60 protein-coding genes are annotated in these 48,485 nt (G+C 66.6%); 45 read left to right on the top strand and 15 right to left on the bottom strand.

Annotated elements, in window-relative coordinates; translation table 11 throughout:
- Positions 1-75: 75 nt before the first annotated feature.
- The 14 genes from ACX9GQ_RS23335 to ACX9GQ_RS23400 form a co-directional block, all read right to left on the bottom strand.
- Positions 76-1,155, bottom strand: a complete 1,080-nt coding sequence (locus tag ACX9GQ_RS23335) for a tyrosine-type recombinase/integrase (protein WP_459632011.1) — start codon at positions 1,153-1,155, stop codon at positions 76-78.
- A complete protein-coding gene (locus tag ACX9GQ_RS23340) occupies positions 1,127-1,375 on the bottom strand; it encodes a helix-turn-helix domain-containing protein (RefSeq protein ID WP_459632012.1) in 249 nt (82 codons plus the stop codon). Before ACX9GQ_RS23340 ends, ACX9GQ_RS23335 begins: the two co-directional genes overlap by 29 nt.
- 543 nt (positions 1,376-1,918) lie before the next feature.
- Complete coding sequence (locus tag ACX9GQ_RS23345; protein WP_459632013.1) at positions 1,919-2,371, bottom strand: hypothetical protein; 453 nt, start codon at positions 2,369-2,371, stop codon at positions 1,919-1,921.
- Positions 2,364-2,567, bottom strand: coding sequence for a hypothetical protein (locus ACX9GQ_RS23350; RefSeq protein WP_459632014.1), 204 nt, complete (start codon positions 2,565-2,567; stop codon positions 2,364-2,366). The genes ACX9GQ_RS23345 and ACX9GQ_RS23350 overlap by 8 nt, the downstream gene beginning before the upstream one ends.
- Entirely contained in the window at positions 2,564-2,725 is a 162-nt protein-coding gene (locus ACX9GQ_RS23355; protein WP_459632015.1) for a hypothetical protein, read from the bottom strand. Before ACX9GQ_RS23355 ends, ACX9GQ_RS23350 begins: the two co-directional genes overlap by 4 nt.
- The gene (locus ACX9GQ_RS23360) at positions 2,725-3,030 is read right to left on the bottom strand and encodes a hypothetical protein (RefSeq protein ID WP_459632016.1); all 306 of its coding nucleotides are present in this window, start codon (positions 3,028-3,030) and stop codon (positions 2,725-2,727) included. The genes ACX9GQ_RS23355 and ACX9GQ_RS23360 overlap by 1 nt, the downstream gene beginning before the upstream one ends.
- On the bottom strand, positions 3,027-3,797 hold the full coding sequence (locus ACX9GQ_RS23365) for a DUF6551 family protein (RefSeq protein ID WP_459632017.1): 771 nt from the start codon (positions 3,795-3,797) through the stop codon (positions 3,027-3,029). Before ACX9GQ_RS23365 ends, ACX9GQ_RS23360 begins: the two co-directional genes overlap by 4 nt.
- A gap of 59 nt (positions 3,798-3,856) precedes the next feature.
- Complete coding sequence (locus ACX9GQ_RS23370) at positions 3,857-4,318, bottom strand: helix-turn-helix domain-containing protein (protein ID WP_459632018.1); 462 nt, start codon at positions 4,316-4,318, stop codon at positions 3,857-3,859.
- Complete coding sequence (locus ACX9GQ_RS23375) at positions 4,315-4,539, bottom strand: hypothetical protein (RefSeq protein ID WP_459632019.1); 225 nt, start codon at positions 4,537-4,539, stop codon at positions 4,315-4,317. The genes ACX9GQ_RS23370 and ACX9GQ_RS23375 overlap by 4 nt, the downstream gene beginning before the upstream one ends.
- A complete protein-coding gene (locus ACX9GQ_RS23380) occupies positions 4,536-4,685 on the bottom strand; it encodes a hypothetical protein (protein WP_459632020.1) in 150 nt (49 codons plus the stop codon). Before ACX9GQ_RS23380 ends, ACX9GQ_RS23375 begins: the two co-directional genes overlap by 4 nt.
- On the bottom strand, positions 4,685-4,897 hold the full coding sequence (locus tag ACX9GQ_RS23385; protein WP_459632021.1) for a hypothetical protein: 213 nt from the start codon (positions 4,895-4,897) through the stop codon (positions 4,685-4,687). The genes ACX9GQ_RS23380 and ACX9GQ_RS23385 overlap by 1 nt, the downstream gene beginning before the upstream one ends.
- On the bottom strand, positions 4,894-5,136 hold the full coding sequence (locus ACX9GQ_RS23390) for a hypothetical protein (RefSeq protein WP_459632022.1): 243 nt from the start codon (positions 5,134-5,136) through the stop codon (positions 4,894-4,896). The genes ACX9GQ_RS23385 and ACX9GQ_RS23390 overlap by 4 nt, the downstream gene beginning before the upstream one ends.
- A complete protein-coding gene (locus tag ACX9GQ_RS23395) occupies positions 5,136-5,441 on the bottom strand; it encodes a hypothetical protein (protein WP_459632023.1) in 306 nt (101 codons plus the stop codon). The genes ACX9GQ_RS23390 and ACX9GQ_RS23395 overlap by 1 nt, the downstream gene beginning before the upstream one ends.
- Before the next feature lie 88 nt (positions 5,442-5,529).
- A complete protein-coding gene (locus tag ACX9GQ_RS23400; protein WP_459632024.1) occupies positions 5,530-6,309 on the bottom strand; it encodes a helix-turn-helix domain-containing protein in 780 nt (259 codons plus the stop codon).
- Here ACX9GQ_RS23400 and ACX9GQ_RS23405 point away from each other — a divergent pair.
- From ACX9GQ_RS23405 to ACX9GQ_RS23625, 45 genes are all read left to right on the top strand, one after another.
- On the top strand, positions 6,308-6,517 hold the full coding sequence (locus ACX9GQ_RS23405; protein ID WP_459632025.1) for a helix-turn-helix transcriptional regulator: 210 nt from the start codon (positions 6,308-6,310) through the stop codon (positions 6,515-6,517). The genes ACX9GQ_RS23400 and ACX9GQ_RS23405 overlap by 2 nt on opposite strands.
- Positions 6,514-7,278 (top strand): hypothetical protein, encoded by a 765-nt coding sequence (locus ACX9GQ_RS23410; protein ID WP_459632026.1) that lies wholly within the window; start codon positions 6,514-6,516, stop codon positions 7,276-7,278. Before ACX9GQ_RS23405 ends, ACX9GQ_RS23410 begins: the two co-directional genes overlap by 4 nt.
- Positions 7,271-7,738, top strand: a complete 468-nt coding sequence (locus tag ACX9GQ_RS23415) for a hypothetical protein (protein ID WP_459632027.1) — start codon at positions 7,271-7,273, stop codon at positions 7,736-7,738. Before ACX9GQ_RS23410 ends, ACX9GQ_RS23415 begins: the two co-directional genes overlap by 8 nt.
- Before the next feature lie 733 nt (positions 7,739-8,471).
- A complete protein-coding gene (locus ACX9GQ_RS23420) occupies positions 8,472-8,822 on the top strand; it encodes a hypothetical protein (RefSeq protein ID WP_459632028.1) in 351 nt (116 codons plus the stop codon).
- The gene (locus ACX9GQ_RS23425; protein ID WP_459632029.1) at positions 8,819-9,253 is read left to right on the top strand and encodes a VRR-NUC domain-containing protein; all 435 of its coding nucleotides are present in this window, start codon (positions 8,819-8,821) and stop codon (positions 9,251-9,253) included. Before ACX9GQ_RS23420 ends, ACX9GQ_RS23425 begins: the two co-directional genes overlap by 4 nt.
- A gap of 80 nt (positions 9,254-9,333) precedes the next feature.
- The gene (locus ACX9GQ_RS23430) at positions 9,334-10,119 is read left to right on the top strand and encodes an ATP-binding protein (protein ID WP_459632030.1); all 786 of its coding nucleotides are present in this window, start codon (positions 9,334-9,336) and stop codon (positions 10,117-10,119) included.
- Positions 10,120-10,142: 23 nt separating this feature from the next.
- Complete coding sequence (locus ACX9GQ_RS23435) at positions 10,143-10,676, top strand: DUF669 domain-containing protein (protein ID WP_459632031.1); 534 nt, start codon at positions 10,143-10,145, stop codon at positions 10,674-10,676.
- Between the two features lie 85 nt (positions 10,677-10,761).
- Positions 10,762-11,712: a PD-(D/E)XK nuclease family protein gene (locus ACX9GQ_RS23440; RefSeq protein ID WP_459632032.1), complete on the top strand. Its 951-nt coding sequence runs from the start codon at positions 10,762-10,764 to the stop codon at positions 11,710-11,712.
- On the top strand, positions 11,709-12,311 hold the full coding sequence (locus tag ACX9GQ_RS23445) for an HNH endonuclease signature motif containing protein (RefSeq protein WP_459632033.1): 603 nt from the start codon (positions 11,709-11,711) through the stop codon (positions 12,309-12,311). Before ACX9GQ_RS23440 ends, ACX9GQ_RS23445 begins: the two co-directional genes overlap by 4 nt.
- The gene (locus tag ACX9GQ_RS23450) at positions 12,274-13,953 is read left to right on the top strand and encodes a DEAD/DEAH box helicase (RefSeq protein ID WP_459632034.1); all 1,680 of its coding nucleotides are present in this window, start codon (positions 12,274-12,276) and stop codon (positions 13,951-13,953) included. Before ACX9GQ_RS23445 ends, ACX9GQ_RS23450 begins: the two co-directional genes overlap by 38 nt.
- On the top strand, positions 13,950-14,315 hold the full coding sequence (locus ACX9GQ_RS23455; protein ID WP_459632035.1) for a hypothetical protein: 366 nt from the start codon (positions 13,950-13,952) through the stop codon (positions 14,313-14,315). The genes ACX9GQ_RS23450 and ACX9GQ_RS23455 overlap by 4 nt, the downstream gene beginning before the upstream one ends.
- An 11-nt stretch (positions 14,316-14,326) precedes the next feature.
- Positions 14,327-16,630 carry a bifunctional DNA primase/polymerase gene (locus ACX9GQ_RS23460; RefSeq protein WP_459632036.1) on the top strand — a complete coding sequence of 768 codons (2,304 nt, stop codon included), beginning with the start codon at positions 14,327-14,329 and terminating at the stop codon, positions 16,628-16,630.
- 331 nt (positions 16,631-16,961) lie between these two features.
- Positions 16,962-17,465 carry a hypothetical protein gene (locus ACX9GQ_RS23465; RefSeq protein ID WP_459632037.1) on the top strand — a complete coding sequence of 168 codons (504 nt, stop codon included), beginning with the start codon at positions 16,962-16,964 and terminating at the stop codon, positions 17,463-17,465.
- Positions 17,466-17,703: 238 nt separating this feature from the next.
- The gene (locus tag ACX9GQ_RS23470) at positions 17,704-20,403 is read left to right on the top strand and encodes a terminase gpA endonuclease subunit (RefSeq protein ID WP_459632038.1); all 2,700 of its coding nucleotides are present in this window, start codon (positions 17,704-17,706) and stop codon (positions 20,401-20,403) included.
- Between the two features lie 258 nt (positions 20,404-20,661).
- Positions 20,662-21,486, top strand: a complete 825-nt coding sequence (locus ACX9GQ_RS23475) for a Rha family transcriptional regulator (RefSeq protein WP_459632039.1) — start codon at positions 20,662-20,664, stop codon at positions 21,484-21,486.
- Between the two features lie 25 nt (positions 21,487-21,511).
- Positions 21,512-21,730, top strand: a complete 219-nt coding sequence (locus tag ACX9GQ_RS23480; protein ID WP_459632040.1) for a phage head-tail joining protein — start codon at positions 21,512-21,514, stop codon at positions 21,728-21,730.
- Positions 21,730-23,283: a phage portal protein gene (locus tag ACX9GQ_RS23485; protein WP_459632041.1), complete on the top strand. Its 1,554-nt coding sequence runs from the start codon at positions 21,730-21,732 to the stop codon at positions 23,281-23,283. The genes ACX9GQ_RS23480 and ACX9GQ_RS23485 overlap by 1 nt, the downstream gene beginning before the upstream one ends.
- 16 nt (positions 23,284-23,299) lie before the next feature.
- Complete coding sequence (locus tag ACX9GQ_RS23490) at positions 23,300-24,562, top strand: head maturation protease, ClpP-related (RefSeq protein ID WP_459632042.1); 1,263 nt, start codon at positions 23,300-23,302, stop codon at positions 24,560-24,562.
- Between the two features lie 35 nt (positions 24,563-24,597).
- Positions 24,598-24,939 (top strand): head decoration protein, encoded by a 342-nt coding sequence (locus ACX9GQ_RS23495; RefSeq protein WP_459632043.1) that lies wholly within the window; start codon positions 24,598-24,600, stop codon positions 24,937-24,939.
- An 83-nt stretch (positions 24,940-25,022) separates the two neighbouring features.
- Positions 25,023-26,039, top strand: a complete 1,017-nt coding sequence (locus tag ACX9GQ_RS23500; protein WP_459632044.1) for a major capsid protein — start codon at positions 25,023-25,025, stop codon at positions 26,037-26,039.
- A gap of 9 nt (positions 26,040-26,048) precedes the next feature.
- Positions 26,049-26,657: a hypothetical protein gene (locus ACX9GQ_RS23505; RefSeq protein ID WP_459632045.1), complete on the top strand. Its 609-nt coding sequence runs from the start codon at positions 26,049-26,051 to the stop codon at positions 26,655-26,657.
- Positions 26,651-28,810: a LamG-like jellyroll fold domain-containing protein gene (locus ACX9GQ_RS23510; RefSeq protein WP_459632046.1), complete on the top strand. Its 2,160-nt coding sequence runs from the start codon at positions 26,651-26,653 to the stop codon at positions 28,808-28,810. Before ACX9GQ_RS23505 ends, ACX9GQ_RS23510 begins: the two co-directional genes overlap by 7 nt.
- Before the next feature lie 3 nt (positions 28,811-28,813).
- Positions 28,814-29,428 (top strand): hypothetical protein, encoded by a 615-nt coding sequence (locus ACX9GQ_RS23515; RefSeq protein WP_459632047.1) that lies wholly within the window; start codon positions 28,814-28,816, stop codon positions 29,426-29,428.
- On the top strand, positions 29,425-30,354 hold the full coding sequence (locus ACX9GQ_RS23520; protein WP_459632048.1) for a hypothetical protein: 930 nt from the start codon (positions 29,425-29,427) through the stop codon (positions 30,352-30,354). Before ACX9GQ_RS23515 ends, ACX9GQ_RS23520 begins: the two co-directional genes overlap by 4 nt.
- Entirely contained in the window at positions 30,351-31,130 is a 780-nt protein-coding gene (locus tag ACX9GQ_RS23525; protein ID WP_459632049.1) for a hypothetical protein, read from the top strand. The genes ACX9GQ_RS23520 and ACX9GQ_RS23525 overlap by 4 nt, the downstream gene beginning before the upstream one ends.
- Positions 31,131-31,132: 2 nt before the next feature.
- A complete protein-coding gene (locus tag ACX9GQ_RS23530; protein WP_459632050.1) occupies positions 31,133-31,789 on the top strand; it encodes an FkbM family methyltransferase in 657 nt (218 codons plus the stop codon).
- Positions 31,783-32,397 carry a hypothetical protein gene (locus ACX9GQ_RS23535; protein ID WP_459632051.1) on the top strand — a complete coding sequence of 205 codons (615 nt, stop codon included), beginning with the start codon at positions 31,783-31,785 and terminating at the stop codon, positions 32,395-32,397. Before ACX9GQ_RS23530 ends, ACX9GQ_RS23535 begins: the two co-directional genes overlap by 7 nt.
- Positions 32,397-32,735 carry a head-tail joining protein gene (locus ACX9GQ_RS23540; RefSeq protein ID WP_459632052.1) on the top strand — a complete coding sequence of 113 codons (339 nt, stop codon included), beginning with the start codon at positions 32,397-32,399 and terminating at the stop codon, positions 32,733-32,735. Before ACX9GQ_RS23535 ends, ACX9GQ_RS23540 begins: the two co-directional genes overlap by 1 nt.
- A gap of 1 nt (position 32,736) precedes the next feature.
- Complete coding sequence (locus ACX9GQ_RS23545; RefSeq protein WP_459632053.1) at positions 32,737-33,183, top strand: hypothetical protein; 447 nt, start codon at positions 32,737-32,739, stop codon at positions 33,181-33,183.
- Positions 33,184-33,272: 89 nt separating this feature from the next.
- Positions 33,273-33,770, top strand: coding sequence for a hypothetical protein (locus ACX9GQ_RS23550; RefSeq protein ID WP_459632054.1), 498 nt, complete (start codon positions 33,273-33,275; stop codon positions 33,768-33,770).
- A 66-nt stretch (positions 33,771-33,836) separates the two neighbouring features.
- Positions 33,837-34,292 carry a phage pre-tape measure protein gene (locus tag ACX9GQ_RS23555; protein ID WP_459632055.1) on the top strand — a complete coding sequence of 152 codons (456 nt, stop codon included), beginning with the start codon at positions 33,837-33,839 and terminating at the stop codon, positions 34,290-34,292.
- A gap of 160 nt (positions 34,293-34,452) precedes the next feature.
- A complete protein-coding gene (locus tag ACX9GQ_RS23560) occupies positions 34,453-35,064 on the top strand; it encodes a DUF6441 family protein (protein WP_459632056.1) in 612 nt (203 codons plus the stop codon).
- A gap of 3 nt (positions 35,065-35,067) precedes the next feature.
- On the top strand, positions 35,068-38,790 hold the full coding sequence (locus ACX9GQ_RS23565) for a phage tail tape measure protein (protein WP_459632057.1): 3,723 nt from the start codon (positions 35,068-35,070) through the stop codon (positions 38,788-38,790).
- Positions 38,791-38,793: 3 nt separating this feature from the next.
- Positions 38,794-39,225 carry a hypothetical protein gene (locus tag ACX9GQ_RS23570; RefSeq protein ID WP_459632058.1) on the top strand — a complete coding sequence of 144 codons (432 nt, stop codon included), beginning with the start codon at positions 38,794-38,796 and terminating at the stop codon, positions 39,223-39,225.
- Positions 39,226-39,229: 4 nt separating this feature from the next.
- Positions 39,230-40,963, top strand: coding sequence for a hypothetical protein (locus tag ACX9GQ_RS23575; protein ID WP_459632059.1), 1,734 nt, complete (start codon positions 39,230-39,232; stop codon positions 40,961-40,963).
- 1 nt (position 40,964) lies between these two features.
- The gene (locus ACX9GQ_RS23580; protein WP_459632060.1) at positions 40,965-41,573 is read left to right on the top strand and encodes a hypothetical protein; all 609 of its coding nucleotides are present in this window, start codon (positions 40,965-40,967) and stop codon (positions 41,571-41,573) included.
- A 5-nt stretch (positions 41,574-41,578) separates the two neighbouring features.
- On the top strand, positions 41,579-42,391 hold the full coding sequence (locus ACX9GQ_RS23585; protein WP_459632061.1) for a hypothetical protein: 813 nt from the start codon (positions 41,579-41,581) through the stop codon (positions 42,389-42,391).
- Positions 42,391-42,939 (top strand): hypothetical protein, encoded by a 549-nt coding sequence (locus ACX9GQ_RS23590; protein WP_459632062.1) that lies wholly within the window; start codon positions 42,391-42,393, stop codon positions 42,937-42,939. The genes ACX9GQ_RS23585 and ACX9GQ_RS23590 overlap by 1 nt, the downstream gene beginning before the upstream one ends.
- Complete coding sequence (locus tag ACX9GQ_RS23595; RefSeq protein ID WP_459632063.1) at positions 42,936-43,958, top strand: fibronectin type III domain-containing protein; 1,023 nt, start codon at positions 42,936-42,938, stop codon at positions 43,956-43,958. Before ACX9GQ_RS23590 ends, ACX9GQ_RS23595 begins: the two co-directional genes overlap by 4 nt.
- Before the next feature lie 195 nt (positions 43,959-44,153).
- Positions 44,154-44,969, top strand: a complete 816-nt coding sequence (locus tag ACX9GQ_RS23600; RefSeq protein WP_459632064.1) for a glycoside hydrolase family 108 protein — start codon at positions 44,154-44,156, stop codon at positions 44,967-44,969.
- Positions 44,966-45,409, top strand: coding sequence for a hypothetical protein (locus tag ACX9GQ_RS23605; protein ID WP_459632065.1), 444 nt, complete (start codon positions 44,966-44,968; stop codon positions 45,407-45,409). The genes ACX9GQ_RS23600 and ACX9GQ_RS23605 overlap by 4 nt, the downstream gene beginning before the upstream one ends.
- A gap of 143 nt (positions 45,410-45,552) precedes the next feature.
- Positions 45,553-45,813: a hypothetical protein gene (locus tag ACX9GQ_RS23610; RefSeq protein WP_459632066.1), complete on the top strand. Its 261-nt coding sequence runs from the start codon at positions 45,553-45,555 to the stop codon at positions 45,811-45,813.
- A 306-nt stretch (positions 45,814-46,119) separates the two neighbouring features.
- Complete coding sequence (locus tag ACX9GQ_RS23615; protein ID WP_459632067.1) at positions 46,120-46,899, top strand: KilA-N domain-containing protein; 780 nt, start codon at positions 46,120-46,122, stop codon at positions 46,897-46,899.
- Positions 46,900-47,120: 221 nt separating this feature from the next.
- On the top strand, positions 47,121-47,354 hold the full coding sequence (locus ACX9GQ_RS23620; RefSeq protein WP_459632068.1) for a hypothetical protein: 234 nt from the start codon (positions 47,121-47,123) through the stop codon (positions 47,352-47,354).
- Between the two features lie 73 nt (positions 47,355-47,427).
- Positions 47,428-47,784: a helix-turn-helix domain-containing protein gene (locus tag ACX9GQ_RS23625; RefSeq protein WP_459632069.1), complete on the top strand. Its 357-nt coding sequence runs from the start codon at positions 47,428-47,430 to the stop codon at positions 47,782-47,784.
- 114 nt (positions 47,785-47,898) lie between these two features.
- On the opposite strand, the gene ACX9GQ_RS23630 is transcribed toward ACX9GQ_RS23625, so the two are convergent.
- Positions 47,899-48,318: a GIY-YIG nuclease family protein gene (locus tag ACX9GQ_RS23630; protein WP_459632070.1), complete on the bottom strand. Its 420-nt coding sequence runs from the start codon at positions 48,316-48,318 to the stop codon at positions 47,899-47,901.
- Positions 48,319-48,485: the final 167 nt, after the last annotated feature.

The raw sequence follows: 48,485 nt of genomic DNA on the forward strand, positions 1-48,485 counted from the left end.
AGCTGACTCTTAATCAGCGGGTCCAAGGTTCGAATCCTTGTGCGCCCACCATCAAAGCCTCTTGATCTGCCTCGGCTATTCCGCCTTCTCAGGATTGCCGCCGCCAGACCGCGCAGACCGTTTTACAAACTGTTTTACAGCGTTCGTTCCTTTTTCCTTCCTCTCGCGCTTCCGCATCGCCTCCTCGGCGAGCTCCACATCCCGGCTCAGATAGTGCCGGTCGAGGATGCTGCGGACGTCGCCGATCGAGTGGCCCGTGATGGCCGCGATCTCACTCTCCGTCGATCCAGACAGGGCCAGCCTGGTCACTGCCGTCCCGCGCAGATCGTGGAACGTCAGGCCGGTGATCTCGGCCCGTTCGCAAGCCTTGTTGAACGACGCCCGGAATCCGTCGCCGGTCCACGGCAGCTCGGTCGACGAGGTCAGCATGACCGGACCGCGCTTCGGGATGAGGGCGATGATGCCGGCCAGTGTGTCGCGGACCGGGATCGACACCCGCACGCCACCCTTGCTCTGGCGCAGCCGGATCGTCCGGTTGACGTAGGCCGACCACGGCAGGGTCAAGAGGTCGCCCTGCCGTTGGCCTGTCCACAGGGCCATGGCGACAACGAGAGAGACCTCCCGCGAGGCCACGGCGAACAGCTTGGCGAGATCCGCCTCGGTCCAGATCTTGTCCTTCCGGTCGCTGCTGTAGAGCCGGCCGCCGCGCTCGCAGACGTTGACGCCGATCCGGCCGCGGTCCTTGGCAAAGGACAGCACCCGGGCGACGCACGTCCAGGCGTAGTCCGCGGTGCGCGGCGTCGCCGCCAGCGTGTCGCGCCAGTCCTTGATCTCGCCGCGCATCTTGGGGTCTTGCAGCACATCGAGCGAGGCGTCGCCGAACTCCTTAACGGCGAGGGCCAGATACCGGCGGTATGACGCCTTGGTGGACGCCGAGCGCTGCTTGAACTCCGCGCTGTCCAGATACCGGTCCACCAGCGTTTCGAACGTCTCGCCGCCCGCCCGGCGGGGCTTGGCCTTGTGGGCCTCGGTGAACTCGACCAGGAACTCGGGCGTGCCGAACTCCGCGTGGATGCGAGGGCCGCCGCGCCATGCGTAGTAGTAGGTCCGGCCTTTCGCGCGAACCCTATGCAGACCGGCGAGCTTTGCCTTCACGGGCCTGTTTCCACTGGTCGAATGCCGAGACGGCCTGGCGCTGCCCGCGCTCGTACTCCAGCACCTCGGCCTCGCTGAACCGCAGCAACCGGCCGGCGCGGAACCCGCGCAGCAGCCCGCGGGCGTGGAGATTGTAGACGTGCCTCTCCGAGCATTGCCAGCGCTCGGCCAGGTCGCGGGGTTTCAACGCCCGCCCGGCGTCATCCCTCGCCGCGCTCATCTCTCACCTCTAGGGATGCAATGGCGTCTCGGACTTGGCCTAGCATGTTGCCAGCCCTCATCCATTCGTCCGTGCCGGGATCGCCCGGTTGCATCCACTGGTCGGCTACATCAGCCGCCCGCGCCTTCATGTCCTCCTGGCCGGCGCGGGAACAGGCTCGCTCGACTGCGGCCCATAGGCGGCGACGTTCCGGCCCGACCTCCTCCCATGTGATGCTGTCGTCCGTTGACGACGGGCGCATTGCAGACCACTCAGCGGAATAGGCTTCCCACGCCAATTGTCCCGGCTCACGCTCCATTGGTGGCCTCCGAAACTGGTCCGTAGACGCGATCCGCCATGGCCTTCCGTGCCCCCGTTAGTTGTCTGCGCCAACGCAGGCTCTCTTCGGGTGACGCTCGTTTCACCACATCACAATCGCTGATGCGCGCCATCCCCTCAGGCCACCCGCACCACATGAGGTCATTGCGTTCGTGGTCAGCGGCGGCAACTAGCCACGTCTCGCCAGTCGGGCGATGCAGGACATGATCGCCGCAGTTTATGCGCTCACGCTCCATCGGTGGCCTCCGCTGCTGCTGCTCGGTAGAACCAGTCGCTGCGCATCCATGCGGAGAACACGTAGAACGTGTCGCCTTCTTCGATGTCAGGCGAAACGGGTCCGTGCTTCTCGGGATTGTAGCCGTCGACCTCTTGGATGATCAGACCAAGCTCTTCGGCTTTGTCCTGCACGCAGGCGCCATCAAGATCGCCGCCCATCCATGCACTGTTGCCGATGGCCCATCGTGCGAAATGAGTAACGGCGTCCCATTTCGTCCTCGGCACCTCCGCGATCCCCGCTGCCCGCTGGTGGGCTCGGTAGGCGGCGAGGGCGGCGGCTGCATGTGGGAGCCACGTTGTCCAATAGGGCTCTTCGGTCGTCTCTGTGCTGTCAGGATTGAACCCCTCGACGACACAGATAGCCATCGCCATTGCTTTGCGCGCTTCATAGTCGTCACTCATTGGAGCCTCCGAGGAGAGCGCGGGCAACTTGAGCCGCCCATGCCATGCTGAACTGGTCTTCGTTCTCGACAATGGAGCGCAGCCCATCCTCCAGCGCCTTGATGCGTGCGGCTGCTTCGGCAAGCCATTCGTGCGGGCCGTGCTGATTGTCGGGATGCCGCGCCGCAGCTTCCAGCCTCTCTACAAGATCACTCACCGCTCACCCCTCCAATGCTCGAACACTTCGCCCGCCTGCTCGTCTGCTTGCTTCCCGAGCCGCATCGCGCCGCCAACAAACAGGCCGGCCCAGAACACGAAGAACACGACGCCGGCCGCGATGGCCGCGTGAGGCAAGGTGGTGAGGTCGAGGGTCATCACACGCCTCCGGGTGGCACGAAGAGACAAGGCGCCTTGCCGGACGGCCTGATCAGCGAGCCGTTGCCGCCGTACCGGCACCAGTGGAACTGGTGGTCGAGGCTGTCCCGCGCCGCGGCGAACGGCACCGTCTCGCCGCTCGGCAGGATCCAGCCGGTTTCGTCACGGCGCAGTTGACTCGCCGAGATCATCTCGCAGTCGGACGAGCTGCAGCACTCGGCCGGATACCAGGAGTGCGCCATCGCCTTGTCGACGACGAGGAACCCGACGAGGAACCAGAAGCCGAAGCGGTAGAAGCGGGTCATTCGGCGGCCTCCTTCGTCATCGCGGCCGCCAGCTCGAGCTCGATCAGTTCGGCCAGCTTCGTCGACGTCGTGGCGCCCTTGACGCCGACCACCAGCGACCGGGCGCGCTCCAAGAGGCTGACCAGGTCGATCGCGTCGAAGGCCTCGAAGAGGGCGGCGCCGGCGTCGCGCCAGTCGTGCCTCTTGTCCATCACCGAGCAAAGCGCGCGGATCATTGCCGTCGTCAGCACGCCCGGCCCGTTGTTGCTGGTCTGGGTGACGCACTGCATGGCCGTGATGAAGGTGTCCCGGCCGTACTGGGCGAAGCAGCTCGCCGCGGCCTGCACGCTCATCGTCTGGCCCGGCTTCTGCTGCTCCCGCACCACCGGGTAGCGAAGCAGCTCCACTTCGGCGATGTCACAAGCCTGCTGAAACAGGACAGCGTCGGGCTCGCCGGCGGCGACTGCCGCGGCGTGGATCGCCATCCTGCTGATTTTGGTGACGGCGCCGTTGATCGCCACGAACGCGGCGGCCTGCGTCTCCCGATCGGCAATGATCACCTGGCACGGCACGGACTCGATGCCAATCAGCGCGGCCGCCGTCGTTCGATGCTGGCCGTCGACGATCGCGTACTTGCCGCCCTCGACCGGCGCGACGATCACCGGCGCGAACCGCGCCCAGCGGAAGTTCTCGGCGATGCGCTGGACGTTGCGCCGGCCCTGGTCGCGGATCGGGCGCTGGTAGCTTTCGTCGACAACCAGGTCGGCGATCTTGAGCCACTGCAGCATCGGGGCTGCGCCGACGTCTGGGCTCGGTGGGCGCTTGAAGTGGGCGGGGTCGATTGGCCTCATTGTCCGGCGCCCTCGGCAATCGCCGCAGCGTGCCTCTTCACGGCCCACAAAATCGTCGTGTGATCGCGACCGCCAAGGAGCCTGCCGATCGCCGGCAGGGACAGCCCGCATTCGTGCCGGAGCCTGTAGGACGCTTCCTGGCGGGCGTTGACGAGGTGCCGAAGCCTTGACGCGGACTGCATGTCCCGCACCCGCAGCCCGTGCTTCTCGGCCACCTCCTCGAGGATCAGCCGCGACCGCGTCTTCTCAACCTTGATGTCCATGAACGCGGCGTCGGCGGCGACCCGGATCGGCTCGGGCCGGCGTGGCAGCATGGCTGCCATCATCGCCTCGCGGTCGATGGGCACGACGACGCACGACGGCTTTATGGGCTCGGGGTCGGCGACGGGGCGGGGCGGGTTCGTCCAGAACTTCGCCTTCAGCAGCTTGCGCTGGCGGATGAGCTCGGCGGCGTTCATTGCACCACCCCCCGCCACCAGGCCGGATAGATCACGTTGGCCGCGGGCTTCTGCGCCTCGCGGGCGGCGTTCATGGCGATGTCGAGGGAGGCGGCGACCATGCGGGGCCGGAACCCCGCACGAATGAGGGCCATGGCGGCGAGGTCGCGGCTGCTGGCGGCGCCTTCGGCCAGGATGATCTGCGTCATCTCGGCGATCTGTTGGCGGAAGGTGGAGGTCACGATCGGCCCTCCGCCATTCCGTTGCCGTGGAGCCGCTCCCGCGCGCGCCGCACCAGCGCGCGGCGGCGGAGAACGGCGGCGATGACGAGGGTGAGGAGGACGCTGGCGGGGACCGCAGCCAGCGCTATGAGGAGGATCGGGTCCATCACCGGCGCTCCACCTTGGCGATCGCGGCACGAGCCGGATCCAGAGCGAACCCAATGCCGGGGACCCTGACGAGCTCGCAGGCCTCCACGAGCGTCTTGAGCGCCGCCAGCAGGTCCGGCGCCGCATCGCGAACCCGATCACGCTCCTGATAGTCTGCGGGCAGGAACGCGGGCTTCGCGCCGGCCGGCATCTTCGACAGGTCGTCGCTCATGCCGCCTTCTCCTCTTGCGAGGTGCGGTACTCCGACACGGCGGCGTTGATGGCCTTGGCGACCAGCGCGCCCAGGTTCGGGTCGGCGAAGCGGATGCCAACAGTGCTTTCGTGCATGACGCCGGCGGGGTCACGCTCAGCGACGTCGATAACCGTCTGCTCCCAGACGTGCGGGCCCGACCCGTACCGGCGCTGCTCGGCGCGGATCTTCGTGACGTTCTCAAGGGCGGTGTAGGACATCATGCCGCCTCCTGGCCGAGCCGCGGAGACGCCTTGATCGTCAGGCGCGTGCTGGTCGTCTCGGTCTCGTAGCCGTCCAGGGCATCGCCGAGCGCGGCGCGCAGCTTCTTGGTGTCGAGACGCTTGGCGGTCGAGATGGACCGGGTGACGGCGAAGAACTCGCCGCGGGCCGCGCTGATGTCGCGGGCCTTGAACTCGTCCTTCAGGGCCTCGAGCTGCTCGGCCTGCGACTTGATGTGCGTGTCGAGCTTGCCGATCTCGTCGGCGAGCTGCTCGGCGCTCAGGTTGTGGAAAGGGGAGGGCATCGGGTGCTCCATCGGCGGTTCGATGGAGAGAGCTTGCCAGATGGCAAAAATATCGTCAATCAGAATTTGCTGTTTGGCAAAACGCTCTTCAGGAACCGATGGTCCGTCCGATAAAAATCACGTAGCCCACGACCTCGACCTCGACGCCATCAGCGTCCACGCCCGTTTTGCGGTTGACGACAATTGCCTTCCATTTCGGGTCGCTGCTGCAAGGCTGCAGTTCGTAATGGCCGTCAACCAGATCAATTTTCTTGCACGTCCGTTCGATTAGGCCGCCGCGGCGTCGTTCAATGACGCAAATGTCACCAGGCGTCAGCCGACCACGAGCGTCAAAATACGGCACCGTGACGACAAACGACCCGTCGACGATGCCCTCCAGGTCCATAGAGTTGCCGGAAACGTGCCACGCTCGCTGCTCAAGGCCGGCGTAGCGCCCCGCTACGTGCGGGATGGGATCGTACTTTCCCTCGTCCCACACGTCGGTTTCCATCCAAAGACCTGCTGCGACTTCACCAGAAACAGGCAAAGCAACAACTGGCCCCGCCGGTCGTACAGTAGAGCGATCGTCGTTGGCCGGCTCCACAAAGCCTTCTACCAAATCTGAGACGGTGACGCCCAGTCGGTCCGCAACCTTACGTAGCTCGTTCAGCTTCAAATCACGGCCGCCGCGCTCTGCGCGGGAAAGCTGCGACACCGAAATCCCCACATCGTGCGCCAGCTGCTCCAGCGTCAGAGCAAGCTGCTTGCGGTAATGCCGAATGCGGGGAGGCGCCATGGCGGCACTCTGATCCTCTCCCGGAGTCGTTCCAGAGCCATATGGCAAATTGCGCTTGACCGGTTTGTTGCCATATGGCAAAAGCATGGTCATGACCCTTGATTTGTACCTAACCCTGCACGGGATGAATGCCACGCAGTTCGCGGAAGCGATCGGCGTTACGCCTTCGACCATCACGCGCATTCTGCGCGGCGAGCGTCGTCCTAACCTTGAGACGCTGCGGAAGATTGCGCGTGCCACGGACGGGCAGGTGAAGGCCGAGGACTTCTTTCTCGCCTCCACCCGTGAGGTGGCGGCATGAATCAGATCGCCCCCATTGAAACCCGCTCACTTCCCGCGCTCGTCGATCGTGCGGCATCGGCCCTCACCAACGCGCGCACGGCCGCCGAGGTGCTTGAGGCCCGCGATCTCGCCGGCTTTGCCTATGACACGGCGAAGCGGACCGCCAGGCTGGCGAAAGCAAAAGACGCGCACGACGAGCTTGTCGCCGCCGCGCTCCGCGCCCAAGCCGACGCCCTCGTGATCGAGGCCCAAGCGAAGGCCCGCCTCGCGGACGAGTACGATGCCGCGCAAGAGCGGGGAGAGGTGGCCGCCAATGGGCAGCGCGGGAAAGCCGTTCCAGACGGGAACGGCTTTTCTCCGCCGACCGCCGCGGACCTCGGCCTCAACCGGAAGGACATTCACGAGGCGCGCATCATCCGCGATGCCGAGCGGGCCGATCCCGGCGTCGTCCGGCGCACACTGGATGAAGCGCTCAGTCTTGGCGATGAGCCAACAAAAGCGAGACTTCGTGAGGCAGTGATCCACGTTGCGCGAAATGGGCTCGGTGAGGGCGGACCGTCGCGCCGCAACCCGCTCTACGTGAAGCCGTCGCCGCTTGCAGAAGCTTACAATCGAATTTCCGGCACCATCCGCGATCTTGCCGAGGCTAGCGACGAGTTCTCCGCGCTGGCGATTCTGAACCAATCCGAAACGCCGTTTCTTCGTGCCGACCTTATCCGATCGGCTGAGAAGGCGCGGGCATTTCTGGTCGAAATGATTGAGGGAAGCGACGATGCTTGAGAGGCGCGTTTCCGACTTTACGAAGGCGGTGTGGATCGCGGCGGCCCAGGTCGGCACCAGCGCGCCGCGCGTTGCCGACCACATTGTGGAGAGCCTGTTTCCGCGCACGTGTGCTGAGGCTCGTGTCGAAGGCGCCATGGCGATGTTTCGCGAAGGCGTGATCGCGGCGGCAAAAAAGGTGCTCCGCGGCGGCGACGTCGATGCCGACCAGTTTGATTTTGCCGGGATCGATAAGCAGTTTGCGCCCATCGTCGAGACCCTCAAGTCGCGGTCGTACTTCGTTGAATCCGAAGGCGAGTATGTGAGCGTTGCGCGGCTCATAGCCGAGCCAGACCTGCTAAAAGCCGCCGCCGAGTTCATGCGGCGGAAGGCGCACGAGAACATGGACGAGTTCCGTCGTCTCGATCGCCTTTACAAGGCGGTGACTGGTGCTCGTCCTTCGGGTGAGCGCGCGGCATGATCTCCTTTCGCGCTGGCCTCCAACACGGCGCGGAACAGCGGCTCGACCCGGGCGCGGTGGGTCGGGTCGAGCCGCACCCTTTTACCTTTGCCGCAGACCCCCGCGGCAACCGCAGCGGCCGGCCTGTTGCTGAAGGGCCGGCTGTTGCACTGCATCGCTGCGGAGCCGTGAGATGAAGACGTGCGTCCGTTGCGGAACCGAGAAGCATCAGATCCGACTCGATGATCGGCGCGTGAGGTTCGTTTGCCGCGCGTGTGAAAGGGCCAGATTGGCTAAGCATCGGCTCACCACTTCTGGCCGAGGCGTTTCGCCGTTTCAGCGGCGGGCTCACAAGGCTGTCGAGAGCGCGTTGAGGCGCGGCATTCTTCAGCGAAAGCCCTGCGAAGTCTGCGGAGCCACCCGGTCCGTTCAGGCTCACCATGAGGACTACGGCTCACCCCTCGAGGTGATGTGGCTTTGCCCGCCGCATCACAAGGCCCGGCATCGGGAGATCCGTTGCCATGCCGCATAGTTCCACCTCCACCCCTTTCTGCCCGCACACCTCTGGCGGGTTGGAAGCCGGCTTGCAGGCCCGGCGCCCCTGTCTGCCTTCCTCCCTGACTACCCCTCGGCGTTGTGGCGCCGAGGGGCCTTTGCTGCCGCGCGTCGATTCCCATCGTTTGCGCTGTCGCCGTGGTCTCTTCAACCACGGAGTTGCGTGCCCATGCGTACCCCTCAGCAGGACAATTCATCCATGAGCGCCGAGGCTACGGTGAAAGGCTGGGCCGGTCGTCTGATCGCCCGCGAAGCCCATCGGTCCCACTCGGACAAGTCGATTGCATTGCGCACGGTGGCAAGGCGCATCGGCCTCGCCCCGGGAAGCCTCGAGAACGTCGTGAGGGGGCGGGCCAAGCGCCTCACCATCGGCATCACCGAGGCCATCCGCGGAGCCGTGGTGCGCGAACTCGAGCACGAGATTGCGAGCCTTAATCATGAACTTCAACTGGCTCGCGCGAGCGGTGCTGATCCTCGCTCGCTCCAGGTTGCTGAGATTGAGGCTCTTCTGGCGAAGGCCGACGCGCTCCTGAGAGAGGGGACGCGATGAAGCGGCTTTCCGTCTCCGAGCATGAGCTGCAGGTCGGGATCGTGGCGATGATCCGGGCCAAGTACCGCAAGGTGCTGGTCTACGCCGTGCCCAACGGCGGGGCCCGATTCATCCGCGAGGCTTCGCGCCTCAAGGACGAGGGGGTGCTGGCCGGAGTGCCTGATCTGGCCCTTATTTTGCCGGATGGCCGCGCCGCCTTCATCGAGGTGAAAGCCCCGAAGGGCGTGCTGTCCAACGAGCAGAAGGTGTTCCGCGATTGGGCGCTTTCCAACGACATTCCGTGGGCTGTCGCGCGTAACATCGATGATGCGACGGCAGTCCTCGACCACTGGCTTTGCGGCGGACCTGTGCGGTCCTTCGTGGCAACTGGGGAGGGTGCTCGCGCTCTCCCCTTTTTCTCTTCAGCGGAGGCCGAGCGGACGCCCGCGTAGGGCGGTGGCTGGTCACCATCTCCACCGCAGGGCCTCCGCGCCCCGCTTTCTGGAGAGACGACCAACGGAGAAGCAGACCAATGGCTATCTCACTCGCTGACCTCAAGAGGGTGAAATCCACCCTTCCGCCGCGGCTCCTGATCTATGGCGTTGCCGGCATCGGCAAAACCTCGCTCGCCGCCGAGTTCCCGAATGCAGTCTTCATCCAGACGGAGGAAGGCACGCCTGGCAACATCGAGATCGACACCTTCGGCGAGATCTCGACCTACACCCAGGTGGTCGAGGCTCTGGGCTTGCTCTATCAGGACGACCACGACTTCCGCACGCTCGTCGTCGACAGCGTCGATCACCTCGAGCCGCTCGTCTGGAACGAGACCTGCGTCCGCAACAATTGGCGGACGATCGAAGACCCCGGCTATGGCAAGGGCTACCTCGCCGCGGACGGCGTGTGGCGCGAGTTCGTCGACGGCTGCAACGCGCTGCGGCGCGATCGCGGCATGACGATCATCTGGCTCGCCCATTCGTCGGTGGAGCGTTTCGACCAGCCCGGGGCCCAGCCCTACAACCGCTACGATCTGCGCATGCAGAAGCGGGGAACTGCGATCCTGACCGACGAGGTCGACGCTATCCTGTTCATGAACACCAAGGTGTCGATCAAGGAGACCGACGCCGGGTTCAACAAGAAGAACGTCCACGCCGAAGGCGGCGGCTCGCGCTGGCTGTTCACGGACGGCCGGCCCGCCTTCGTGGCGAAGAACCGATACGGGATGCCTGACAGCCTCATGATCCCATCGGGGCGGGGCTACGAGGCCCTCGCCAAGTACCTGCCAGGCCACCAGCCGTCGCAGCAGACCGAAGCAGCCTGACCATCAACCTGGAGAACCGACCAATGGCCGACCTCAACGACTTTTTCGGCGACTTCGACGACAGCGCCGTGCAACCCTCCCAGGGCTTCGACAGCACCCCAATCCCGAATGGCGAGTACGCCCTGCACATCGAGAAGCAGGAGATCGTTGCCACCAAGGACCAGACCGGGATCATCCTCAAGCTGACCATGTCGGTCGTCGAGGGCGAGTTCGAGAACCGGAAGATCTGGGTCAACCTGAACATCCGCAACAAGTCGGCGCAGGCGCAGGCCATCGCGATCGGCGAGTTCAAGGCGCTCTGCCTGGCCTGCGGCGTCGACTACGAGATTGCGAAGCGCGACACGGACGTTCTGGACCGGATCGTGTTCCGGGCCAACGTCGGCCTTGAAAAGCCGCAGGAGGGCTACGCGCCGCGCAACAAGATCACGAAGTATCTTCCGGTGACGAGCGCTCCTGCTGTGCCCGTCCAAAAGGCTCCGCTCCCTGCCGCGGCCAAGGCTGCAGCGCCGCGTCCCGCAGCTGCTGGCAAATCGGTCCCGTGGGCGAAGTCCGCGTGAAGTAGCCGGGCCGGGGGCCTGATCGCCAAATCCCACCCCCGGCCCACCCTCACGAGCAACCCAAGCCACCCGGATGGCGGCAACGGTGGCGCACGTCGTCACCGACCGCAAGACCATGCCCCAACTCCCAGACCCCACAACACACACGGTCGGCGCCATCTACGCGGCCTACGAGCGCGCCGCGGAGCGCGACGAGAGGACTTACCTCGGCGCGTCGGTCATCGGCGACGAGTGCGAGCGCCGGCTTTGGTACGGCTTCCGCTGGGCCACGCCGCCGGAAGACTTCGACGGTCGCAAGCTGCGGTTGCTCGAGACCGGGCATCACGAGGAAGCCCGGATGATCGAGGATCTCGGCGCGGCGGGCGTGGAGGTGTGGGACCGAAACCCGGAGACGGGCGAGCAATGGTGCGTCGTCGCAGTCGATGGCCATTTCCGCGGCCACCTCGACGGCGTCGTCCTGCGGGTGCCCGAGGCCCCGTCTACCCCGCACGTTCTGGAGTGCAAGACCCACAACGAGAAGTCGTTCAAGGAGTTGGTGTCGAAGGGTGTCGAGGCATCGAAGCCGACGCACTTCGCCCAGATGCAGGTCTACATGGACCTGATGGGCATCCCGCGGGCGCTCTACCTGGCGGTCAACAAGAACACCGACGAGATCTACGCCGAGCGGATCGCCTATGATCCGGTCAAGGCCGGCCAGATCCTCGCCAAGGCCGAGCGCATCATCCGTGCGGACCGGCCGCCCATCGGCTTGGACGCCAAGGCTTGGCAGTGCGGCTATTGCCCCGCGGGAGGTGTTTGCCGCGACCGTCAGTTCGCTCGACGCAACTGCCGGACTTGCCTCCACGCCACTCCGATCGCCGATGGTTGGCGCTGCGAGCTCCAGGACCGCAACCTGACGACCGACGACCAGCGGGCCGGATGCCCATCACACCGTTTCATTCCTGCGCTGGTCCCGGGCGAGCAGATCGATGTCGACGGCGACCGGATCATCTACGCGCTACCCGGCGGCCAGTGGATCGACGGGGGCGAGGCATGAGGAACACCATCAACATGGCCGGGCAGCGCTTCGGCCGCCTCATCGTCCGCGAGCTCGTCGAGAGGACGCCGAAAACCACGATCTGGCGATGCATCTGCGATTGCGGCGGTGTCGTCAATGCGCGCCGAACGAACCTGATGCACGGGCACACGCAGTCCTGCGGCTGTTTCGCGAGAGAAGTCACATCCGCTCGTTTTGCTGCGGCGCGCGCTTCGCGCCCGCAGGCCCCGCCGTGCTGTGTAGAAGGATGCGGTCAGCCAGCGCGCGAGTATGACAAGACCCTGTGCCGGAAGCACGGACAGCGCATGCGGCGATACGGCGATCCCCTCTTCGTCACGCCGGAGGACGTGCGCCTGAAGCGCTTGCGGGATGCCAATTTGGCTAACCACCCGACCGTCAAGCCGACGACATATCGGAAGTTTTACGGGCGGCACGAGCACCGCGTCATAGGTGAGCAGATCGCCGGGCGGAAACTTCACCGCAACGAGCACGTCCATCATATCGACGGTAACAAGCACAATAATGATCCATCCAATCTGATGGTTCTATCATCAGAAGAACATGCGCGGCTCCATGCAATGGAGAAGCGCAATGCTTGAACTGAGGTCTTATCAAAGAGAAGCAGTTGATGCTGTTTTTGATCATTGGCATAAAGAAGGGACTTCTTGTCTTGTAGATCTAGCAACGGGCTGCGGCAAGTCGCTCGTCATCGCGACGCTTCTGCGCGAGCTGCTGCTCGACTACCCGACCATGCGGGTGCTGGTACTTGTCCACGTCCGCGAGCTGGTCGCCCAGAACTTCCAGCAGCTCATGCGCGTCTGGCCCGGCGCTCCGGCCGGCATCAACTCCGCAGGCCTCGGCCGCCGCGACGTGCGGCACCCGATCCTGTTCGCCTCGATCCAGTCGGTTCACCGCTTCGCGCACGCCATCGGCCGCCGCGACCTGGTGCTGATCGACGAGGCGCACCTCGTCCCCAAGAGCGGCGACGGGATGTATCACGCGCTGTTCAAGGACATGCGGGTCATCAACCCCGACCTACGGGTATTCGGCTGCACGGCCACACCCTACCGGCTCGACAGCGGTCGCCTCGATCGCGGCCGGGAGAAGTTCTTCGACCGCATCGTCTACAGCTACGGAATCGGGGAGGGCGTGCGAGACGGCTACCTGTCGCCCCTCGTATCGAAAGGTATGGCGACCGAGATCGACGTCTCGGCGGTGGCCAAGCGGGGAGGGGAGTTCGTCCCTGGCGCCCTGGAGGAAGCGGCAGACCGGGAGGAAGTCACACGCGAGGCCGTGGCCGAAATGGTCCGCTACGGCGCCGACCGGCGGTCATGGCTGGTCTTCTGCACGGGCGTCGAGCATGCCGACCACGTCGCAGCCGAGATCCGCCGGCAGGGCATCAGCGTGGCCACTGTCACTGGCAAGACGCCGAAGGCCGAGCGCGATGCGACCCTGACTGCCTTCAAGGCCGGCCGCATCCGCTGCATCGTGAACGTCTCCGTGCTCACGACAGGGTTCGACGCGCCCGGCGTCGACATGATCGCGCTGTTGCGCCCGACGCTCTCGACCGGGCTCTACGTGCAGATGCTCGGGCGCGGTACGCGCCTCGCCCCCGGCAAGGCCGACTGCCTCGTTCTTGATTTTGCCGGCAATGTCCGCCGACACGGCCCGGTCGATGCCATCCGCGTTAGCGCTACGGGCGACCGGGCCGGTCCTTCGGGCGACCTTCCGGACGTTAGGGTCGAAACGGTGCGAGCCAAGCCGTGCCTGCACTGCATGACCTACAACCCCATCCAGGCGCGAGAGTGCTCGACCTGCGGAACGCCGTTCGTCGACGAGGTGAAGCACCAGGCCCGCGCCGATACCGCGCCGATTATGACTGGCCGCGTTTCGGACGGGTGGGAGGAGGTCGGTGACGTCAACGTCTACCGTCACGTGAAGCGCGGCGGAGACGGCCCGCCGACCCTGCGCATCGAGTATGGATGTGGCGTGGGCGTCTACAAGGAGTGGCTGTGCCCTGAACACGACGGCCATGCCGGCCGGAAGTTCGCCGCATGGTGGCTCGGGCACGGGGGGGAAGCGCCGGTACCTGCGACCGTCGACGAAGCGGTGCGCCGCTTCGGGCAGGGTGAGCTGCGCCAGTTCATCGCCGTGAAGATCGAGAATGACGGCGAATTCGATCGAGTGAGGGCTGTCCGCACCGCGCCTCGCTCGCGCGATCTGTTTGGGAGGGTGGCGTGACCACCCACGCCCCCGTCCGAGACCTCTCCATCGCCATCTGCACGGTCTGCCAGCGCCCTGGTTGCGGCTATGCCTACACACCGGACGGCAAGCGGCCGAAGTGGCTCTGCGACGACCCCGACTGCTTCATCCTCGCACCAGCGGTGATCGACATGCCATCTAACGAAGCCCGCAAGGCCGCCGTCGAGGCGCGCATCAAGGGAGGGGAGTCGGCCGGCGCCTACCTCGAGAAGATCGGGAAGACCGACCTCGCGGACATGACCCGCGAGGAGTGGCTCGAGTTTCTCCTGGTTTACGACAACGCGCGCTCGGACTTCCTCAAGCGCCATGCTGCCGAGTGGGCGCCGCCGTTCCCGTCATGAAACCGAACCACATGACGCAGTCCACGCCCTTCGCCTCGGTTGCGGTCCAGCTCCTCGCACAGGGCTATCATCCCATCCCGATCCTGCCGCACGACAAGGCCCCCGGCGAGTTCAATGGCGGCGGCTGGCGTCTCATGAACAACTGGACCAAATTCAAGGACCAGCGCCCTCAAGAATTTATTCTGCGGCTTTGGTCGACCTGGGATCGGGCCAACGTTTCCATCGTTCTCGGCACCCGCATCACGGCCACTCATGAAGTCGTCGCCATCGACTTCGACACCGACCAGTCGGACCTGATCGAGACCATGGAAAGCTCGATTCCGCCGTCGCCCGTGCGCAAGCGCGGTCGGCGTGGCTACACCGGGTTCTACCTTGCCCCGATCGGAACCAAGGGCCGCAAGTTCAAGCGAGCTGGCGCCGTTATCTGCGAGATCCTCACGGGCACGAACACGCGCCAGACCGTCGTGCCGCCCTCCATCCACCCGCAGACCGGCAAGCCCTACGAGTGGCAGACCGAGCGGACCTTGCTGAACACGCCCGCGACTGAGCTGCCGGCGCTTACCGAGGACATGCTCGACAAGTTTATCGACACCCTCGAGTTCATGGAGGGCGTCGAGGAAGTGCGGCCGCGCGTTCTGCCGCGATCCGCGCCTCTGTCGGACGGGGAGGCCAACGCCTGGCGCGTTCTGAACGATGCGGCCATGGCTAATCTGGATGAGTGGGTCCCAGCCCTGCCGCTGCCCAAGCTGAAGAGGACGGCATCAGGCTATCAGGCTGTCGCGTGGTGGCGCGCCTCATCGTCTGGCCGAGCCCTGAACGACCGCTCGCCCAACCTCGGCATCAGCACGACCGGAATCAAGGACTTCGGGACCGACGTGACGTACACGCCGCTGGACCTGATCATGGCCGCGGCGAACTGGGATCTCGACACGACGTTCGGGTGGCTATCGCGCCGCCTGGGCATGAGTGAGGACTGGGGCGAGCTATCGCTTCCGCCGCCACCGATGCCCGAGCCGGAGCCCCCCGCGCTGCCAACTCCGGCCGCGCCGACTGCAGACGACGAGCTGCCCGAGCACCTGGCCCGCGTCCCTGGGCTCCTCGGCGAGGTTGCGGATTGGATCGTCGCCACTGCCCGCCGCCCCAACCGAACGCTTGCGTTGGGCGCTGCGATCACTGTTCTCGGCACGCTCATGGGGCGGCGCACGGCCGGCCCGACCCTGTCGGGCACGCATCTCTATGTGGTCGCTCTGGCGCCGTCCGGCGCCGGCAAGGATCACCCGCTGCGCCAGGTCATGCAGCTCATGAAGGCCGCCAACGCCGGGCAGCTCATCGGGCCCGACGAGTTCATCTCCATGCCGGCGATGATCAACTTCCTGCAGCGCTCCCCGCTTTCGGTCTGCCCCATGGACGAGATCGGCGCGTTCTTCAAGCGGCTCTCCCACCACCGCGCGAGCCCATATGAGAAGTCGGTCACGAAGATGCTGCGCACGGTCTGGGGCGCGAGCTTCAAGACGATGACCACCCCGGAATGGGGATCGAAGCCCATGACCGAGATCTGGTTCCCGGCCATGTCGATCTATGGCGTTTCGACACCCGGGGAGTTCTTCGAGGCACTTGATGGCGGTGACGTCGTCAACGGGTTCTTGAACCGGTTCCTTATGCTTACCTCGGCGAAGCGGTCGATCGACACGACGCCCAGGCTCGACCCACTCAAGGTTCCCGACGCCATCGCGCGCCAGCTCGCCGCCCTCTACATGGACACGAACCGGCTATCTTCCTCCGAGCTGGCCCGGCCCATCGTGGGAGACTCGCCGCCGCCGCGGGCGATCCCTTGGGCCGACAACCGCGCCGAACGCCTGTTCATGGACTTGAGCGCCGAGGTCGAGCGCCTTAGCTCCGACGAGGAAATCGAGTCCTACTACGCCCGCACCGTCGAAATGTCCGTCAGGCTCGCCACGATTGTCGCTGTCGGCCGCGCCGGTACCAAGCCGGCGATCGAGGCGGACGACATCACATGGGGCGCCGAGCTTGCCCTATGGTCCGCCGCGGCCATGGCAAAGGCCGCCAAGGGCTACATCGCCGAGAACCAGACGCAGAGCTTCTCCAACCGCATCATGCGCCTGCTGGCCCGGAAGGGAGGGCGCCTGAGCCACCGGGAGCTGCAGCGGTCCCTCAAGGGCGCTGTGCGGCCGCGCGATCTGACCGACATGATCAAGAACCTGATCGAGGCCGGCGAGATCACCACGACGAAGACCATCCCACCTGCGGGAGGAACTCCAACTGTTTGGTATGAGATCCCCAGAAACCCGGCTTAGAGCCGGGTTTTTCTTTTCCGCCAACCGCACCGCCGACCGTTCGGTTGGCACCGCCAACCGCGATCGGTTGGCACCCGCCAACCGTTCGGTTGGCACCTCTACTAGAATCATCATTTTTATTATATATTACATAAACTTAAATATCGGTTGGCGGTTGGCGGTGTTCGGTTATGGGTTGGGCATAAAAAGAAGGGTCTACAGGGGCTTTTATGTAAACGAACGCCGCCAACCGCCAACCGACCGGAAGGCTTGCCCGAGCCGCCCAAATCAGCCACCGTCCACACGCCACGAAGGACCGTGCAGACCGCTCCCCACAAAGAGGACCGGCAGCATGGCAAGACCCCGCAAGATCGGCCCCCGCGAACAGAACGGGCAGCTCCAGCGCAACCGCGAGATCGGCCACCTCCAACGCCAGATGATCGCGCTGCGTGCCGCAGCTCTCGACGGCAAGCTGGGGACGCCCCTCGGTCTCCTGGTGCGCACGAACAGGATCACCGAGCGCCAGTACGAAGCGGGCTGCCACTATGCCCACGCCAGGGCGGACGCCGACGCCGCTCTTTCCCTGCCGCGCCGCTCGCCTTGTGCCATCGACCTGCTGTCCGTTCGTTCGGCGGGGAGGGAGGACGACGACCCCGAGACGATCCGGCGAAAGCAGCGGGCCATCGAACGGTTCAACCTGCTCCAGCTCAACCTCGGCATCGGTTCGCCGCGGCATCGCATCGTCACCCGGGTCTGCTGCGACGACACTCGACACGAGACGCACGAGGAGTTCGTGGCACTCGTCGCTGGCCTAGACGCGATCGACCGCCTGCTGCGCAGGGGAGGGCGGGGATGATGATGTCGAGGAAGTCGCTCAGAGGGCCGCAGAGGGCCGACGATGATGCGGGCCGCCCCCGTGGCCAAGACACGATATCGGCCGCTGGCAGGGCTGCTGGGGGCCCCTGGAAGCCAAAAGTAATGCGGGTGGGCGGAGGTCGCGACCCTTCCCTAGCGCCAGAGCCCACTCATTCATTCCTTTGATGCATGGATCGGCGGTGATCTATGAATTTTGTTGATGAGATCGGCGAGTCGACATGAAAGCTCCCAAGCAGGGTATGTCGTTGCGGGCGTATGCCCGGCGCAATGCGGTCTCGGAGGCGGCCATCCGGACAGCGATCAAGTCTGGATTGCTGCGGTCTGCGATCTACGAGGACGGCAGCATCGATGTGGCCCGCGCCGACGAGGTGCTGGCTCGCAGCGTCACCCGTGGGAAAAACGCGGCCGACGCCCTGCAGGACGCTCGCGTCCGCAAGCTTCGGGCAGAGACCGTGCTGGCCATCGATGAGGCACGTCTGGCCGCGGCCGCCAGCGTGCCTGCCAGCATCGCGGCTACAACGTGGATGGATATGAGCCAGCGGTTCGTTGCGCAGCTGGCGCCAATCCTCAAGGCCGGCGAGGCCGCCGCCGGACTTCCGGTACCGGAAGCCTTTCGGCTGCTGGAGAGCGAAGTACACGCATGCCTGCACCGCATCGCCGAGGACGTTGTCGTGCCAGCGGATGAACCGCCGGCAGAGCAGCGTGACCTCTCGGCTGCAGGTCCTGCAGACCTGACAACGGCGAAGCTGGAAGCCCAGGCCGAGCGGCTAGAGTTGGAGCGCGCCGTCACGGTGGGCGAGCGAGTCCCAGTACGCGATGTCGAAGCTGCTTGGACGGGCCGTGCGGCTGTTCTTCGGGCTGGACTTCTCGGTCTCGCCCATCGAGCAGCCATACTCATGCCGGACGCCGGGTCCGCGGAGGCCGGCCGCAAGGCGGTCAGGGATGTCATCGCTGAAGCGCTGCAGGCGCTTGAGGCGAACAGCCTGGCGCACCTGCAGCTGATTGGCTGGCTCGACGACCTCGAAACGACCGGGCCCGATTCCGGGCAGGGCCCAACGCCTCTGGTCCTGGTCAACGCAAGAGGCAAGGGGCAAAGAAGCCTTCGGCCGCCACCCAAGCTGACCATCTCGCAATGGGCGGACGGCTTCCGGAGACTTTCCAGCGAGTCGAGCGCCGAGCCGGGTCAGTGGATGACGCATCGCGCCGAGTACCAGCGCGGCATCATGGATGCGATCAGCGAGCATCCCTACGTCGTCGTCATGACGAGCTCCCAGGTGGGGAAGACCGAGATTCTGAACAACGTGGCGGGCTACCACGTCTGCCAGGACCCGGCGCCGATCCTCGTCCTCCAGCCCACCCTCGAGATGGCCGAGACATGGTCGAAGGATCGCCTAGCGCCGATGGTGCGGGACACGCCGGCGCTTACGAGCCTGATTGCCGACCCCCGGGCACGCGACTCGGGAAATACGCTGCTCCACAAGAAATTCCCCGGGGGCCACATCACGGTTGTCGGGGCGAACAGCCCCTCGAGCCTCGCCTCCCGACCTATTCGCGTCGTGCTCGCGGACGAGGTCGACCGCTACCCGGCGAGCGCCGGGACGGAGGGCGATCCGCTCTCGCTGGCGATCAAGCGCACGACGACCTTCTGGACGCGGCGAGTTGTTGTTGTCTCGACGCCGACGATCAAGGGCATTTCGCGGGTCGAGGCGGAGTGGGAGCGCTCGGACCAGCGCCGCTATCATGTGCCGTGTCCGCATTGCCAGACTTACCAGTGGCTCAAGTGGGGGCAGGTCCGCTGGCCGGAGGGCCGGCCCGAAGAGGCGCTTTACCACTGCGAGGAGTGCGGCGCCGCCTGGACGGATGCGGAGCGGCGTGCCGCCATCCGCTGGGGGAAGTGGATCGCGGGCGTGCCGGATGCGCGGATCGTCGGCTTCCACCTGTCCGAACTCTACTCGCCATGGTCCTCGCCGTCCGACATGGCGGTAGCGTTTCTGGCAGCCAAGCGTTCGGCGGAGACGCTCAAGGCTTGGGTGAATACCAGTCTCGGGGAAACGTGGGAGGACGCCGGCGAACAGGTTGACGAGGGTTCGCTGATGTCCCGCGCCGAGCACTGGGGCCCGCTTGCGCCTGACCGCGTGCTCGTCGTGACGTGCGGAGTCGACATCCAGGAGGACCGCATCGAGGTCGAGCGGGTCGGCTGGGGGGTGGGGGAGGAGAGCTGGTCCCTTGAGCACCGGATCATCTACGGGGACACGGCGTCGCAGCAGCCATGGGCCGAACTGGACGGCTATCTGCTGACCCCCACGAAGACCGGGGACGGCCGGTCGGTCACGGTCGGTGCAACGGCGATCGACTCGGGCTACCGGACACAGGCGGTTTACGAGTTCGTCAAGACGAGAACGGGTCGGCGGGTCCACGCGGTGAAGGGCGTGTCTGGGGCGGGCCGCCCGGTCTGGCCCAAGCGCGCGACGAAGGCCAAGGGCAAGGTGAACGTCTTCATCGTCGGGGTGGATGCCGCGAAGGACAGCGTCTACGCCCGACTGCGTCTGTCAGAGCCCGGTGCGGGATTCTGCCACTTCCCGCGCGACCGCGAGCGCCAATGGTTCGAGCAGCTCACGGCCGAGAAGGTCGTCACCCGCTACCAGAAGGGCTTTCCCGTTCGTGTCTGGCAGAAGCAGTCGACCAGCCGGAATGAGGCTCTGGACTGCCGCGTCTATGCCTATGCGGCGCTTCTCTCACTCAACGTGGTGTGGCAGCGCGAGATCCGGCGGGCCGCTACCGCCGAGCGCCAGGCAGTAGAGATGACCGTCGATGAAGTCGAAGTGACGCAAGAGGTCGTGGCCGCTGCACCAGCAACGCAACCCGTTCCACAGCGGCCGCTCTTCGTCAGGCGAGCAACTCGATCGCGCTTTGCATGACGCCAACATTGATCTTTTGCGTCTGGGCCCGAATGTGGTAAATGCCAAGTTGCGCCGGATTGGTGCATGAGAAGGGCGGCTCCTCGTGGCCGCCCTTTTGCGTTTCGGGCGGCCCTCTGGCGGGGGAGTTCGGGCAAAGGGCCGCCAGCTCTCCCGGACGAGTTGGACGACAGGACCGGGGAAAGTCCGCGTAACCCGGTCGCGGGAATGCCCGTTCCGATTTCGGCCCGCCCTGAAACGCCCTCTCAGGAACAACCCATGGTCAACCTGACTGAGCAGTGCCAGGCGCTGCGCATCCGCACGCACGAGGGCGTCCCGGTCGTCAACTCCCGCGACGTCGCGGAGAAGTTCGGGAAGGAGCACAAGAACGTGCTCCGCGACATTGAGGCGATCCGTTCAACGCGCTCAAATCTGAGCGCGTTGAATTGGTTCATTGAGACGACCTACGTCGACCCCAAGGGGGAGACCCGTCGCGCCTTTGACATCACCCGCCAGGGCTTCATGCTCCTCGTCATGGGCTGGACCGGCCCGAAGGCGATGGACATCAAAGTCCTTTACATCGAAACTTTCGAAGCGATGGAGGCGGCGCTCAAGTCAGGCGCCGTCGAGGATCATCGACTGGTCCTCGCTGTTCGCGAGGCCATGCGCGAGGTCGTCGCCCCGCTGACCGTCCGCTTCGCCGCGCAGGACGATCAGATCGGTCGGATCGAGAAGCGGGTGGACGTCATTCACGACGACCTTCAGGCGCTGAAGTTCCAGGTCGTCAACAATCGGCGGAAGAACATTTCGTCGACGACGAGGGCTGAGCTCAACGACGCGACCCGGCTTATGGGCGGCAAATGCCCGAATTGCCGGACGGCGAGCGTGATCTGTGATGACGGCAGTCGCTCGCCCTTCGCGGAGTACGACCACTTCTACCAGAACAGCCGCGCCGACCCTGACCATGTCTGGCTGATCTGCAAGCCGTGTCACGCCGAACTGACGACAGGCCGCGTCTCGCGCCACGAGCGCGAGGCTGAGTTCCGGGCCTTCCAACAGGCTCGGCGGCGCCTCCCCGGCCGGCAGCGCTCGCTGTTCGGCTAACGAATCGCACATCCCGGAGACGCCGATGGCAGCATCGCTCGACACGCTGCAGGCGCGCCGGGACGCGCTCCTCGCCGCCATGGCGAGCGGCGTCCTGACGATCCGCCACGGCGAGTCCCTGACGACCTACCGCAGTCTCGAGGAGATGGAGCGCGCGCTCGCCCTTCTCGATGCGCAGATCGATCAGGCCAACAGCGTTCGGCGCTACCGCTCGGTTCGCGTCTACCCGAAGGACGGCTGGTGATGGCGGGATTCCTCGGACGCCTGGCGCGGTTTATCCGCGCGGAGATGCCGAACCTTGGCCTCTCCTCGAGCGGCGGGTCTCCCTACAAGACGACCGGTTGGGGTCCGCGTTCGGCGCGCTGGCGCCCTGGCAAGTTCGGGCCTAACGCGGCGCTCGACTACACGGCGGACATCCTGCGCGACCAGTCGCGCGACCTCGTCCGCAAGAACGCGCTCGCCGCCTCCGCGATCGACCGCATCGTCAGCAACGTCGTTGGAACCGGCATCAAGCCGAAGATCACGGACGACGCAATCGCCTCTCTCTGGCTGCGCTGGACCGATGAGGCGGACGCGGGCGGGATGCTCGATTTCTACGGTCTCCAGACCCAGGTGATGCGCTCCGTCGTCGAGGGCGGCGAATGCTTCATCCGCCTGCGCCCGCGCTACCCGCAGGATGGCCTGTCCGTTCCCTTCCAGCTCGAGATCCTCGAGCCCGAGTTCGTGCCGCTCGACTGGAACCGCACGACGGAGGGTGGCGGCATCATCCGGCAGGGCATCGAGTTTGACCGCAACGTCCGCTCGCGCCGCGTGGCCTACTGGGTCTACCCGCGGCACCCGGGCGAGATGCAGATCGACGCGGACGCGGCCCAGTGGGAGCCCGTCCGCATCCCTGCGTCCGAGATCATCCACGTCTTCGACCCGCGCCGCCCGGGGCAGATTCGCGGCGAGCCGTGGCTCGCCCGCGTTCTCGCCCGCATCGCGGACGTCGAGGGCTACGACGAGGCCGAACTCCAGCGCAAGCGGACGTCGGCGCTGTTCGTCGGGTTCGTGCGGCGCCCGTCGCCCGAGGGCGGGTTCAGCCTCGAGGAGATGCAGGAGATCTGGGGCGACGGCGCGCAGGCCGGCGCCGATGGCGTAGGCGAGGTCTCGCTCGAGCCCTCGACGATGCAGACCTTGTTGCCTGGTGAAGATGTGGAGTTCGCCCAGCCCAGCGACGTCGGCGGGCAGTACGAAACGTTCATGCGGGCGCAGCACCGCTCGATCGCCGCCGCCATGGGCATCCTCTACGAGCAGCTCGTCGGGGACTACTCCCAGGTGAACGACCGGACCTGGCGCGCGGCGATGATGGAGTTCCGCCGCCGCTGCGGGATGTGGCAGCACCAGATCATGGTCTACCAGTTCTGCCGCCCGGTCTGGCGGCGCTGGGTCGACCTCGCGGTTCTGGGCGGCGCGATCGACGCCTCGAGCGCCCCCGACGAGGCCCCCACCTGGACGCCTCCTCGCTGGGACTACATCAACCCCGTCCAGGACATCCAGGCGATGAGGGAGAGCGTCCAGGCGGGCTTTACCAGCCGCTCGGCGCTCGTCTCCGAACTGGGTGAGGACGCAGTGAAGGTCGACGCCGAGATCGCTGCCGACAACGCCCGCGCCGACGAACTCGGCCTCCGCCTGACAACGGACGGGCGGGTGACGAACCCCGAGACCGTCCTCCCCAACGAGGTCGACGGCACTCCCGCCGACAACCCCGGCGATCCCGGCGCCCAGCCGCAGAACGTCCTGCGTCTGCGCCGCTGAACACCGCGAGGCCTACATGTCAGTCATCATCCAGGACGGAGAGATCCACCTCTCCGGCATGGTCGGCGGCGTTGCCTCTGGCGACTCCTTCTGGGATCCCCCGGGGTTCGCGAGCTCGGACATCGTCCAGGCGCTCGCGGAGGTCGGCCGCGACCGCCCGGTGACGATCCGCCTGAACTCGGGCGGCGGCATCGCGACGGAGGGGGCAGCCATCCACGCGGCCCTGTCGCAGCATCGCGGCGCCGTCCACGTCATCGTCGAGGGGATCGCCGCCAGCGCGGCGAGCCTGATCGCGGCGGCGGGCGACACGGTCTCGATCGCGCCGGGCGCCGTCATGATGATCCACGACGTCGCGACCATGACCTACGGCACGGTCGCGGACCACGAGCTGACGATCAAGGCGCTCGACGCGATGGGCGACGCCTACGCGGCGGTCTACGCCGAGCGCACCGGCAAGAGCGTCGAGGAGATGCGCGACATGATGCGCGCCGAGACGTGGCTGACCGCCGACGAGGCGGTCGACCTCGGACTGGCGGACGCGATCTACGACGCGAAGCCCTCCACCGACGAGCCCGCCCCGTTCGCCTACGCGATGTACGCCCGCGCCCCGCAGCGCCTCGTGGCGCTGGCGAGCGCGAAGGGCTGGCGCCCTCGTGCGCTGCAACTGGCGGCATCCGCCGCCTCAACCCCTGACAAGGAGTCGACGATGGCGGATGCGCCGAAGAAGGACGAACCGACCATGGAGGATCCGACGAAGACCGAGGATCCGGCGATGGAGACCGACGAGGAGGTGACCGCTGAGACTGAGGAGGAGGTCACGGCCTCCGAAGACGAGGAGGTCGTCGCGTCCGAGGACGAGGAGGTCACCGCCGAGACCGTCGAGGTCGAGGTCACGGAAGACGACGAGGAGGAGGACGTCCCCGCCGTCGCCGCGCTATGCGCCTCCTTCGGCATGAATGCCGGCCAGATCCGCAAGTTCCTCGCCAAGGGCGGGACGATGAAGGCCGCGAAGGCCCGCGCCGCGGAGATCGACAAGATCCGCGACGCCATCGCCCGGGCCACCCGTACGAAGGGCCCGGTGAAGCTGACCGCCGCGGAGGCGGTCGCGAAGGACATGACCATCGAGCAGGCCCGCGCGGCCCTGTTCGACGAGATCACCCCGGCGCCCGCGGTCGACCCGCAGGCGCCTCTCCCCAATGCGAAGTCCAAGTCGGTCATGGCCGATGCGGTCGCTGACATGTCGCGCCGGATGAACGCCCTGAAGCCCCGCAAGGGCTGAGGGCGCCAGCACCCCAACAGAACGGAGTCACGACAATGGCTGCTCTCACGGAAGGCACGCACCGCGCCGCCTTTATCGTCTCGGACCTCGGCTTCTACAGCTACGAGGTCGGGACGCTCGCTTCCGGTCAGGACGTCGCCGCCGGTCAGGCGCTGATGCTCTCGGGCGGGAACCTCGTCGCCTGGTCGGGTGCGACGGACTCGAACTGCATCGGGTTCGCGCTCGACGCTGTGGACGCATCGAGCGGCGCGAAGGAGATCACGTACCTGGCGCGCGGCGCTGAGGTCCGGGAGGACGACCTGACCTTCCCGGCCGGTACGCGAACGCTCCTGCTGGCCGACCTCGCCCTCCTGAACCCGGCGATCGTGCTGCGCTGATCGCCTGATCAGACCACTCGCTGACCCCCGAACCTAGGCGCCCTGACCGGGCGCCTTTTTTCTTTTGCGCGAAAGGCAATGCCATGATCAGCATGGACGTCTTCAACTCCAATGCCTTCTCGGCAGTGGAGCTCACGACCGCCCTCGACAAGATGGACCACGTCCCGAGCCTCCTCGGCGGGATGGAAGGTCTTTTCGAGCCGGCCCCGGTCCGCACCGAGGTCGTCTGGGTCGAGGAGCGCAGCTACGCGCCGGAGGTGCTCCCCACCTCGCCGCGCGGTTCTGCGCCGCACCAGACGGGCGGCGACGCTCGCTCGGCGCGCGCCTTCCAGACCGTGCGTCTGGCCGACGCCTCTCGTATCACCGCACACGAGCTCCAGAACATCCGCGCGTTCGGATCGGATTCGGAGCTCAAGACGGTCGCGGAGGAGGTCGCCCGACGCCAGGTCAAAATGATGGCCAACATGCAGCTCACGCTGGAGAACCTCCGGCTCGGTTGCGTCCAGGGCGTCGTCACGGACTCGGATGGCTCGACCATCTACAACTGGGCGACGGAGTTCGGCGTCTCCATCCCGACCGAGGTCGACTTCGATCTCGACAACGCCTCGCCGGCTTCCGGCGTTCTCCGCCAGAAGTGCACGGCGGCGGTTCGTTCGATCACGCGGGCCCTCAAGGGCAAGATGCCCCAGAAGATCGTCGCGCTCTGCGGCGACACTTTCTGGGACCAGCTCATCGCCCATCCCGAGGTCCGCGACATCTACCTCGGCTACGCCGCGGCGCAGGACCTGGCGAAGAACGTCGCGTGGGAGTCGTTCCGCTTCGGCGGAATTGAGTTCGTGAACTACCGTGGCACTGACGACGGCTCGACCGTCGCCATCGGCGCCACGAAGGCGAAGTTCTTCCCGGTCGGCGCGGGCATCTTCCAGTGGGCCATGTCGCCGGGCGAGTCGCTCGACTTCGTGAACACGCTGGGCCAGCCCTACTACTCCCAGCTCGTTCGCGACCTCCATCGTAACCACTGGGTGGACGTCGAGCTCTACGCCTACCCGCTCCCCATCTGCACGATGCCGGGCGCGCTCTATCAGGCCCGCAACACCTGATCAGGGCCGATGACCTTCACGGTCATCCCGAACGACTGGCCTCCGGCTGCGACGGTCTTCGTCGTGGCCGGAGGCCCTTCTGTGCGTGAAGTGGACGTCGAGCGCCTGCGCGGCCGGCGCGTCGTCGTCGTCAACTCCAGCTTTCTCCGCGTACCGTTCGCGGACGCCCTGTTCTTCGGGGACGCCAGGTGGTTCACCCACAACCGTCGAGACCTCGTCGCCTTCCCCGGCGAGATCTGGACGGTCGCCTCGGTCGCAAGCGACAAGGTCCGCAAGTGCCGCCGCTATGACGTCTCGATCGGCCTCTCGCTGAACCGGGACGGCGTCGTGATGGGCCGGACCTCTCTGCAGGCGACTATCAACTTCGTCGTCCTGCGCGGCGCCCGGAAGATCGTCCTCGTCGGCGCAGACATGCAGGCCGCGCCTGACGGCGCGACGCACCATCACGCGCCGCATCCGTGGCCCCAGCGGCCCGGGTGCTGGGACGACCAGATGAAGTTCATGGCCCCGATGGTCGAGCCGCTCGCGCGCCTCAAGGTCGAGGTCCGCAACTGCTCTCCCGTCTCCCGCCTTCCCTGGTGGCCGAAGATCTCGTTCGAAGAGGCTCTGCAATGGTGATCCGGGCTCCCTCCCGCCGTCGTGCTCGCCTGCGCCGCGAGGCGGCTGCGACCATCACGATCACCTCGGCGTCGTCGGTCTCCGTCCAGGAGAACGCGACGCTCGCGCACGCGCTGACGGCGAGCCGATCGGCGACGTGGTCGCTGGTCGGCGGCGCGGACCAGGCGCGCTTCGAGCTGTCCGGGTCGACCCTGCGCTGGGCGTCGAACGGGACGAAGGACTACGAGGCCCCGAACGACGCGAACACCGACAACGTCTACGTCGTCACCGTCCGCGCGACGGCGACGTCGAACGGGACCACGGCGGACCAGACGATCTCGGTCACCGTGACGAACGTCGCGGAGGCCCCGACCGACATCGCCCTGACGTGGGCCACGGGCTTCGCCGGAGGCAATGTCCCTGATGGTACGGTCTCCGGGACGACCATCGCGACGATCAGCGGCACTGATCCCCAGAACGACTCCCTGACCTTCAGCGAGGTCACGGACACGACGGACTCGTTCACGATCACCGGAACGTCGCTGAAGCTCCAGAAGGCCGCGGCCTTCGCGGACGGCGCGTCCCGCAACATCACGATCCGCGCCAGCGACGGGACGAACACCTACGACGAGACCTTCTCGGTCTCGTTCCTCGAGCCGGCCGCGATCGATCCGGGCGCCTACGATACCGGAACGCTGGTCCTTTCGAACAAGGGCAAGACCGCGACGAAGATCGGCGGCGGCAGCAACCCCAAGGGCGCAAAAGGCAAGAACGCCCTCGCCGGAAAGAGCCAGTTCGAATTTGCCATCGACGTCCGCGCGAACACCTCGGCGGTCGGCATCGCGACGGACGCCGTCCCGACCGACGCCTTCCCTGACGGGAGCGCGGGCTTCTCCGTCCTCTACAAGTCGGACGGCACGATCTGGAAGAACGGTTCCCAGGTGGCCTCGGGCTACCCCACGTTCACGGCGGGCGACACGGTCCTTTGCGCGTTCAACGCGGCTACGGGCGCCGTCTGGTTCGGCAAGGGCTCCTCGTGGCAGGGCTCGCCGGCCGGCGGCACGGGGGCCGCGACGACGGCGAGCGCAGGCACCTACAAGCCGTGCATGTTCCTCTACGACGTGGGCGATGCGAAGACCCTGAAGGTCGCCTCGAGCGAGCTGTCGAAGGCCTTGGAAACGGGCTTCTCGCCGGCCTACAACGTCGCCCCGGTCATCACGTCGGCGTCGACCTTCTCCGTCGCGGAGAACACGACCGCCGTCGCGACGCTGACGGCGACAGATTCTGACACGGGCTCGACCCTGACCTGGTCGATTACCGGGGGCGCCGACTCCGGGAAGTTCACCATCAACTCCTCGACGGGAGCGCTGGCTTTCGCGTCGGCGCCTGACTACGAGACGCCGACCGACGCCGACACCAACAACGTCTACGTGGTCCAGGTGTCCGTCACGGACGGGACGGCGACGACGAACCAGACGATCAGCGTCACGATCACGGACGTCAGCGAGGCACCGACCGATCCCTACTTCTCCAGCGTCACGTGGCTCCTCGGGTTCAACGGCACGAACAACTCGACCACGTTCACCGACGAGAGCGGGTCGCCCAAGACGCTGACGGCAGAGGGCAACGCGAAAATCTCGACCGCACAATCGAAGTTCGGCGGCGCGTCGGGCCTGTTCGACGGGTCTGGTGATCGCATCGTGTCGTCGGACAAGGCGGGCACGAACTTCGGGACGGGGGACTTCACCATCGAGTTCTGGGTCCGCCCTGCCGCCGCTGACTTCGGCTGGGTGATGGGCAACTGGGAGAACGGCACTTATGCGGGCTGGGGCATTCGCAAAGAGTCTGGTGTCCTGAAGTTTTCGAAGCCGTTCGGGACGAGTCTCGAGTTGTCGTGGTCGCCGTCTGCCGGAACTTGGTATCACGTAGCGTTCTCTCGCTCGTCCGGCACGCTCCGCGTCTTTATTGACGGTATCCTTCTGGGCAAGGGCTCGTTTACTGACGACCTGACTGTCGTTCAAAACTACAACTTCACCGTTGGTGACATGGGGACTTACTGGAATAACGCCAGCCTCAACGCCTACCTCGACGAACTCCGCATCACGAAAGGTGTGGCCCGCTACACCTCGGACTCTTCGTTCTCAGTTCCCACCGATGCATACCCGCGGTCCTGATCCATGGAACGCCTCGAGGCTGACTGGGCGGGCCGCACGGTCTACCTGATCGGCGGCGGTCCCAGCCTGAAGGGGTTCGACTTCCAGGTCCTGCGGGGGCGGGGGATCGTCGTCGCCATCAATGACGCGATCCTCGCGGCGCCTTGGGCGGACGTCGCCTTCTCCATCGACACCGTCTGGATCCGCAACCGGGTCGAAGCCCTTCGCGACTGGGGCGGCGAGTTCGTCGCCGCGGTGCCGCAGGGCTATGAGCCCCCCGAGGGCGTGCGCGGGCGGTTCCTCCAGCGCAAGCAGGGGACGGGCGTCTCGCCCCTCCCGTGGATCATCATGACGGGCGACAACAGCGGCTATGCCGCCCTCTCGATGGCCCTGATGCGCGGCGCCGCCCGCGTCGCGCTCCTGGGCTATGACATGACGACGCCGGGCCACTGGCACGAGGGCTACAACTGGCGCTCGCGCTACGGCGCCCGCGACTACCCGCGCTGGGCCGCGATGTTCGGGACGCTCGCCGTCGCCGCGAAGGCGCGCGGCGTCGACGTCGTGAACTGCAATCCCCAGTCGCGCGTCCGCGCTTTCCGGTTCGGCCAGCCCCTCGAGATCGCGGAGCCGCAGGCGTGAAGATCCTGATCGTCGGACCTGAGATTGATCGCCTCGAGGACATCAAGGACTTCGGCGGCGTCTGGTCCTTCTACCTCGCCCGCGAGTTCCGCGCCCGGGGCGTCGAGGTCGTCTTCCAGGACCAGCGCGAGACGGACCCGGCGCACTACGCCCGCCTCCCGCTCGAGGAGATCGACCACGTCGTCTCGCTGGGGCGCTGGGCGAGCAAAGTTCCCCAGGAGATCGCGTGGATCATGGCCTCCCGCATCCGGGGGACACTGGCGCAGATCGCCGACCGCAACCGGCCGGCGGACCCCGTCGACGTGACGCTGACCGTCGTCGACGACGAGCGCCCGTCCGCCGGTATCAACGTGCACGTGGGCTGGGCCGGCGACTCGGAACTCCTCGGCCCGCGACAGGGCGAGACGCTCCGCATCCTGATCGACCACCCGAACTACGGGGCAGGGCCGCGCGTCGACTACTCGCTCGAGATCGCTGAACAGACCGTGGCGTTCGTCCGCGGCGACCTCTGGCGGGGAAGATGGCCGGGGGCAACCGTCCGCAGGATGGTTGACGGCGGGGTCGAGAATGTGAATTTTGACAGGCTAGCGCCTGCCGTGTTCACGCGGAAGCACATCCCGTTCGCGAGGATCGCGGCGGAATACTCCCAGGCGCACGTCTTCCTGGTGACGCACCCTGAAAGCGTAGGCCTCTCGGTCCTTGAGACGGCCCTCTGCGGCGCGCTCGTCGTGGCCCCAGAGGGCTACATCTCGCCCGCGCTCCTGAAGACGGTCAGGCACGTCACCTACAAGCGCGACATCCCGTGGCAGCAAATCCTCGACGCGATCGACATCGCGGAGTCGCGCCATGTCGCCATGCAGAACTCCTGGGCGCGCGTCGCGGCGAGGATCCTGCACTACCTCGAGACTCGGAGACCCATGGAATGATCCGCGTGTTCGTCGGTTGCGCCGCATCGGGGGAGGACGCCGAAAGCCTCGCCGTTCTCGAGTTCTCGATCCGCGCGCGCGCCAGCGAGCCCGTCGAGATCGTCTACATGCACCAAACGCACGACGACCAGTCGTTCTGGCATGGGTGGAACACGGAGCGCTGGGCGACGCCGTTCTCGGGCTACCGCTGGGGGATCCCCGCCTTTTGTAACTACACGGGCCGCGCGATCTACACCGACTCGGACGTCATCTTCCTGGCGGACATCGCGGAGCTCTGGCACCAGGACATGGGCGGCAAGGCCGTGCTCGCGAAGGCCGGCTCCTGGCGGATGTGCGTCTCGCTCTGGGACTGCGCGGCGGCGCGCTCGCACCTCCCGCCCATCGACGCTATCCGCGACAACCCGGCCTCGCACGCCCAGATCGGTCAGCGCTTCCGCGACCCGACCATCGTCGGCGCGTTCAAGGGCCAGTGGAACTGCCTTGACGGCGAGGACGTCCGCGACCTCCTCGGCGGCGAGATCAAGGCGCTGCACTACACGGACATGAGCTGCCAGCCGCACCTCCGTCACGCGCTGCCGCGCCTCGAGGCGGCGGGCCGGAAGCACTGGTTCGACGGGACCGTGCGGCGTCACCCGCGCCGGGACGTCGAGGAGCTGTTCGATCGCTCCCTGAAGGAGGCGATCGCGGCGGGCTACCCGCCCTCGCGCTACATCCCGAACGACTGGTTCGGGGACTACCGGAAGGCCAGCCTCGTCAACTACCGCAAGCGGGCCTGATCATGGACTTCAGGGTCGGGGAGAAGACGGTCGCGCTCGACGAGCGCGAGGACCGGGTCTGCGCCCGCAACGGCGTCTTCGAACCTGAGTCCATCGCCGTCTGGGCGGCGCTCGCGCAGCGCAAGGGCCAGATGATCGACGTCGGCGCCTACACGGGCCTCTACGCCATCGGCGCAGCCCTGCACGGGTGCCGCGTGCTGGCCTTCGAACCCCATGTCGGCAACGCCCGGCGCCTGACCGAGAACATCGCCGCAAACGGCCTGCGCGACGCGGGCCTCGTCGACCTTATCCGCGGCGCCGCGAGCGATAGGGACGGGAAGGCGATCTTCCAGTTCAACCCGCGCATCCCCCACACGAGCGGCGGGTCGCTCGTCGAGCCGCCCGGGAAGCGGGTCGCATACCAGAACACCGAGGTCTGCACCTACCGGATCGACTCCTTCGAGTTCGACGACCTCGTGGCGATCAAGATCGACGCGGAGCGCGCCGAGCACCTAGTCCTCCTGGGCGCTCGCCAGACCATCGCCCGGTTCCGACCGATCATCATCGTCGAGGTCCTGGACCCCGACGACCTCGAGGCCGTGAAGACGGCGCTCCCGGGTTACCGGAAGCACGCGCGCCTGGACGGTTCCAACTACCTGATGGTCCCCGTCGAATGCTGACCGTCGCGTGCGTCCTGCGCTCCGGCGGCGAGTATCTGCCGCACCACGTCGTGCGCCTGCGGGAGGGCGTGCGGCGCTGGCTCGAGCAGCCCTTCCGCTTCGTCTGTCTCGCCGACACGCCTATCCCGGAGGTCAATTGCGTCCTTTTGCGCCACGACTGGCCCAGGTGGTGGGCCAAGCTGGAGTTGTTCCGCCCGGGCGTCCTGTCCGGTCGGGTGCTGTATCTGGACCTCGACACGGACATCGTCGGACCCCTCGACGACCTGGTCGACGGGCATCGCTTCACGGTCCTGCGGAACTTCTGGACGGAGACGGGGACGCGGATCGGGAGCGGCCTGATGGCGTGGAACTGTGATCTCTCGCCGCTCTACGAGACGTTCAGGGGCCACGCGCGGGACTTCATGAACCTCCCCCAGACGCCCGACAACCTGGGCGATCAGGGGTTCATCCAGCGGCACTCCCCGGTGCCGATGGATCGCTGGCAGGACCGCTTCCCCGGGCGCGTCGTGTCGTTCCGCAGGCATTGCACGCGCGGCGTGCCGCCCGGCGCGTCGATCGTCTGCTACGGCGGGCCGGTGCGGCCGTGGTCACGAGACGGAGGCCGCTGATGGACTGGACCTTGACGCTCCTGACGCCGCTGCACAACGCCTTCGGCGTCAGCGCGACGATCACGCCGACGACGTCCGCCTCCGCGGCGACGCTGACGATGATCGACAAGACGTCGGGCGTTGCGCTCCCTGCGCGCGACGGCGAGATCGAGACGGTCGTCCCGGCGGCGGTCGTCCTGACGACCGCCCTCGCGGACGCGGGGCTGACCCGCGCCGACCTGAAGGGCTCGACGCTCCAGATGAACGGCAAGACCTACCGCGTCGAGAACACGCGCCCCCTACCGACGCCGGGAGGCGAGGCGGACGGCGAGATCATGCTCCTCCTGGTGGAGGCCTGACATGGCGGACATCCGGGAGGACATCCTCGAGCGCCTGGTGGAGATCGGGGAGGGGATGGCGCTCGTCACGACCGTCACCCGCAACGCCCGCAACATCTCGGACATCGACGCCCCGGCGCTGGTGATCCTCGACGGTGACGAGGCCCTGATCGAGACGGACATCGGAGTCGGCCGGCCGCCGTCCGGGATGACCCGGATCGCCATGACGCCCGAGATGATCATCAAGCTCGACGGACTCCCGGAGGCGGTCGGGCCTGCGCTCAACGCCGCGCGCGCTGAGCTCGTCAAGGCGGTCCTGACGGATGTGACGCTGGCGGAACTCGTCACGAACGGCGGATGGATCCGCTACCTCGGGTGCCAGACCCAGCTCGCCTACGGGCGGCAGATGGTCGGGGAGATGGCGGTCGCGTTCTCGTTCACCTACCCGCTCAAGGCGTCGACCCTCTAGTCGCCGCCTAGTCGACGCCTGCCGCTAGGTGGGCTTCCCGCATCGAGGCCCGCCAATCGGCGGGCCTTTTCTTTTGAAAGGGCCACGCCATGGCTTCTCCTGACAACTACTCGCTCCTTCGGGCGATCCTGTACTTCAAGAAAGAGGGAACGGGCTCCTACGTCGACCTCGGCAACGCGCCCGAAATCGAGCTGACGCTGTCCATCGACAAGCTGGAGCACTTCTCGAGCCGCACCGGCACGAAGACCAAGGACAAGGTCATCGTGAGGGAAAAGAGCGGGACGATCCGCATGGTGCTCGAGGAGCACACGGCGGCGAACCTCGCCCTCTGGGCGCTCGACGAGAACTACCCGGGCTCGGGCGCCGTCAACATCTTCGCGTCGAACAGCATCGAGGGCTCTATCCTCGTCGTCGGCACGAACGAGGTCGGCAACAAGTTCGAATGGGAGCTCCTGTCGGTCTCCCTGAACCCGTCGAACAGCATCAACCTGATCTCGGGCGACGACATCGCGCGCATCGAGATCACGGGCGACGTGCTGGCGGTCGATGGCGCGTTCGGCACGATCACGCCGATCCTCCCGACCTGATCTTCCTGACCGCTCCCCCCGGCGCATCAACGCGCCGGGGGTCATCATCATGAAGGGCAAGTCACCATGGTAGGTCTTCTCGACCTCGCTCCCGCGACCGAAACGGTTCGCGGTGTCACCGTCTACGGCGTCTCAGCAGAGGGGATCGCCGTCCTCCTTCGTCGCTTCCCCGAGCTCCGCACGCTGATGACCGGCGGCGCGGTCGACGCGGAGGCCCTCCTGAAGGCCGCGCCTGAGGCGGTGAAGGCCATCATCGCCGCTGGCATCGGGCATCCCGGCTCGACCGAGCAGGAGGAGGCTGCCGCCCGCCTCCCTATCGAGATCCAGGCGGACTTCCTCGAGGCCATCATCCGCACGACGCTCCCCTCGGGGTTCGGCCCTTTCGCGGAGCGGGTCAAGGCGCTGGCGGGGAGGACGCTGAACGTCCAGCCCGTCGCGTCGGGTGGCGCTACGGCGCCGGATACGACCTCGCCGCGGCCATCTCCCGGCTCATACAAACGGGGAACCAGCCGCCGCATCTAGTCTGGGGCTACACGCCCCGCCAGATCGTCGCATGGCTCCATTTCGTCGATCGCGAGGAGCGCCGCTCGATGGCCCTCCAGCTTGCGATGGGCGCGCTCGCCGCCCGAGGTGACCCGAAGGAGGTCGACAAGACCATGTCGCGCCTCCAGAAGGACTTCCCATGACCCGCATCGACGTCTCCTTCGAAGGACAGACGCCGCGCGAGGTCTTCCGCGACGTCCGCACGACGATCGCGGTCGCGGCGACGAACGCCCTGCGCAAGACCGGCGACCTGATCAAGGTCGAGGGCGCCTCTGAGATCGCCGCTGCCGGGTTCTCTCCCCGGTGGCAGCGCGCCATCTCCGCGCGCGTCTACCCGGAGCGCGGGGCCTCCCTGACGGCGGCGCTCGCCGTCAGGCACCGCATCCCCTATGCGGGCGTCTTCGAAGAGGGCGCCACGATCTCGGGGAAGCCGTTCCTCTGGCTCCCGCTCCCGTCCGCGACGCGGTTCGGCGGGCGGTTCGCGGGCGGCAAGGTGACTCCCAGAAAGGTCACCCAGGCGGGCTACCAGCTCGTCTCCATCAACAGGCCCGGCAAGGCGCCTCTGCTCGCCGTCCGCTCGCGCGGGTTCGGCGCGCGGAAGCAATTCGGCGGGCGCCAGTTCAAGACCGGCATCGAGCCGCTGTTCGTCGGCGTGTCCGCCGTGACGATCACCCAGAAGTTCAACCTTCGCCGGGTGTTCGCGCGCGGTCAGGACCGCCTGTCCGACTTCTTCGACGCCGAGTTGAGGTGACGCATGGCCGGTGAACTCAAAGCCCGCATCTCGCTCGTCGGGGACGAGGACATCCGTCGCTCGCTCCAGGAACTGGGGCGGGCCGGCGAGCAGGCGCTGACCCGCCTGAAGAACGCGGGCGACCGCGCGAACCTCGAGAAGGTCAAGCGCCAGACGGACGACCTGAAGACCTCGCTCGACGAGGTCGGGCGCAGCGCCGACCAGACGGGCCGCTCGCTCGAGGGCGCCGCGCAGGGGCTGGGAGGCAGCGCTAGCGGCATCGGCGCCTCCTTCGCGTCACTGGGGCAGACCATCGCCGTCGCAGCCGCTGGCGCGGTCGCCGCGCTCGCCGCGGTGGGCCTCGCCGCGAACGCCGCCATCAAGTCGATCACCCAGACCGCCGCCGAGGCGGCGAAGGAGATCAACGACCAGGCGAAGGCGCTGAACCTCTCGGCGGAAAGCTACCAGCGCCTCAAGACCCGGGCCGACGCGGCCGGCGTCGACGTCAACGCGCTCGCGAACGCCATGAAGGCGCTGAAGGAGCGCGCGGACTCCGCGGGCGCGGTGCTGAACCGCTTCGGCACGACGACCGGCGTCGCCGGGGTCGACCGCCTCGGGACCGGGATCCGCGTCCTCAACGTCAACCTGAAGCAGACGAGCGAGGAGGGGATCAAGGCAGCGGAGACGTTCAAGGCGCTGGGGATCAGTCTCCAGAACGCGGACGGATCGCTGAAGTCGTTCGACCAGGTGCAGGCTGAGGTCAACCGGGCGCTGGCGAAGAACACCGAGGAGGCGAAGCTCGCCGCCGAGGCGATCAAGGTCTACGGCGACCAGGCGAAGGAGATCCTCCCGCTGATCCGCGCCGAGGCGGAAGCCGCGCAGGAGGACAAGCGCCGCCGCGTCGAGGAGGACCGCAAGCTCACGAACGAACAGGTCGCGGACGGCGTTCGCCTGATCGCCGCCCAGCGCGATCTCGCGAACGCGGTCGCCTCCGTCCAGAACCAGATCGGCGCGCAGTTCTTCAAGGGCCGCACCGAGACGGTCAAGTTCTACACCGAGTTCGTCGACGCGAACCGCAAGGCCATCGTCGAGCTCGCCCGCTTCGGCGTCGAGCTGGCGAAGTCCTTCTTCGGCGGCAGCTTCAGCGGCACGAACGCGCTGGGCTCGCTCGCCATCGGCGACTTGGTCCTGAACCTCGGGCAGATCAGCAAGGTCGCGGAACAGGTCCGCACCGCACTAGGCGCCCTGTCGCAGACGGTCCTCGACTTCCTGAAGCCCGCCATCGACTTCGTCAACCAGTCCTTCGAAATCCTCGCGGAGACCCTGACGAAGGCGCTGGGCTTCGACATCTCGGCCGGCTTCCTCCAGGCGACGACGGCGGTGTTCGCCCTCGTCGGCGGGTTCGGCGCGCTGACGGGCGTCATCGCCCCGGTCGTGGCGCTCACGACCGCCGCCGTGGCGGCGCTTGGCGGGTTCGGCCCCGCCGCGCTGATCGCCGGCCTTGCGGTCCTGAACTTCTGGGAGGACATCACGGCGGGCGGTGCCGCCGCCTTCGCCGCGCTCAAGGCCGCGAGCGCTGACTTCAAGCTGGCGTTCCAGGCGCTCCTGCGCGGCGACTTCCAGGCGTTCTGGGAGTCCTTCAAGCGCGCGGGCTCCGAGGCGTTCGCTGCGCTCGAGCGCGAAGCGCCCGGGCTGGGCGAGGCCATCCGCGACGTCGTCAAGATCGCCAGTTCGATCGGGGACAACCTGAAGGCGCTGTTCAACGGCGTGACGGTCGCCCTTAACATCGTGGCCTCCGTCATCAACGCGATTTTCGGGACAAATCTGACCGCCGGCGCGGTGGCCTTCTACATCGCGCTCCTCCAGGTCACGGGCGGTCTCCAGGCGCTCGCCGCGCTTTCCTTCATCGTCTTCAACATCATCCGCACGGGCGGTCCCGCCGTGGCACTGGTGGCGGCGGCGTTCCTGTCCTTCTCCCGCATCCTCTCGGAAATCCCCGACCTCCTGTCCCGGTTTAGCGAGGTCTTCTCCAACCTGTTCAGCGGGAACATCACGGACGCCATCGAGGGCGCGATCTCGCTGATCCGCGACCTGTTCACGGCGCTGTCAGACGAAAGCGCGGCGACCTTCGCGCTGATCGCGGCGGGCGCCGTCACGCTGGCGAAACTCCTCGGCGCCACGTTCACCGCCTCCTCGCTCCTCGCGGGGCTGGCGAACTTCGGCAAACTGTTCCTGGGGTTGTTCCTGTCCGGTGGCCCGATCGGGCTGGCGTTGGTGGCGGCAGGGACCGTCCTCTACGCCTTCTGGGACGACATCAGGGACTACGCGCTGGCGGCGTTCAAGTCGATCTCCGACTTCCTGTTCGGCATCCAGGGTCCGCAGCTCAAGCCTGTCAAGGTGCCGAAGCCTGACGACAAGGACTTCAAGTCGTCGCTTGAGGAGCTCGGGAAGTTCGTCCAGACGGCCCTCGGAGGGCCAGTCAACCAGGTCTTCGACCAGAAGAACCTGAAGGACCTGAAGGTCATTTCTGACGAGGAACTAGCGAAGATCGCGGAGGGCAAGCGCTCTGTCGACGAGATCAGGGCGTCGATAATAGATCTGCGCTCCGAACTCGCGAAGGGCGGCACCGCCTCGACCGACGACATCATCTCGGACCTCCAGAAGAAGGCGGATCAGACCGAGGGCGTGATCAATCGCTTGATCCAGAAGCTGAAGGATCTGACGAACAGCACGAACGCGCCGGGCCTGAAGGGCCGGGCCGGGTTCGTGCTCGGGGGGCTGGAGGGCGGCGACGGACAGAACGCGCTTCTGGGCGACGCGGGGAACGACGCGCTCGACAGCCTCCCGACCGACCTCGAGCAGGGGTTCCAGGCAGCGTTCGACGCGGCCTCCGCGGTCACCCAGACGGGCGTGCAAGCCATCGGTGAATCGTTCGGGTCCATCGGCCAGAACGCGGACCAGGCGTTCGCGGGTATCCCCGCCGCCGCAGAGGCCGCGTCCGCGACGCTGTCCTCCGTCTTCACCTCCGCGATCGAAGCGATCAGCGCCGTCGTGCAGGGCCTGCGGGATCGGTTCCTCGAGGCCTTCACCAGTCTCGCGGGCGCGATCCAGTCCGTGATGGCAAGCGTCGAGGCGGCGGTCTCCGCGGCGATCTCCTCCATCGGCGCGCAGCTCGACCGCCTTGCCGCCCAGATCGAACAGGTCAAGCAGGCCGCGGCTGAAGCTGCTGCCGCCGCAGCTTCCGCCTCCGGCGGCGGCAGCGACGAGGGCTTCGCCTCGGGCGGTCTCGTGCGCGGACCCGGGACGCCGACGAGCGACTCCATCCCCGCCTGGCTCTCGGACGGCGAATACGTCGTGCGCGCCCGCGCGGTGGATCACTACGGCGTCGGCCTCCTCGCCGCGATCAACAACCTCCGCGTCCCCTTCGACCGCGTCCGCAAGTTCGCCTCCGGCGGGCTGGTGCGCGGCGCCCGCCGCATGCGCGAGGGCATCCCGACCTTCGCGACGGGCGGGCTCGCCAGCGCCATCGCCAATGCCCTTGCCATCCCTTCGGCGGCGATGGTGCCGAGCCCCATGCGGGCCTCCTCTAGCGGCGCTGGGGCGAGCGCGATGCGCCCGGTCGTCGTGAACATCGGGGGCCAGTCCTTCGGGCCGATGCTGGCTCCCGCCGAGGTCGCGTCGAAACTGGAGCGGTTCGCGGTCAGCAACCAGATCCGCTCGGCCGGCGCGAAGCCCTCCTGGAGGTAACAGATGGCGGACGAGACGCTCCTCGAGATCAGCGGACCCGGAATCAACCCATGGTCGGCCCGCGGTCTCTCCCAGTCACTGGTGCCGATCCCCGCCGCCCAGTCCTTCCGACGCACGATGAACGGATCACTACGTGATCTCTCGCTCGAGCAGTTCCGCAAGTACCGCTCCACGATCTCCTGCACCGACGTCTCGGTCCCGGCGCTCGACGGCGTCTGGCCGGGCCAGGTCCTGACCGTCTATTGCGTCGCCGAGCTCGCCTACCTCACCTCGAGCGCTGGCGGCGACCGCCCGGCGGTGGCGGGGTCCGAGTACACGGACGGGGACTACACCTTCTACCGCCCCATCCTCCAGATGATGGTCGTCGGTCACCAGGTGAACTTCGACGAGTACGGCAAGCAGCACGGCTGGACTCTGGAACTCGAGGAGGTCTGACCCCGTGGCCTTCTATTTCCAGTGGTGCAACGACGGCGACGCCTTCGACCCGCGCGAGGACGAGGACGTCTTCGCCTTCAGCGTGTCGCACGCCGAGGGCGAGTTCGCGACGCTGACCGTCGAGATCCGCAACCCCCGCGAGGGCCTCCTGAAGGCGGGGCGCTACCAGTGGTGCTGGCTGGGCTGGGACGCCGGCGGCACGGGCGGACCCGAGCCCCTGTTCAACGGGCGCCTGACGGCGTTTCCCGAGGGCCTGAACGACGAGATCATCCAGCTCCAGTTCGTGGCGCGCCCGACCGACTACGACACCCAGAAGGCGGCGCTCGCGGAGACGCTGAAGGTCGCGCCCTTTTGGGATCCGGTCTGGATCAACGCCGACCAGCGGTCGAACCCGGACGTGGTCCTCGAGGCGCGCCCGCAGGCGTGGCACATCGACCGCGTGACGCACGAGGTGACGGTATCCGACATCATCGAGGGCGAGGACGGCACGCTCTACCTCGACGAGTCCGAGGCCTTCTACGACGGGCTCCAGGTCTCGTTCGCCAGCGCCCCGGTGCAGACCATCAAGTGCGAGGCGGTCGTCGGTTGGGATCAGGCGGCGATCGGGACCGTCGACCTTACCTCGAGGATCGCCGCCGCCTTCCGCGCCGCAGGCGCGCCGCCCAACTCGGCCGCGTCCTACACCGGGCAGGGCCTCCAGGAAGACTGGCCCGAGCGCGGCGACAACATCGGCGGCGGATGGGAGGTCGCGGTCACGAACCCGCTGCGCCTCGACGGGACGGTCTTCCCGACTGAGCTCTACGGCGTCGAATGCACCGACGCGCGCCTGGGCTTCCCCCTCTGGGTTCTCGACCCGACCTTCGTCGTGAAATACGACGTCAGCCGCTCGCGTCGGGAGATCGTGCGGTTCTCCATCTCCGCGGACACCCAGGCGGTGGTGTCCGAGCCCCGCGGCGACAACCTCCTGTCGGTTCGCCTCTCCTCCCAAGAGATCAGCAACTTCGTCGACAACGAGGGGACGTCGGACGCCTCGCAGCCCATCGGCGACGTGCGGCGCCCGTCCTACTTCCTGACGGATCGCGGCAAGCAAAGCCTCGAGCACCTGATCGTGCTCTGCCGGGCGCGCCTGCTCTCCCGCGCGCGGGCGATCCGCATCTCCCGCGAGGTCACCTTCCAGTTCGCCGCGCAGCTCTCCTGCCGCGTGTCGATGGCGATGACGGACCCCCGCATCCCGGGCGGCGCGATCTCGGGGAAGGTCGTCGGCTACTCCTTCGGCGTCGACGGCGAGGGGCGCGCCACTGGCGCGGTCACCATCGCCTGCACCATCGGTCGCGGGGCGAGCCTCGTCGTCGCAACCGGCGACGGCGTCTACGCGGAGGACGGTTACGCCGCCACGGGCTGGCAGGCCTACAGCGGCGGGGGCGTGGCGGTCGCCTCCTCGGACATCGCCTACACCTCAATCGACGACACGCCCATCGTCGACGACGGGCTCGACCTGATTGGCCTGTCCGCGTCGAACGCCATCCTGAACCTGACGGTCCTGAACGGGCCGGCGGCGCAGCGTGCGGCGACGAGCGGCACCTACGAGGACATCGGCGCCGCGCTGGCGGGGATGAACGACGTCTACACCGAAGTCGGGCTGGAGTTGCGCCCCCTGACGGGCGGGCCGTTCGAAACGATCTTCGACGTCGAGGTCGGGGATCTCGAGATCCCGAAGACGATCGATCTGGAGGTCTGAGATGGCGCGTGACCTCGACGCCGAAATTGCTGGCGCCGCCTATCTGAACCAGCTTCCCGGCGCCAAGGCGCTGAACACCCTCAACGCGTTCAGCTCGATGCGGTACGAAGGCGAGGCTCAACTCCGCGCCCTTGACCAGATCAACGCCGCCTTCGCCAGCAAGTATGGTGGCTTCGCGCGGACCTCGGCGTCGATGGAGTCGTCCGTCCGCCCGTTCCTCGTGGTCGACGCGCAGACCCGCCAACCGATCAACAACCGCCCGCCGATCCCGGGCGAGGATGGCGAGGCCTACATCGAGTGGGGCAAGGCCAGCAACTTCGTCCGCCCCATCGTCGACCCCATCGTGGCCTCGCCCGGCGAGAATCTCTACGACCAGCTCGGCGGCGGGGGCTTCCGCGTGAAGTGGCCCCAGGAGCGCGACGAGGACGAGGACGACTCCGAGCAGCCCGACATCATCATGCAGGAAGTCTCGAGGCAGACGGAGACCGTGAAGGTCTACGACCCTGACGACGACACGAACTACATCGAGGTCAAGCGGATCACCCAGATCCGCTTCAGGCACTCGCAGAACGGGCGGATCTACCGCTACCATTTCAACGCCTGGGATTGATCGCGATGGCTCGCGGTCCCTACATCCTTGATCCGTTCCAGACCATCGTCGGGTTCCACTTCAGGCGCAGCGGCACGGACTATCGCTACGTCGTGACGGATCGCTGGGCGCCCGGGTGCCGCGTGAAGTACGACACCGCGAACACCGCCTGCGACACCTTCGACGAGGTCATCCTGCCGCCGGGGACGCGGGCGCTGCACTGGTCCTACCTCTACGAGACGGAGTGGACCTACCGCCGCGTCGGCATGGTCCCCGGATGGGGATCGAATGACGGCGTGACCTGGGAGCCCATCACGATCACGGTCAATGGCGGTCCCGGCGTCGAGTCCGACGAGGTCCTCTCTGTCCCCGTCGAGACCGTCGTCGGATGGGGGTCCAGCTACGCCGACGCGCTCAACAACGTCTTCGGCCCGCCCCAGCCAGCCTACGCCCGCCCGGAGTTCATCAACGGCGAGGGCGGTGGCCTCGGGATCACGGTCCCCGAGGTCGGCGGCGAGTTCCAGGGTGGGACGAGCATCGAGCACGCCCTGCGGTGCATCGAGTACGACGACACCTTCGCCTGCCACTTCGGCTACCTGGGCGAGACGCCCGTGATCTCGGGCTATTACGGCTACTACGACGACTCCTTCGTCAGTTTCAGCGATCGAACGAAACTCAACGGCGCGTCGCTGAAGTTCAACAAGACCATCGACGTCGGGACGCTGGAAGTCGTCGACGGCGGATCCGGCAGTACCTGGACACCCATCGGATGGTTCGCCAAGCAATACGAGCGGCGCGCCTTCATCCTGTTCGAAAATCCTGACTGGGAGAGCGCCTGATGACTATGCGCTACCGCACCACGGGCGCCTGGGGCGCAGGCATCGGGGCGAACCTGACCGCCGCGCAGATCGACGAGAACTTCTACACGCTCTGGCAGAAGATCGCGGAGGAGATCGCGGCCCTCGACTCGCCGGTCGGGATCAGCAACATCGTCCAGACGGGGCTGTCGTTCACGGTCATCCTGTCCGACGCGACGGAACTGGGTCCTTTCACGCTGACGAACCCCCAGGTCCCGCAGGGGACCGAGATCGTCTCCGCGACGCATACGCTCGTCAGCGCCAACGCGAACCGCTACCTCCGCTGCACCGCGCTCCTGGGTTGCGACGTCACGGTCCCGGCGGACCTCGACGTCCCCCTCTGGACCGAATTCCACTTTCGCGCGGTCAGCGCCTCGATGTCCTTCACCGCGGACAGCGGCGTGACGATCAATACGCCAGTCGGCTACCTCCCCTCGATCACGGCGGTCGGCGGGACGGCGACGCTGAAAAAGGTCGGGACCGACGAGTACGACCTCTTCGGCCTCCTGACCGTGGACGTCTCGGCATGATCCCCGGCATCACCGCCAACGTCACGCGAGACACCGCCAGCGGCGGCACTGGGCCATCCTACGGGCAGGATCCCGGGACCGCGTGGCTCGACTTCGTGAATGGCGAGTACTGGGTCGAGGGCGTCCAGTACGAGATCGGGGACCTCCTCCAGGACTACCCGGGCGTCACGGGCTCGTTTAACGCCGCGGACGTCGTGCCGGGGCGCGGGCTGCGCGCGATCTACCGCGACCCGCAATATGGCCCCATGGCGAAGGGACCGCTCCTCGCGCTGATGCAGGCGGCGTTCACCTACGTCGGCGAAACGGAGGACATCTACGACGGGACGGTCACGTTCCTTCAGATCGGGTCCAGCACGGGCTCGGGAACGGCGATCAGCCTGTACTGCGGCGCCTACCTGAATTTCCTTTATTCGGGCGTCTCGAGCGACTCGACCTACAGCGGCATCACGACGGGCCGCAGGGTCCAGTGGCTGGGGACGAACCGCGCCGCCGCTACGGTCGGGACGTCGACGAGCGGGTGCAGCCTTAACGGCTCGCTCGGGACCGAGGCCGCGACCATCGACACCTCGGACATCTTCCTCGCGCCGACCGTCGCCGCGGCGGATCGACCGTCGCCGGCCGGCTCAGACATCCTCGACGCGGCGCCCGGCTACTTCCGGTCGATCAGGATAGAACCGCCCGTCGCGGCCTCGGGCCTTGCGGCGCTGACGACGCTGGCGACGCCCGGCTACATCGAGGACCTGGCGACGGGTGCGATCACGGGGACGACCGTCGAGCTGACCTTCAGCGCGGTCTCCGGTGCGACGTCCTATGAGTACTGGATCGGAGAGGGCAACTCCTGGCCTGATGACACGAACGACACCTGGACGACGCTTCCGAACGACAAGGTGATCGCGGGCCTGACGCCGGTCACGCTCTACACGATCCTCGTCCGCGCCCGAAACAGCTACGGGCCGGGCGGCTGCTACACGCCGGACTCGACGAACACCTACTTCGTCGAGGTCACGACGACGACCTGATCCCGGAGCCCCCGATGAACGAGCGAACCCGCGGCGCCAGCCGCCGGGCGGCGATGGCGTGCGCGCTGGTCTCCGTCCTCCTCATCGCCGTGGCTCTGGGCGGGTGCGCGTCGTTCGTCCGCGGCCTCTATCAGCCACCCCCACCACCCATCGACCCATGGCGCGAGATCGTCGAGACGCTCGAGGAGAACGACCGTGCGCAGCAACTACCAGAAGTGCCTCGCGATCACGCTCCGGTACGAGGGCGGGTTCGTCAACCACCCGGCTGACCCGGGCGGCGCAACCAACCGCGGGGTGACCCAGAAGGTCTACGACGCCTGGCGCCTGAAGACCGGCATGACGCCCCGCGACGTTCGCCAGATCGCGGACGACGAGGTCGAGGCGATCTACCGGCGCCAGTACTGGTCGCTGGCCGGTTGCGACGACATGCCAAGCGGGATCGATCTCGCCCTCTTCGACTACGCCGTGAACAGCGGCGTCACCCGGGCGGTGCGCGACTTCCAGCGGGTGCTCGGCGTGCGCGCGGACGGTGACCCCGGCTCGGTGACGGCGGAGGCCGCCATCAAGTCCGACCATCAGGCGACGATCGAGGCGCTCTGCGATGCCAGGCTCCAGTTCGTGCGCAGCCTGAAGACGTTCCGCACGTTCGGGAAGGGCTGGACCCGGCGGATCAACGAGGTGCGCGCCGCGGCCGTCGATCTGGTCGACAACGAGGTCAGTGGGGTCCACATGGACTACGAGCTCGCGGGCGGTGCCGACCTCGACGCGATCGCGTCGGGCCCCGCTGACCCGCGAGACACGTCCTTCACCTCCACCAGGACCGGGCAGGGCACGGTGGCCACCAGCGTCGGCCTACTTGGCTCCACGGCGACGGAGGCGGCCGAGAAGCTGGAGTACGTCTCCGGCTACAGCGAGGTGATCAAGCTCGTCTTCGTCGCCCTGCTCCTCGGCGGGCTCGGCCTCACGGCCTACAGCACCGTGCAGGCCATCAAGGAGGGCCGCACCCGGTGATCTCGCTCATCCCCTTCCCGTACAAGGCAGCGGCCGTCCTTGCCCTGCTGGCGGGCTTCTGCGGGGCATCCTGGTTGCATGGCTATCGCACGGCCGATCGGAGCGCGCAGATCGAAGTTCAGGCGGCGGCCATCAAGAGCCTAGAGGCCGCGCGGGACGAGTACCGCCGGCAGGCGGAGGCCGCCCGCTCGATCGCGCAGAAGGCAGCGGAGAGGGAGCAAGAAGCCGATGCAGAATCCGATCGCCTGCGAGATGAAATCGCACGCTATGTGCGCGACCGCGAGCAGAGCCCCCCGCCTGCTGAGTGCCGTCTGTCTGATGACGACGCTCGCCGCCTGCGCGACCTCGGCTCCGCCGCCTCCTCCGCCCCGGGCCGTCCTGCCAGAGGCCCCCTCGACATTCGGCCGCCCCGTGCCAGCGCCGAAAGCCCAGACCGGTGATGATCCCGTGATCTTCGCCGCCCGAACCCTTGCCGCGCTTCGGCAAGCCAACCAGCGTCTGATCAACGACAGGGCCTTCTACGATGACCTCCGAACCGACTTCTCGCAGTGACGATCAGATGCACTGGGCGCTTGATCGGCGCGTGCCTATTGCCGTCCTAGTGCTCGTCGCTGGGCAGTTCCTGGCTGGCTTCTGGTACGTGTCGAAGGTCGACAGCAAGGTCGCGGAGCTCGACAAGCTGACGAGCAAGCACGACATCAAGATCGACACCATCGAGAGGGACGCGCGGCTCATCGACGGGCGACTGGTGCGGATCGAGGCGAACAGCGAGGCCCAGCTCCGGATCATGCAGCGCCTGGAGCGGATCGTGGACGCCACCAGGGAGCCGGCGGCTCGGCCGTGATGGCCTCATCCCTTTGCGTTGAGGAATGCGGCCGGAACAGAAATCTGTTGTGGGTAGAGACCGGGGAAAGGTCAGGGGGTGGTCTTGAGCGACCGAAATCCCTCTGCGACGCTATGGGCTTCGGGGCACCCGAATCGAAAGAGGCCGGGCTAGGGACCCGGCCTCTCCGTGATGCGGATGCCACGAGACCGTCGCCGACCCCGTTCCTCCCCGCACGTTCACTCGTGTCATGACACGGTAGGGTAGGGAAAGGCAAGTCGGAGACGGTCCCATTCTCGCAGGGCTGAGGCCCAGAAAGGGACTATCGTGACGACCCCTCCTTCCGACTTCTTCACCCTCCGCGGTCGCAATGTCCGCGTGGACGCCATGGGCCGCGTGTCGCTGAGCGATCTGCATCGTGCGGGTGGCTTCCGCACCAACGCCAGGCCGCACGACTGGTTGCGACTGGCGACGACCCAGACCCTCATTCAGGCTGTGCTGTCCAAGGTTACGGGAAAATCCCGCAACTGGGCGAAAAGCGATTATCAGTCAGTGCTTTACACCAAGGTCGGCGCGGCGGACGGCACGTTTGCCGATTCGAGGTTGGCGCTGTCCTACGCGGAGTACCTGAGCCCGGCGCTGGCTCTCGAGGTCCGTGAGGTCTTCCTTCGCTACAAGGCGGGAGACGCTACCCTCGCCGACGAGATCCTGCAGAAGGCCCCGCCGGCCGATAACGAGTGGGCTGGTATGCGGGCCCTCGGCCGCGCGGAGCGGAACCGCCTGACGGCTGTGCTGAAGGACCACGAGGTCACGAAGCCGCAGGAGTATGGGCGCGTTACGAACGCTACTTATGCGGGGCTCTTCGACCGCACTGCGCAGCAGCTCAAGGCGGCGAAGGGCCTGGGCAAGTCCCAGAACCTGAGGGACGCCATGTCCACGAAGGAATTGGTCTTCACCATGGCTGCCGAACATCTCGCTGCTGAACGCATCGAGGAGCAGGACGCTCGCGGTGTCGTCGAGTGCAGCGATGCGGCGCGGCGCAGCGCCAACTTCATCCGCCAAGCCATTGAGGCGGACCGCGCCGACCGGAAGAAGCCGGCGGCCTGATCGCTTGACACTGTGCGGGGGAGGGCGACCTTCCCCGCATAATCGAGTCCTTCCGTTTTCGATCATCATCAAGCTCGCGGAGGGCTAAGCGCGATTGCCGCGAGGGGGGGCAGTGTCGAGCGCGGTGAAGTAGCAGGCTCGCCAGCTGCGCTAGCAAACATACTTCTTGCGGGACCGGTGGCTGCAAGGCCACGCTCGCGGTGTTGGCGGAAGGGCTTCAGATGACGGGCGACGACGCGCGGACGATGGCCGTGGTGTTGATCTTTGAGGGTGCAGACCTGACAGACGAACTCGATTGCTTGCTCGCCCTGGTGGCCGCTGGGCATCCAGCGAAGAAGGCAGCCCTCGCCCTCGATGACGCTAGGCTCCTCGCGCGGACGTGGGCAGCGGCACAGAGCCCTGAGATGGTGCGGGCCCTGGCAGACCCGGGCGAGCCACGCCCGCCACTCAACTAGACGCGAGGTCAAGCCCAAGTTCTGGCGCCGGGCCGGGGTGTCGTTCATGCTCCCTGTTCAGGAGCCAAAAGCCATGGGCAGACGCATTTCCGAGAGACGCGACTGCGGCTTGCACATTCGCGCATGGCGCGAGACGCGGGGCCTGACGCAAGCCGAGCTTGCCGAGCGACTAGGTGCGACGGCGGCGACGGTGAGCCGCTGGGAGAGTGGCGACCGAGGCCTCCTGGTCGAGCAGCTGGTCGACATTGCCGACGTGCTCGGCATTCTGGCGACCGACCTTTTCCGTGATCCTGCCGCTGCCATCGAGCAGTCCTTCGACGACACCCTTCGTCGTGAACTGGCCGAGGTGACGCGCCAGCGCGACGCCTTCCGCGAGAGGATCGAGGTGCTGGTCGCCGCGGTGCAGCGGCTGTCCCGAGGGCCGGCGTGACGACCATGCGGGGCAACGCGCCGCGACGACCCGCCGCGCCGGATTGCGGGCGGAATTGCGCGCCTGCCGGGGTTGATGGAACGGCGAACCTTGGGAACAGACGGCGGATAATGGTTAGATCTTTAAAATGTTCTGGCCTGCGTATCGCCAATTCGCGAGGATGAACGACCGCAGAAAACTCCATCGAGCAAAACGATCATCCTCGTCTTTACAGTAGCGATTCAATGCGCGTGAGTGACCTTGAATCTCAACGCAAGCGTCGACCAGCTCGCGCGAATGATCGCCGGTCGCAAGATGCTCGACAACCGTCAGAGCGATGTAAAGGTTCACATCGAACCATTCGCCAGACGTGCGGTGAGGCTTCAGCAGCTCGTGCGCCTGTCGTTCGACCTCTGCCGCATTTGCGGACCGGATCGACGCGAACAATGACAGCGGCTTAGGGCTCGCCGTCGTCATGGAATTGCGCCGCGCTTTCGGCCTCTTAGAGATGCCGACTTTGCAGAATTTCCCCGAGGTCATGATGTAGATGAACATGGCCGATCCGGCCTCCAGCGGTTTTACATCACGCGTGCAAGTCGTTGATTCTACTAGGCGCTACATTCAATAGTTTTGCATAGAAAGCGCAGTAAAATCAACGCGGAAAGCTGACTCTTAATCAGCGGGTCCAAGGTTCGAATCCTTGTGCGCCCACCATCAAAGCC

It is taken from the genome of Alsobacter sp. R-9, from assembly GCF_054612375.1.

Excerpts from the sequence above, each read along its gene's own strand:
- ACX9GQ_RS23340 (WP_459632012.1), bottom strand. The coding sequence starts at position 1,375 with ATGAGCGCGGCGAGGGATGACGCCGGGCGGGCGTTGAAACCCCGCGAC.
- ACX9GQ_RS23345 (WP_459632013.1), bottom strand. The coding sequence starts at position 2,371 with ATGAGTGACGACTATGAAGCGCGCAAAGCAATGGCGATGGCTATCTGT.
- ACX9GQ_RS23355 (WP_459632015.1), bottom strand. The coding sequence starts at position 2,725 with ATGACCCTCGACCTCACCACCTTGCCTCACGCGGCCATCGCGGCCGGC.
- ACX9GQ_RS23360 (WP_459632016.1), bottom strand. The coding sequence starts at position 3,030 with ATGACCCGCTTCTACCGCTTCGGCTTCTGGTTCCTCGTCGGGTTCCTC.
- ACX9GQ_RS23365 (WP_459632017.1), bottom strand. The coding sequence starts at position 3,797 with ATGCTGCAGTGGCTCAAGATCGCCGACCTGGTTGTCGACGAAAGCTAC.
- ACX9GQ_RS23370 (WP_459632018.1), bottom strand. The coding sequence starts at position 4,318 with ATGAACGCCGCCGAGCTCATCCGCCAGCGCAAGCTGCTGAAGGCGAAG.
- ACX9GQ_RS23380 (WP_459632020.1), bottom strand. The coding sequence starts at position 4,685 with ATGGACCCGATCCTCCTCATAGCGCTGGCTGCGGTCCCCGCCAGCGTC.
- ACX9GQ_RS23385 (WP_459632021.1), bottom strand. The coding sequence starts at position 4,897 with ATGAGCGACGACCTGTCGAAGATGCCGGCCGGCGCGAAGCCCGCGTTC.
- ACX9GQ_RS23390 (WP_459632022.1), bottom strand. The coding sequence starts at position 5,136 with ATGTCCTACACCGCCCTTGAGAACGTCACGAAGATCCGCGCCGAGCAG.
- ACX9GQ_RS23395 (WP_459632023.1), bottom strand. The coding sequence starts at position 5,441 with ATGCCCTCCCCTTTCCACAACCTGAGCGCCGAGCAGCTCGCCGACGAG.
- ACX9GQ_RS23405 (WP_459632025.1), top strand. The coding sequence starts at position 6,308 with ATGACCCTTGATTTGTACCTAACCCTGCACGGGATGAATGCCACGCAG.
- ACX9GQ_RS23400 (WP_459632024.1), bottom strand. The coding sequence starts at position 6,309 with ATGACCATGCTTTTGCCATATGGCAACAAACCGGTCAAGCGCAATTTG.
- ACX9GQ_RS23410 (WP_459632026.1), top strand. The coding sequence starts at position 6,514 with ATGAATCAGATCGCCCCCATTGAAACCCGCTCACTTCCCGCGCTCGTC.
- ACX9GQ_RS23415 (WP_459632027.1), top strand. The coding sequence starts at position 7,271 with ATGCTTGAGAGGCGCGTTTCCGACTTTACGAAGGCGGTGTGGATCGCG.
- ACX9GQ_RS23420 (WP_459632028.1), top strand. The coding sequence starts at position 8,472 with ATGAGCGCCGAGGCTACGGTGAAAGGCTGGGCCGGTCGTCTGATCGCC.
- ACX9GQ_RS23425 (WP_459632029.1), top strand. The coding sequence starts at position 8,819 with ATGAAGCGGCTTTCCGTCTCCGAGCATGAGCTGCAGGTCGGGATCGTG.
- ACX9GQ_RS23430 (WP_459632030.1), top strand. The coding sequence starts at position 9,334 with ATGGCTATCTCACTCGCTGACCTCAAGAGGGTGAAATCCACCCTTCCG.
- ACX9GQ_RS23435 (WP_459632031.1), top strand. The coding sequence starts at position 10,143 with ATGGCCGACCTCAACGACTTTTTCGGCGACTTCGACGACAGCGCCGTG.
- ACX9GQ_RS23445 (WP_459632033.1), top strand. The coding sequence starts at position 11,709 with ATGAGGAACACCATCAACATGGCCGGGCAGCGCTTCGGCCGCCTCATC.
- ACX9GQ_RS23450 (WP_459632034.1), top strand. The coding sequence starts at position 12,274 with ATGCGCGGCTCCATGCAATGGAGAAGCGCAATGCTTGAACTGAGGTCT.
- ACX9GQ_RS23460 (WP_459632036.1), top strand. The coding sequence starts at position 14,327 with ATGACGCAGTCCACGCCCTTCGCCTCGGTTGCGGTCCAGCTCCTCGCA.
- ACX9GQ_RS23465 (WP_459632037.1), top strand. The coding sequence starts at position 16,962 with ATGGCAAGACCCCGCAAGATCGGCCCCCGCGAACAGAACGGGCAGCTC.
- ACX9GQ_RS23470 (WP_459632038.1), top strand. The coding sequence starts at position 17,704 with ATGAAAGCTCCCAAGCAGGGTATGTCGTTGCGGGCGTATGCCCGGCGC.
- ACX9GQ_RS23475 (WP_459632039.1), top strand. The coding sequence starts at position 20,662 with ATGGTCAACCTGACTGAGCAGTGCCAGGCGCTGCGCATCCGCACGCAC.
- ACX9GQ_RS23480 (WP_459632040.1), top strand. The coding sequence starts at position 21,512 with ATGGCAGCATCGCTCGACACGCTGCAGGCGCGCCGGGACGCGCTCCTC.
- ACX9GQ_RS23485 (WP_459632041.1), top strand. The coding sequence starts at position 21,730 with ATGGCGGGATTCCTCGGACGCCTGGCGCGGTTTATCCGCGCGGAGATG.
- ACX9GQ_RS23490 (WP_459632042.1), top strand. The coding sequence starts at position 23,300 with ATGTCAGTCATCATCCAGGACGGAGAGATCCACCTCTCCGGCATGGTC.
- ACX9GQ_RS23495 (WP_459632043.1), top strand. The coding sequence starts at position 24,598 with ATGGCTGCTCTCACGGAAGGCACGCACCGCGCCGCCTTTATCGTCTCG.
- ACX9GQ_RS23500 (WP_459632044.1), top strand. The coding sequence starts at position 25,023 with ATGATCAGCATGGACGTCTTCAACTCCAATGCCTTCTCGGCAGTGGAG.
- ACX9GQ_RS23505 (WP_459632045.1), top strand. The coding sequence starts at position 26,049 with ATGACCTTCACGGTCATCCCGAACGACTGGCCTCCGGCTGCGACGGTC.
- ACX9GQ_RS23510 (WP_459632046.1), top strand. The coding sequence starts at position 26,651 with ATGGTGATCCGGGCTCCCTCCCGCCGTCGTGCTCGCCTGCGCCGCGAG.
- ACX9GQ_RS23515 (WP_459632047.1), top strand. The coding sequence starts at position 28,814 with ATGGAACGCCTCGAGGCTGACTGGGCGGGCCGCACGGTCTACCTGATC.
- ACX9GQ_RS23525 (WP_459632049.1), top strand. The coding sequence starts at position 30,351 with ATGATCCGCGTGTTCGTCGGTTGCGCCGCATCGGGGGAGGACGCCGAA.
- ACX9GQ_RS23530 (WP_459632050.1), top strand. The coding sequence starts at position 31,133 with ATGGACTTCAGGGTCGGGGAGAAGACGGTCGCGCTCGACGAGCGCGAG.
- ACX9GQ_RS23535 (WP_459632051.1), top strand. The coding sequence starts at position 31,783 with ATGCTGACCGTCGCGTGCGTCCTGCGCTCCGGCGGCGAGTATCTGCCG.
- ACX9GQ_RS23540 (WP_459632052.1), top strand. The coding sequence starts at position 32,397 with ATGGACTGGACCTTGACGCTCCTGACGCCGCTGCACAACGCCTTCGGC.
- ACX9GQ_RS23545 (WP_459632053.1), top strand. The coding sequence starts at position 32,737 with ATGGCGGACATCCGGGAGGACATCCTCGAGCGCCTGGTGGAGATCGGG.
- ACX9GQ_RS23550 (WP_459632054.1), top strand. The coding sequence starts at position 33,273 with ATGGCTTCTCCTGACAACTACTCGCTCCTTCGGGCGATCCTGTACTTC.
- ACX9GQ_RS23555 (WP_459632055.1), top strand. The coding sequence starts at position 33,837 with ATGGTAGGTCTTCTCGACCTCGCTCCCGCGACCGAAACGGTTCGCGGT.
- ACX9GQ_RS23560 (WP_459632056.1), top strand. The coding sequence starts at position 34,453 with ATGACCCGCATCGACGTCTCCTTCGAAGGACAGACGCCGCGCGAGGTC.
- ACX9GQ_RS23565 (WP_459632057.1), top strand. The coding sequence starts at position 35,068 with ATGGCCGGTGAACTCAAAGCCCGCATCTCGCTCGTCGGGGACGAGGAC.
- ACX9GQ_RS23570 (WP_459632058.1), top strand. The coding sequence starts at position 38,794 with ATGGCGGACGAGACGCTCCTCGAGATCAGCGGACCCGGAATCAACCCA.
- ACX9GQ_RS23580 (WP_459632060.1), top strand. The coding sequence starts at position 40,965 with ATGGCGCGTGACCTCGACGCCGAAATTGCTGGCGCCGCCTATCTGAAC.
- ACX9GQ_RS23585 (WP_459632061.1), top strand. The coding sequence starts at position 41,579 with ATGGCTCGCGGTCCCTACATCCTTGATCCGTTCCAGACCATCGTCGGG.
- ACX9GQ_RS23590 (WP_459632062.1), top strand. The coding sequence starts at position 42,391 with ATGACTATGCGCTACCGCACCACGGGCGCCTGGGGCGCAGGCATCGGG.
- ACX9GQ_RS23595 (WP_459632063.1), top strand. The coding sequence starts at position 42,936 with ATGATCCCCGGCATCACCGCCAACGTCACGCGAGACACCGCCAGCGGC.
- ACX9GQ_RS23620 (WP_459632068.1), top strand. The coding sequence starts at position 47,121 with ATGACGGGCGACGACGCGCGGACGATGGCCGTGGTGTTGATCTTTGAG.
- ACX9GQ_RS23625 (WP_459632069.1), top strand. The coding sequence starts at position 47,428 with ATGGGCAGACGCATTTCCGAGAGACGCGACTGCGGCTTGCACATTCGC.
- ACX9GQ_RS23630 (WP_459632070.1), bottom strand. The coding sequence starts at position 48,318 with ATGTTCATCTACATCATGACCTCGGGGAAATTCTGCAAAGTCGGCATC.